This window comes from Halobellus limi (genome assembly GCF_004799685.1).
Taxonomy (GTDB): Archaea; Halobacteriota; Halobacteria; order Halobacteriales; family Haloferacaceae; genus Haloquadratum; species Haloquadratum limi.
Map to the genome: position 1 here is coordinate 113326 of NZ_CP031314.1, position 57340 is coordinate 170665.

Consider the following 57340-nt stretch of genomic DNA (forward strand, 5'->3'; position numbering starts at 1 on the left):
TGCGATCGCCTTCGGTGGGCTGTTCGTCTACCTCACACCGGGCTACACCAACAGTCTCGACTGGCTCGGTCTGTTCGTGAACTTCCACCGCAGCGAGACGGAGATCGCCCACGAGGAGGCGAAGGAGTACACCCACGTCGAGCGCGTCTACCCGCGACACGACGCCATCGAGCGGACGGATCGGGCCCTCGTCGGCGCGGTGCAGGTGTCGCCACCGACCATGGCGCTCGCGACCGACGAGGAGTGGGCCCAGAAGGCAGAGGCCTTCCAGGACTTCGTCAATACGACCGTCGAGTTCCCGATCCAGATTTACTCGACGACGCAGGCGTTCCCCGCCGACGAGTACGTCGGGCGGTACGAAGACCGGTTGAGCGACCCCGACGTCAAATCTAACGAGAAACTCCAGGCGCTCATCGAGCACTACGTCGACTGGTACGACCGAGAGCTGGCGCAGCGCCAGATGACCATCCGCGACCACTACGTCCTGATCCCGGTGCGGCCCGAGGAGGTCCGGTACGAACGGGCCAGCCTCCTCGAAAAGCTCGCTGGGATCCCCGTACTGGGCATCCTCGTCCAGATTGTCACGGCGCCGCCGGAAGAGGAGGAGCGAGCCGCGATGCTCGAGGAACTGGACGAGCGGCGCCGGCGGGTCGAGCGCGGCCTGCGTGGCATCGAGGGGTGTGACACGCGCCCCGTCGATGCGGCCGAACTCACCCGCCTAATCGCGGAATACTGGAGCGGTACGGAAATCGAGTACGGCGACCCCGAACAGGCGCTCCGCACGTCCCCCGTCATCACCAAATCATGATTGGAAACCTACTGCCCTTCACCGGCTCGGACAGTTCGGAAACTGACGACGAGGCGACCGCAGACGAGGTCTCCGACGAACAGGAGCCAGAAGATGACGAGCCCCAGCTCACTGTTGATTACGAAGCCGACGGTGAGGCCGTCGACGGCATCCCCGAAATCCACCAGACAGTCGTCTCGCCATCGAGTATCGAGCGAACACCCAGCGCTCTCAGGACTGACACCCAGTGGGCGCAGAGCCTGTGGGTCGGCGAGTACCCCGATGCGCCGATGGACGGCTTCCTTGAAAAGCTGTACGCAGCCGCCGAGACCCAGCAGACGGATGTCAGCATCCACATCGACCCTCGTGACACGCGAGAGACGCTGGATTCGCTGGAGAATAAGATCGAGGACCTCGAAGCCGACCACGAGTACCTGACCGAGAAACACCGTGCGAGCGCCCGGGGCGTCGAGAAAGACCTCGAGGACCACCAGGAGATGTATGACGTCCTCCGGAACACGACGATGCAGGCGTTCGACGTCTCGATGTATTTCACGGTCCGGGGCGACGACCGCGAGAATATCGACGCCGAGTCGGTGTCGACGACGGCCCGGCAGGCCCCCGCGAATCTGACGCCGGTGACGCCACGGTGGTCACAGCTGAAGACCTTCACCTCAGCGAGCCCCATCGCTCTCGATCAGTTCAACGAGACGCTCGACAGCAAGACGCCGATGCTCGGTGGGGCGGTCGGCGCGATGTTCCCCTTCGTGGCCGGGGCGTTCGCCGAACCCGGCATCGAGTACGGAACGTACGCGCTGAATTCGAGCCCGCTCATCCTCGACCGCTTCAAGCGGCAAACCGGCTACTGTATGATGGTTATCGGCCGGCTCGGCGCGGGCAAATCATTCGCGACGAAGCTTCGGTTGGTGCGGCGGGCGATGTTCGACGAGGATACGGTCGTCATTATGCTCGACCCGATGCGGGGGTTCGCCGGCGTCAACGAGGCGCTCGATGGCGAGCGCATCACGGTCGGTGGCCGGCGGGGGCTGAATCCACTGGAGATCAAGCCGACACCCGACCACGTCCTACAGGAGGTCGACGACATCGACCCGTGGGGTGAGCAAATCAACTGGGTGATGACCTTCTTCGCGACGTTCTTCGAGCACGTCGCGGACCACCCACTCGGCGAGCGCAACCAGACGCTTCGGCGGGCCGTCCAGGAAGCCTACGAGAAGCGCGGGATCACCCGCGACCCGGAGACGCACACCCGGGACTCGCCCACAATTCACGACGTCATCACGGTCCTCGAGGAGATGGTCGAAGACCCCGAGGAGTACGGATACGTCACTGAGGGCGAGCAGGAAGCCGTCCAGTCGGATGCCCAGTCGCTGCTCAAGGACCTCCGGCCGTCGTTCCGCGAGGGCGGTGAACTCGAGAACCTTGCTCGCCCCTCCGAGTTCGACCTCGATTCGAAGGTCATCTACCTCGATCTCCACCAGGAGGAGGGTACCCGTGGCCGGGCGGAAACCAGCCTGATGATGCAGGTGCTGTTCAACAGCGTGTACGAGCGGGTCAAGCAGACCGACAAGCGCGTCGTCTTCTGCATCGACGAGGCGCACTACCTGATGAACGACGCCGTCTCGCTGGACTTCCTGGAGACGGCGGTCCGGCACAGCCGTCACTTCGATCTGAGCCTCGAATTCATCACGCAAACGGGGGGTGAATTCGCGCTGACGCCGGAGGCACGCACCATCGCGAACCTCTGTTCACTGACTGTCCTCCACCGTGTCAACGAGGAGAAAGAGAAGATTGCCAAGTGGTTCGACCTCAGCGAGCGGCAGGTAAATTGGGTCACCTCTGCGAAGGCGGGGGAGGACGAGGACGGGTACTCGGAGGCGCTCGTCGGCATCGACCAGGAGGGCTGGTTCCCGCTTCGGATTCGAGCCAGCGACTACGAGGCGCACGTCATCGACGGCGGCGCTGCGGACGTCGCCGAACTCGAGCCCGAGTCGAGTGCGAGCGTAACGAGCCCGGACAGTCGCCCCGCCGGCGCTCGGGCCGACGGCGGTGACCCAACCAGCACTGCCTCTCAGGAGGATGACTGAGCAGCGTCCGTCAGACCCCACGGCTGCGAACAGCGGTGACGAGTACATCCGAATCACGCCGTCCCGGAGTGATCTTGCACCGGAGACTGTGGTTCGCCAGCTCGCCGGCCTCCACGGCCTTGATACCGGCAACGATGGGCTTCTCAACGGTATCGGACCCTTCGGCGATCCGCCGCCGGTGTTCGAATTCCTCGCAGTGAGCGAGGGCGCGGACGAGCCGGTCGAGTTCTACTACGGCGCCGACCGGCGGATGGATGCCTTCGAGGAGCGCCTCCGGACGCTGTATCCACCGACTGTGACGTTCGAGCGGGTTACCCTGGACCTGGAAGCGAAGCTGCTCCCGTCGACAGCAGAGCCAGCTCACGATAGCGGTGCCGGGGGCGATGACCGTCCCGAGATGAATACTGAGGCGTCTGAGGAGGCCTTCGATGCTACAAGCCAAGAGCCAGTCGGCGACGGTGGGAGCGTGGTTTCTGAGAGCACTACATCGGCAGACGACGACGCTGAGTTATTGTTCGGGACCGAGTCGAGTGACGATCTGAGGACGAGCCCACCGTCCGATTCCGAGCCTGAGGTCCGGCAGCAACCGAATCACACGCCCCCGAGCGTCGAGGAGACGACACCGCTGGGAATCACCTGGTGTGGGAAGGCGGCCCGACGCGAAGACTGGATGACGACGCTGCCGCAGTTCACGGAGACTGAAGGCGAGGACGATGACAACGCACGGGCGCCGCTCGCATCACTCATCGACCAACTGACCCGCGCCGAACACCCGATCGCGTTTCAGGTGCTCTTCCAGCGGAAGCCGGACTGGACACACGAGGCACGGGAACGCCAGCGGAAACTCCGCGAGGGCGAGGACCGGATCGTCGACTGGTTCCTCGGGGAGCTCCTCGGAAACACGGAGAACGAACCACAGAGTCCCTCGAATACCGGCCGCCAGCGCCGATACCTCGACATCGGCGGTCGGGAGCGCGTCGAGGCCATCGACGAGAAAGAGCCACAGCACACGTTCACGGTGAATATGCGAGCGCTCTCGCTCGTAGCCTCTGACCGGCAGCGCGAGCGCGTCGACCACCGTCTCGACGATATCGGGTCCGTGTTCGACCACCTGAACGGGGCCCACTATCGGCTCCGACCGAAGCGCGTCCGCCGCGGGCTCCGAAAGGGGCGGCGGGCTACGAAGCACGCCGACCGCGTCTTCAACGCCAGCCTGACGACCAAGAGCGACTGGCGGAAGACCCGCCCCGATCTCGTCCTCGGGCCGGATGAGTTGGCGAACTTCGTGGTCGTCCCGCCGGCGACCGAGCTCACGACCGAGGGCGGGCGAGGCTCCGACGCCGAACCCGAGAGCCGGACACCCCTGCCGCTCCCCGCGCAGGACCACATGGATGCGTTCACAGACGCCGGGATGGCGATCGGCCGCGGGCTCGGGGAGGACGGCACGCCGACGCCGGAGCCGATGCGGATTCCCCCGCATCTCCTTCCGTTCCACGTCGGCCGGTTCGCGAAGAGCGGCGCCGGCAAATCGGTCGCCCTGATCAACGACGCGCTCTCCCTGTACGACCAGACCACGGGCCCCGTGTTCTTGATCGACTCCAAGGGCGGGAACCTCCCCGAGAACTATATGCGGGCTCACGCGAAGCGCTTCGGCACCGACGACCTCGAGGAGAACGTCCTCCACTTCTCGGTGCCTGACATCCTGCCTGGCTTCGCGTTCTTCGACATCACGCCGGCGCTGGAGGATGGGGTCCGTCGGGTTGACGCGATCCAGGACAAGGCCGACCACTACGAGGAGCTCATCAAACTCGTGATGGGGCCGGAGCGCTACGAGGACGCCATCGCCTCGCCGACGCTCATCAAGTACCTCATCAAGGCGATGTACGACGAGGAGTACGGCCTCGAAAACGGGCACTTCCGGCAGGACGTCGACTACTTCACGCACGACCAGCTCGAACACGCAGTCACGCAGTTCCACGCCGCCGGCCCCCCGGACCCGACGCCGGAGGACGCGCCCCGGGCGAGCGACCCGCAGGTGGCCGAGAAACTGGAGCGACACCTGCGCTCGAACCCGGCGACGTTCTCGAACGTCGTGAGCGGCATCAGCAACCGGATGGATTACATCACGCAGGACGCTCACCTCCGGCGAATCTTCAACAACACCGAGTCACAGTTCGACTTCCGCGACCTCCTCGACGAGGACAAGGTGGTCATCTTCGATCTGGGCGATCTCCGCGACGAGGCCGCCCGCGTGATGACCGGCGTCATCCTGACGCAGCTCTATGACGCTGTCAAGCGTCGCGACGGCGACGAGCTGGCCCGCAAGCCGGACGACTACGTAGCGAACCTGCTCATCGACGAAGCGTCGTCTGTCGTCGTCTCGGATACGCTGACGACGCTGCTCGAAAAGGGGCGGGAGTTCCGGCTGTCCATCGAACTCGTGACGCAGTTCCCCGAACAGATGAAGGAGGCCGGCAACCGCGAGGTCTACCTGAACGTCCTGAACAACATCGGCAGTCCGCTCGTCGGGAAGATCGCCGTCGACGCCGACATCGCCGAAGCACTCTCACACGAGGCGATGGATCCCGTCGAGTTCAAGAATCGGATCAGTTCGCTCCCGCGTGGCGAGTGGATCGCCCAGCTCCCGAGTCCTGAGTTCGGCGAAACCGGCCCCGACCCGTTCAGTATCGAACCCCTCCCGATTCCACCCGGTCATCCCGATAGCGAGCAACCTCTGACCGGGACGCAGGAAGAGCGGTTCCAAGACGCCCTGGAGGCTGTTCACGAGCATACCCGCGAGGAGTACGGAGTGGCCGGCGGCACGACCGTTGAGAGCCGTGACGCGGCGACTGACGTCGCTCTGGAGAACGCCGACGACCTGCCGTTGGAGGTCGCGATGGCCCGGGCGATCCGCGCCGTCCAGCTGTCGAACGACGTCCGCGAGACGAACGGCTGGGTGTCCGTCGAGGACGTCGACGAGGAACTGCTCTCGCGCATCGAGGAAGGCACCATCGAGGCGCAGGGCTACGAGACGCTGCCGGAAGTGCGGGAGGCGTCCTCGCTCATCGAGGTCGATCTCCCGGATGGGGCATCGTCGGTGCAGTGTCGGCTCACAGACGAGGGTGAACAGGCAGCCACGCCCGATACGTCGACGTCACCGACCGGCGGGGGCGACCACCACGATGCAGTCCTCGAAACGGTCGAGCGTGCGCTCGCAGCGGCGGGATTCTCTGTGGAGGTCCTCGATCAGAACGGGGAGTCCCGTCCCGACGCTATCGCGACGCATGCGGACCTCGACTGGGAGCTCCAGGTCGAAGTCGAAACCACTACCCACGTCCGTCCGTCGAAGGTCCTCTCGAATCTTCGGAAGGCCCAAGAACAGAAGCGAATTCCGCTGTTTGTCGTCGCAGACCACGACGATCAACCAGCCGCCGAGATCGCCGACCGGCTTGCGAAAATTCTCGATGAGCCGCGAAATCAGCTCTCCTCCGGTGAGACGCGGCTGTATACGATGAACCACAACGTCACATTCAACGGCGGTGCGCGAGCCGCGGATGGGGTGACGGCCGTCCGACCGGCCACCGGTGGTAGTCGCCACACCCGCTGGTTCGAGCGGGACGGTGCGTTCGTCTTGGAGGATAGTGCCGGGGACCAACACGCCCGGATCGACTCCTTCGACGCCGTGTCGAAAGACCAGTTCCCGGCGACGTACAGCTACGACGCCGAGAGCGAGACCTACACCGTCTTCAGGCCGGGGGAACTGCCCGAGTCCTACGAGTCACGTGAGGCGTTCGAATCGGACTGGGTGCTCGTCAAGCGCCCGTTCGTGCCCAGTACCGACCTGCCCGTTCCGGACTATACGGAGCGCTCGTATGCTATTGCGACTGTCGGGGACGACCAGACGCTGGACATCCACACGCCAGACACGGAGACGGCTACCGGCGTTCCGCCACTCGTGGACGCGATCCAAGACGGGACGCTCCATCCGGCAGGGGAGCCCCCGAGTGACTCGACCGATTCCGACGCGCAAGAAGACGATGAGGCGGACCCGTACGGGATTCGGGCATTCGTCAGGGACCGTCTCACCGAATCCGACGACGGGGTCGTCGCGGTCGCTGAGGTCTACGATGCGTACGAGCAGTATGCTGAGGCCGGGGAGTACGAGGTGAAGCCGAAAAACCGATTCACACGGACGCTTCGCGACTACGCTCAGTTCGAGCGTGACAAGAAGTGGTTGGACGGCCAGACGCGACGCTGTTACGTCGGAATCGAGCTGGCCGACGTCGGCGACCAGGAGGAATCGAGCGATGCCAGTGCGTAGTCGTTTCGCCCCCGCTCAGGAGGTGCAGGAGCACACCAGATGACGCTCTCCGAAGCAGCCATCAGTGAGCACTACCGTCGCGCCAAACCCGTCTACGAGGCGCTGGCGACCGTCAGTGACTACCCGACTATCGGGCTGAACGACTTCGTCGGGTGGTACATCAAACGCGACCACGACGACGTCGAGGCGATCAAGGCCGGGTATTACCAGCGCGGGCGGGTCGCCCGCCTCGATCGTGACTACGACGAGATCCACGACCGCCTCGAACGGACGCTCTACGCCGTCACCACCTACAAGACACCGTCTGCCTTCCAGCAATGGGAACCCTGTCGCTACGACGAGTCCGAGGGGACGACTGTCTGGCAGGATGAGCCCCCGACCCCCGGATATGCCGACCTCCGGGCGGTTCCCGCCTGGGGCGATATCGACCTCGCTGACGATATCAAGCCGCAGCGTGGTGACCTCGATGCCGAGATACAGGCGCTCGTCGAGCGAACGCTCGACGCCTACATCGAGGAGTACGCGACGCTCTACGGCACGCGGGACGCGGTGTATGCGTTGGACTCCGTCGGGGGTGCGTACGTCTTCGGGGCCCCGGAGGCTACGCTCCCGATTGCGGATCATTTCAGCGACGATCCGGATGCGCTCGAACGGGTTTTCGACGAGTTTCTCGACCGCTCGAACGCGTGGCTCCAGAAGGCAGAAACCCGTGTGAACGAGCGCGTCGCCGGCGCCGGCGACATCATCCAGCCCGACTGGGTGAACAACAAGAACCGGCAGTACAAGCCGCCGCTGTCGGTTCACGCCGACCACGATGCCGTCGTCACGCCCATCGCGACCGACGACGTCCGCTACGAGCTCCGTCCGTTCGAGACCGTCGACAACGCCCTCATCGAGCAGGCGGTCAACTGGGCCGACGACCTCACGCGGGTCCAGCACACGGACTGCGTCGACTCGCTGGTCGCGACGCTCTGGCCGGATCTCTACGAGGACCACGACGAGTGGCGGGCAGCGCTGGAGGCCTGGGTCGAAGCGGAGCGCGAGCGGGAACGGGAGCGACAGCGCCAGCGTGAGGCGGCGCTCCAGCGACGTGAAGAGCGACTGAAGGAACTAGATGGTGCCCTCGAAGGTCGCCCCATTACGCCGTTCAAAGAGGACGTCTATGAGGCCGTCGAGAACATCGATATCACTGAGATCGCCCGCCACTACGCGAGTGATGCCTACGATACGGATCCGAACCAGCCGCGGCCGCAGTTCGACCCGTGCTGGCGCCACAGCGAGAGCGGGCAGTCCTGTTTCGTCGACGAACAGGCCAACACCTTCGGCGATTCGAAGGTGAACGCCGGCGGCGGGCCAGCGAAACTGATGGCGCTCGCGACGGGGATTATCTCCGACGCCGATGCGGACCTCGATGGGGACGACTACTGGGCGGCCGTCGACGAACTGCGGAACGCCGGCTACGACATTCCAGTGTGGATTCCAGAGGCCGGGTCAGACCGCGTCGACGGCGGAACCTATGACCAGATGCCCTTCTGGGCCGTTCGGAAAGCGGCTGTCGCGCTTGAAGTCTGTCCCGAGGACGCGTTCGTCGATCGCGAGGGAGAGGATGGAACCTACGAGGGGTTCCCCGGCTACGAAACCTACAACGAGACGCTGGAAGCCATCGAAGACGCGGGCCTGAACCACGGGCGAGAGCAAGTCACGCCCGAGGAGGACACAGCTGACGACGAGTCGGAGTCGATCCCTGATGCTCTCCCGAGCGACGAGCGACCTGGTGACTTGGACCGGGCACACCTCCGCGAAAAGAACCGGCTGTTGACAGCGAAGGTCGAGCGTCTCGAGTCCGAACTGGAGGAGAAATCGGAGCGAATCAAGGAACTTGAAGCGGAGGTCAACCAGCTCCGATCAGAACTCGCTACCGTACGCTCCGAACGCAATCGGCTGGAAACTGCTCTCGAAGAACGTGAGTTCGAGCAAGAGCCGAAGCAAGAAGATCGGGACGAGAACCAGTCCCCTCTGGACAGGGCGAAACAGTTCGTTTCGTTTGACCAATAGACGCTTCCTCTCCAATCGCCCGGCTGGACCGGCTGACACCAGCCCTGACTTGTTCTAGACACCAGATATTATAGGGATCGTTCTGAGTCCGCAAATCGCAGGACGGCAGCACTAGACACCAGACTCACTAACGAGTGAGTCCCTGGACAGCTCCCAAAATCTGGTGTCAGGTATCGCTGTCTTGCGATTTGGGGCCGAATTCGGCTACTAGACAGCAGGAAAATCAACCGATATGTGGTGGGGGTGGCCGCCTAAAGTTGCGTTCGCGGCCAACAGGGCCGAGGTGCCAGGCCGCGGGCCAGGGTGGAGAGCTGCCACCCAGACGATGGCGTGAGGCGTGGAGGGTCGAGCAGTCGTCGTAGCAGAACGGACGAGCGGGGCTCAAGAGAGCTGTTTGTCGCGCCCCAGGATGGGTGCGGGCAGGTCGTGTCCTGCCCCCTGATACGTATGTCTGGGCCAGATATCCACGACGATACGGCAGACGATCACGAACGCCTCGAGCGGGAACTCCTCGCGCAGGATCGGGATGCTCGCCAGCCATCGACAGCGGATCTCGACGACGAGACGGCACAGGACCTCGTCCGAGACCTGCTCGATGCCGGGACGGTCACGCCGGTCGTCGACGAGCGGGTCCTCGTACACGAGCCCAGCGGGGCAGCATTCGAATCGCTGTGGCAGCTCGCCGTCTTCCACCAGGGCTGGACGGCAGCCGGGGACACCGGCGAGACGGAGCCGTGACCCAACAAACGCTCGTCGGGTGTGCCTTCTGTGCGGCGCCGCCCGGCACGGACACCGGCACCGCGTACACCTGGGGGAAGGACGAACGGGTGAGTCACCCGATCTGTGTCGACTGTGCAACGCAAGTCACCCCGGACCCCGAGCAGCGCGACCACTACGCCTGTGATGGCTGCGGGCTCGTCGTCGACGCGCTCGCGGCGCTCACCCGATTCCGCGTGGAACTCGGCCATCTCGAGGGGCCGCTCCAATTCTGTGCGCACTGCTGTCCTGATGGGCCGGCGACGTACTGGACGCGAGACTTAGCAGACCACTGCGTCGAGTCGGCGGAGCAGTGCTAAAGAGGACCTCGTCGTTCTTCTGAAGCGACCTCCCAAGCCGTCGAACCCCCGCTTTTAACTGCTGTTCGTCCTTGGATTGGTTGAGATCAGGATGGATTCCTCACCCCCGAGTGATACGGACCGGTCTTCGAATCTTCTCGTCGAGATCGTCGAAACCCTGGAAGTCCACGGCCTGCCGAGCGATTCGTACCAGCTCCACGATGTCGTCGACGTCGAGGCACTCGAACGACTCCTCGCATCGTCCTCCGGCGATGTCGAGATTCGATTCATCGTCGAGGGGATCGAGGTCGTCGTCACGAAGGACGGCGTCGACATCCCTCTCGACGAGCCAGTCGGCTCACCGAACCAGTAACGCGCACGGATTCGTCGACAGAGACGACTCCTGAAAGCCCTCGGCCGCTCGGCATCCCGCGACCACCGCTGCGCTCCTCGACCCTGCGGTGCTTGCGGAGTCGGGGGACGGCCGAGGCGGCCTCGCCCTTTCTGAGTCCGCCAGGACGGTGGCTGGATCGTCGAGTGTCGCGGCCGGCTGGACAGTGTGTACGCCACGGCCCGCCCCGCTCGCCGCTGCCGCCCTCCGCGTCGCTCGCGACCGACCATTCCGGGCTGCCTGCCTGCAGTAGCGGGCGGGCTGCCGGGCTAAAGTGAATGTGCCCTCGCGCCAGCGCTTCTCCCGTTTCGGTCCCGGACTTCCGGAGGCTTCCGGGACTCTTCGACCCGCGACGGACGTAGTTGCGTCGCGGGCGAAACGGGGAATGCCCTGGCCGCTCGCTCCGGGCGGGTCGGCGCGCGGTGCTGGTTGGGGTCGCCGCACTCGGGCGCGCTCTCGCTCGCGCCCGGTAGGGCGCTCGCGAAGGCGCGAGCGAGAGCGCGCAGTCGGTGCTATCGGACGTCGACGTCGTCGGAAAACCGCGATGTTAGGGGCATCGCGGTGGCGGCGCGTGAGCGCCTTCAGGAGTTCAGCACTCCAATGTCTAGTAACAGCTCTAGTAGCAAGGTCGTTACGGTGGATGAACAGGCATTCGAACGAACCGAAGACGCCGGCGTCGACGAAGACGGCTTCGAGGTCGTCGACGACAAGCCGGAGTTCCGGGCGACGGTCCAGCAGGAGAAGCAGGCGAAGGTGGATTCTAACCACCCAGACGGCATCGTCCAAGACTTCTCGCATCTGCCCCTGGCGCAGGAAGAGAAGATTCGCGCCCGGGAGGCCGAACTGGAACACATCAGCGCCCAAGCGGAACTCGGCACCCAAGACGGACGGGCGAAGCGGACCCGCGAGGTCGTCACCGAACGGCGGCAGCGCAAGCGGGAGAAGCGCACCCCGGACCGGACGGATCCGCGTGAGCGCCTCTCCCGGATGGAGCTGGCGCAGGTGAACCAGGAAGCAGACCGGATCGCACAGCGGCTTCGGACCGACCACAGTCGAGCGGCTGTCTCCCGGGTGCTCGCGAGGCGGGTCGCACGGGGGCAGGACATCACCGAGGCGGTGTTCGCGACGATGGACGAACTGAAGGCGGCCCCCGGGGCCATCTGCCCGATCGAGGACGTCCCGGACGTGCCGACCGACGAGGTGAGCATCGAAGGTGAGGTGATCACGCTCTGGGATGCCAGCAACCCGAAGATCGCCCAAGTGGGCCTGATCGCGGACGACACCGGGAAAATCAAGTTCACCTCGTGGCGCAAGTCGGAGCCAGCATACGTCCAGGAAGGTGACACCGTCCGGATGCGGGCGGTCAAGAAGAACTGGTACGAGGGACGGTGTTCACTCGCCGTGACCTACGACAGTATGATCGTCTTCCCTGAACGCGACCGCCGCTGGTGGGAAGCGTAGGGGGCTAAGTACCCTCTTTTTCTGGTGAGTGCCGGACCGACCCAAGCCCCACCGCCCCGCCCACCGCTCCGTGCTCACTCCCTGCGGTCGCTGCGCGCGCAGCCACAACCGTCGGATTCACAGAATCAATGCCATAGGATTTACTGGTAGAACTAAGTAGAACCCCTATTTTACTTTCCATAGCAACGTGTCACGCAATCGTTCTCTGTTGTTTGGGATCGTCGTTGTTTCGGTGATTTCCGGCCTTCTAATTGGCTACCTCACGCGTGGTACAACACTTGATAGTCAACCGTTTGCAACTATGGCGACTGTCCAAGGAGCGTTTATTGGAATCGTGTTCTCTATCTTTGTGCTTGCATCACAGGTCAGTGCCACTCAATTCACTCCCCTAACATTAGAACAATTAAGCAAATCAAGAGGATTTGCGCTGCTACTTGGATTTTATATATTTTCTATCCTGACAGATATTTATTTAATGCAATCTCTATCTGTGCCGATTTCTCTTCCATATTTTCCTCAAGATTGGAATCTTGCCTTAGCTGTAGGAGCAGGTCTAATGACAGGTTCTCTCTTTTCTCTGCTTATAGCGCGTCAGCTGTTAGCTGAACTAACCACACCTGAGCACCTTCTTGAACGGACCGCAGATAGTGTATCCCGAGAAACCTTTCTCAGGTCAGAACAAGAAGAGGGATCTCGACCCACACCACCAGAACGAACTCCGCTATTCACAATTGAACGAATTCTAATAACCGCACATAAAAATGGAGACGAATTTACTGTTCAACAAGCAATTCATCAACTCTGGAGGGGAGTTGATAGGATTCTCACTCCGTCATCACACTTGAAGCCGGAATGCCTTGCTAATAGTCCGCCATCACACGTGGAGAACATAGATATTGAGCTGCTCTTAGATCATTGGTCAACTGCTGTAACATATGGCACGAAAGGAACCCAAGAAAGAGTACAACAGACCATAACAGCCCATCGCTATATCTTAGAGACGCTCATCAGAGCAGAAAGAGTTCCAGAGGCGATTGAAGAACTATCGAATCTATATGAACTAGCGATTGCATCACTTGATCAGAGTGGTAATAATTCGATCCTTTCGGAATACCAGGCGCTATCGTCGACTATCGCAGATCATGAGAGTTCAGAGTTACTGTCGAGAATCATTACACACCACGCAGAATTTGTTGAGATGGAGGTAGGAGCATTACAAGCGGCAGGGGGCTCGGAATTAGACGGACTGGATGATGTATTACTCTCAGATATACTATGTAATTATATTGAACTCCTTGAAGATGTATGGGAATCAGAATTGTCCAGCTCCACAAACAGACAGCGAACGGATTTAATTATAAATCAAATGACTTCAGATTTGGAATCCATTTTTGAGACCTTTGATGAGCACCCAAACCCCGGCCCGCATAAACAAACCCTTCTGACCGAGCTCCAAGATAGATTAATCCATGCTTCATCTACTATCAGTACAAATGCAGAACAACCGATAGAACGATATATAACATTAGTCGCGGAGGTGTCTCTTTCCTTAGATCGAGATCCCGATACAGTTGCAAGATCACTCAATAAAAAAGTGAAAAACGATAGTGATCGACAGAGAGTACTGAATCAGCAACTGAAAAACTGGTCATCTAAGGACACCTATCAAAGTGAATTCGAAGTTCTTGCTATCAATAAAGAGGAGATAACTGAGTTTGTTGAATCTATCGCAACAGAGATATCATCATTAGAAGCTGAAACTACTACAGAGTAGCGGTTGCGCTCATATCCTCATACACGTCTTTGTTCGACCTGAAGTAAAGTTCAGACTCGTCCTCAATATCCCCTTCCTTCTCTAGAATATCATTGCGGACGAGGAAATCAAGCTTATCTCGCAGTTCAAACTTATGATACCTTGCTGATGAACCATACCAATCGATCATATTTTCCTGAATACTCTCGATATCTAGATGAAGATCTGGATCATTGACCTCAAGCGCTGCCACATAGTATCCATTAGCAAATTTGGGGAGATGTCTGAGAATTCCCAGTTGGAGGTCCCGACTTAGTCGATCAAACCCTTGCTCAATTACTTCACCAAGTATTTTCTTATTGAAATCTTCACCCTGGACCTCTCCCAAATCATACTTCTCAAGTGGCCGCCTCGGGTGAAGGTCACCATCACGGAGTTCAATAAACCCAAGTTCTTCAAGAGTCCGAACGTACTGTAGAGTCTTATCACCCTTCTTGTCCTGGGCTTTCCGGACTTCCGAGAACGGAACAGGATGATATAATCGAGTCCATCTGAGAATCTGTTTGATCGGGTTGAGCTGATTTTCTACGGCTGGAGTCGTTGCAATTTTCTCATATGTTGCCCGTGCCATCGCTTGGTCAAGTTCATTACGTAGGTTTTCCTGAGCATCCGAAAATCCCTGCTCAACAGACGAGCGCGAAGGGAGTTCGATATAATAGAATTCGCCATCACGTTCGCCCGAGAGTTCTGCGATATCATCAAGTGATATATATTTAATTACACGTTCGCGATTTGGTCGACAGTCACTGACGTCTTTTGGGAACGTGTTCCCAATAGAGATGGCAAGTGAACCAGTATCTGCAATATAGAAATCAGATAGATAGGTTCCACTACCATAGACCTGCTGAAGTCGTCTTTCAACGCTATTACGAAGGGACTCGTAATCATCCGTGAAGGGGACAGTAATCCCTTCTGGAATGATTCGCCCCTCGCTTTGGTTTGAGTCAGTACTCATGCATTGAACCTAGCCAGTCGACTCTGCTCAGTTTCTTCCACCCATAGAGTACTAGTTGTTTCGGATCGCCCTTTCCAAGCACTAACGAACTTTTGTTTATCTATTTCTGATGTCTCAATACCACTCAACTGGTCGTGATTGACCTTACCGTATCGAAGAGGGTCATAGTACAGGACTGACTCATGATTCACTGTAAGAACTAAAACCCTGAGCTTCCGCGCACGTCCCTGACCTGATGGCTGGACATCGTATCCATCTGGGTCGTATTTTTCCATCGCAAGCTCAGTAGCAGGATAAGAGCATCCAGGATCATCGATTATATCACCTAACTCTGATATTTTGAGACCCTCCTCATATCGGGCTTCAAACGGATAATCACTCAATTCCGCTGAGAGACGATGTTCAATATCAAGTGTAACTGGTCCAATTGAACGTTGATCACACAAATCAAAGATGGTTCGTTTTCCGATATTGACTCCATCCGGAACATTAGGGCGGTTTGAGAGTTCCTGAAGCATATTCCAGATAACATTAGGCATATCATCCCCCAACCCGCTCTGAGCGTTAAACGGAGAAACTGTAGTCTCCGCCTGAGTTCGATCTTGGTCGGAAAGCGTCATCTCTTGATTAAAAATATCGTTATAACAGGAGGTACATTAGTCTACTCCTGCCAGAACAGGATCTTGGCCAGTGTGAATCGTCTCTGTCGTTCAGCCCCAAAATTGGTGAGGGGCTCACTGTAACGGAGAGCTCCCGAAAATCGGTGAGAACGATGGCTATTAGAGACATCTATGAGACTGGATTCGATGAGGACGTCCAGACGAAGTCATGCGGGAACCAGTGCCCCGAGTGCAACGGGCACGTCACCACGAATGTCAAGGAAACCGTCTGCGAGGACTGTGGCCTCGTCATCGAAGAGCAACGCCTCGATCACGGGCCGGAGTGGCGGGCGTACGATGAGGACGAGCGGGAACGGACGGGCGCTCCGCTGACAGCAGCACGTCACGACCGAGGGCTCTCGACCGAGATCGGGCGCGGAACAGATGCGAACGGGAACGAACTCTCCGCACAGAAGCGCCGGCGACTCGCCCGGATGCGACGTGAACAGACCCGCGGCCGGTGGCGGTCGAAGGCCGAACAGAACCTCGCCCACGGACTCGGCGAGGTGCGACGTCTCGCGAGCGCACTCGATCTCTCCGATACACTTCGCGACCAGGCGTGCCAGCTCTTCCGGAGCGCTCAGAACGAGGATCTGCTCCGTGGCAGATCCATCGAGGCGATCGCCGCAGCCAGCGTCTACGGGGCCTGCCGATGTAACGGCCGGTCGCAACTCCTCGACGACATCGTGGGGGTCGCGAAGGTCGGGGAATCACGGGTGACGAACGCCTACAAGACACTCAACGAGGAACTGGGACTCCCGGCCAAACCTGCGACGCCAACGATGTACATTCCGCGGCTCGCATCCGACCTCAACTGTCCGGAGCAAATCCGACGTCGAGCGCGAGCACTTGCCGAAGCGGCTGAGGACGCCGGCGTGACGACCGGCGTCCATCCCGCCGGCTTCGCTGCGGCCTGTCTCTACAGGGCCGGACAGGAGGCGGGTCGCTGGCTGACCCAAACTGAGATTGCCGAGGTGGCCAACACGTCGACGGCGACCGTCAGGAACCACCGAGACACGCTCGAAGAACAAGTCGTCTAATTTAGAGGCCGACCAATTAGGAGCTTGCTCGCTTTTTGTCGGCCTATCATTTAAACCGGAAAACGGGAAATGCTCTCTGTAGATCCCTCTATGACCGGCCGCGACTACGATTTCGAGGAACTACGTCCGCTTGGTGAGGCGTCCCGGACGCCCGATCATCAGCTGGACGAGCGCTCCAACGCCGACCCTCGTCGACAGCGGCGTGCGTCGGTCGAGACAGGTTACCCTGAGCATCAAACCGACGACAAGGCAGAGTGCCGATCTTGTGGGGCCCCGATACCGGCGTCACAGACGAAATGCCGGTTCTGTCTCACCAACCACCTCGGCGACTCCGACACCCCCACAACGGAGACCAGCCAAGAAGCAACACTCGAGGGATTCGTGTTCGCGCTCGTCGAGTCATCGACGTTCTACGGTGCTGTCGCGAAGGGGGCAGCCGCCGGGAATCTGCTCGTCAACAGCGAGACCGAGGACATCACCGAGCATCGACTCATCTACGACCTCACGGAGGAACCTGCATCGCAGCTGGTCGATCAGTGGCCGTCGCTACCGGACGCGACGAAGGTCACCTCAGAAGCCGGGGAGCATCTGCTTGCGGCTATCCGAGACCGGATGAGTGGCCAGGGGCGTTCAGCGTTCACAGGGGCGCAGGGGGTCAAGGCGTGCCTCTACGACGAGAGTGGAGATGCCCTCCGGACTGAATCATATCTCGATACGATGCTCGAGACAGCTGATGACCCGATGTGGCTGGTCCCGGGAATCGCACTCCAAGAATCAAACGGGGATAGCGATCAGGACGGGCAGCCATCTAACATCCCGACACGAGTCCGGCTCGAGTGTCACCACTGCGATTCCGAAACAGGGCATCGGTTCACCACCTACGAATCGCTACCTGACGACACCTGGTCGGGGCAACCAATCTGGGAGTGTCGAGAGTGTGGGACGTGTCGCTACGGGCCGGAACCGCAGTAGGTTCGCTCGTCGGTTAACGAACAGTCTCGGCTCGATTGGGTAGGGTGTTGGTTAACGCTGGAGAGTAGTCTATCTCCCCCCGGGGAGGGGTGCGGGGATTCACCCCGACTGAACCAATGGCTACGCTCCAAGCTGCGACGACCTCGACCGGTGCAATCGTATCGGATCCACAGGCTGTGCGCGAGCTCTGTGAGAGCTACTGTTTCGGGACCCTCAACTGGGAAGTCACTGACGACGGCGAACTCACGATCTGGGGCTACGACGACTTCGAAGTCTACGAGGCCCGGGAGAACGGGCTCCCTGACTACGACGGCGGAATCGTGACCCACGAGTTCTTGCGAGAACTCGCAACCCATCTCGAAGCCGGCGAGGAGCTCGACATCCAGACGGCCGGGTTCACCAAGTGTCGCTTCCCGGTGCTGGCGAAGCGGTACGTTGTTCGCGACGACGCGGTCCTCCACGCGGACCTCAGTTCCCCCGAGCCGATCGGCGAGTAGCAGTAGTTTCCGATACTGTTTCTTTATTTAGAGTGAGAGCTGAAACAGCTGGTCAGTACAGAGCATAGATGCATCAGAGCGGTCACTACAGGGACGTGAGCAAACGGAGTGAAAACGATCTCCGGCAGTTATATTGGATTAATTAACATTTGCGGCGTCTTTCCACTGGTTCATAATGTCGTTGCTAAGACGGCCAGAGTCGTACTGGAAGCGTTTCCCCGTTTGGACACCTTCGGCGACCTCTTTTACGTCATCGGCATAATCCGGGTCCCAGCCTTTTTCAGCGACTAACCAGGCTCTGATTGCTTCAGGATCGAAGCTGATGCCGTTGCTATGGAGGGTTTTGAAGATCTCGATACAGGTAGCACGATCTGACGAATGCGTGATCCCAGTCGAGGTGTTGACCAATGCATCGAGCGTGTCGACAGCTTCCTTGGCGACCGGATTATCGATTTCTGGTGCATCGCCACTCGCATCTGATTGGAGTGCTGACGCGCCCCAGGTATCGATCCAGAACTGGACGGTGTCCTTCGACCAAGGCACGACGAGCACATCGGTCACACCATACATTCCGTCAATCTTGTCCAGCAGGTCTTTGTCTGGGTAGATAGCGAGGACAGGACCGCTTTGCCACCCCGATGGATCAATCCGTTTCGTCATCAGCTGGATCTCTGCTTCACCGACGCCGACCGGCTTCTTTTTATTCAACGCCTTTGCTGCCTGGTCACCGATCACAGTAGATACGACACCGTCCAGCTGCTTTTTCGTGTTTACTGCCAAGACAGCATCTCGTTTCTCTTCATGCTGCTCACCGAGCTGTTGCACCCACGCGAAGGCCAGTTCGACAGCCTCCTCATTTGGCCCCTCGGAATCGATGAACCAAGATGTCCTGTCGTTTTGACTCATAATTCGGTACTTCTCAGCAACTCTTGAAAAATCAGGTGGGTATGTCTGATTGAGGCTGCTCTCCTACGACTTATAATACTGGTCTGTGAATACTTGCAGTGATAGGATGTCGGTTGGGCAGTACGTGACTGAGCGGTTCATCGGGAAGCTCATCCTTGCCTGGCTTGCTGCCTTGATTCTCGCAGGAATCGGAACCGTCTATACACCTTTTTCGCTCGTGGAGATTGCTGGTGTGATCGGTATGTTAGGCACTCTGGGTATTCTAGCGATCCAAGTCCACAACACGTCGAACAATAGAGTCGAGCCGGAGGATGCTGGCGAGTACGTGGACGGGACTGAGCGGTCCGATACCAGTGACGATGTGGTGAATGGGGATGGAGATGGGGCATCGACGGAGTATGACGTAGGTGCGACAGAGGGGTTATCGGCGACCGAGCGGCGGGTCCAGAATGAATTGATCCGTGAGTCATATCGTAGATTTACAGAGCAGCCGTTTACGTTCTGGCCGAGTCCACAAGGTGAAAGGCTACGCAGCTATCTCAACGATGAATTCGAGGACGTTGATGAGGACGTGATCGATAAGGTGTGGCGGTTCTCAAAGGATGATGGGTTCTTCAAGCGGCGGCCAGGGAAGCGGTCACTGACGATTACACCGACGACGCTGTGGCGAGCAAAAGAGTTGGGTGAGGAACTCTTGTTGGATGACGCGGTTCAGGATGAAATCCTGGACGTGTTACTCCAGTCATACCGATCGGATCCTACCTATCCACAGGTTGATCGTGACGAGTTGATTGAGGCAGTTGGCCGGTCGTCAGACGTCGTAGATCATAACCTCTGGTTGCTCCGAGAGAAAGGATACGTCGAGACACAAGCCTACATCAATTCGAGTGACGGCGGGTACAGTGAGGCGGAGATCACCAAGCTCGGGCGGCAGGTCAGTCAGTAACCCACTTCAGTTAAATTGACGTTCAAGGAACCGCTGAGCCGCAGTCTGAGACATAACTTCCCACGATGGGAAATCCGTGTGCTCGTCGACATAGGTATCGAACTCATCCTCCGGGATGGCCTCGAAATCGTCCTCGTCCTCAACATCCCATTGACTTGCCTCAAGCAACGCTTCGAAAGAGTCGAATTCTGTGTACAGCTGTATGAACTCCTCTGTGAACAATTGCTCGAACGGGATCTCATTCTGCTCGTTCATCCGGAGCCCTGACTGCTCCTCTAACGCCTTCTCTATGTTCTTCTTGAACTCGCCGGCGTCAATATCCATACACGCATTTACACTGACTTCGTTCAAATAACTAAGCAATTCTACTTGCCGATTTAGCCGCCCCGATTTCACTACTCATCCCGAATAAAGAACCCTCGCTGGCAACTCCTGGTAGCGTTGTTCGTCCCCCGGGAGGGTTGCGGGGCGATCCAGTCGTGGGTCGCCCTGCGAGGTGAGTGTTCAAATGGGACACCGCGCACTCGTTGCGTACGAACGCACAGACGGACAGTATACGCTTCACTACTCTCATTGGGGTGCTGCGAACCTGAAGCTCAAACACCGGATTTCGGCTGAGTCGCCGTTCGGTGGCGACGAGACCGACTCCAAGTGGGCGAAACAGCTGCTGGCGGAACTGGCCGATGGCCTCGAGGCAGATGCCGTCGACGGCTACCTCGCCGGCGAGGACCGACCGTCGACGGTCGTCGAGCCGAAGCCCCGCGCCACCGGGCTCACGCTCGAGGAGATCATCACCGACCATCTCGACTACCTCCATCACGAGGCGTTCTACGTGGTATCGCCGACCTTCGAGGTGACCGCCTACCGGACGCTGTGGTTCGGCCTGCAGTATGACTCGGAGACATTCGACCACGGTGAGACGGTCGGGAACGGCGCGCTCGCGACCGTCCGATGGCACGACGGCGAGCCGGTCGGCGACGGGCACCTGAAGGGACAGTTCCAGGCACTGAAGGACGTCGTCGGCGATATGGTCGACAAGGGTGTGTTCACCCAGTCGACCGCTCGCCAGTACCTCACACAGAAGCTCGGCGAGTGGGTCGGCGAGCGCCAGGAACTGCGCATCCCTGGTGGTGAATCACCGTCGAAAACTGCGTCAGTCGACCGATTATAACGCCAATCCCTTTCTGAGTCCCCACGAACGTCTGGATATGTCAGATCGGGCTGATGACGAGGTGCGAGTATGGCTCGTCGAACGTACCTACTCCGATGATGAACAGAACCTAATCATCCTCACCTACGCGACACCCGACGGCAAACAGTATTATCGGAAAGAGCGGGCACTCACGTCCTTCACCGATATTCGAGATACGACAGCGGCAGTCGATGCGGGGCCCGGCAATCTCGGCACGGTTGATGACCCCGATCTCCAGGACCAATACGCGGCCGAAGCGCAGCGAATGCAGGAGGTCCACGACCCGAACGACGTGATCTGATGCTCACCAGTAGACGTAGTCCCGTGCCATTGGTTATGTCGGAGGAGGCCGTAGACGGGGTATGCGCGAACTCGTCTTCGCCCTCGAATACGAGCCGGGGTGCAATAGGGTGGCGGATGCCCTTGCCGACTACCCCGACGCCCGTGTCCGCTCGCTTTCGTTGCACGCGACTGCCGACCAACTTTGGCGAGTCGACCATGCCACCGGCACTCCGGACGCACTCGACGCCATCGAGGACGCGTTTCGAAACAGCGACTACTACGCCGACTGTCTCGCCACCGAGGACTGCGGCGCCACCCAGACCACCCGCGTCCTTGACCGCACGGACGACACGCTCGTCCTCTACTCCGACTGGGAGCGAACCCCCACCTGCGCCTCGGTTCCCCACATCGCCCGCGACCATCTCGGGGACGGCGTGCTGTTCGAGACCCGTCATGAGGGCCGCCACTACACGTGGCGACTCATCCACTCGGGCGACGGCGACGTGGCGGCATTCTTCGACTCCCTCGAGGTTGCCGTCGAAGAATGCGCTCAGATGGAGATGCTCCGCACCGCGGACACGACGACAGCAGCTGGAGGAAGCGACGAAACACCGAGCGGATTACCCCCGGCGCAGGAAGCCGCCCTCCAAGCCGCCGTCGAACACGGCTACTACGAGTCGCCCCGCGAGGTCGATGTCGGCGAGTTGGCCGAGCATCTCGACGTGCCTCGGTCAACACTTACCTACCGGCTCCGTCGGGCGGAAGAACATTTGGCGAAGCAACACGTCGCCGGCGAGCGGGTAGCGGAAGAACGGCTGGCATCGCACTGACACCGCGGTTGGAATATTCCAACAAAGACATATCGAACTCCCGCTCCTACCGTGAGGTGATGACAGAGAATTCCGATGTGGATACAGCGGGACCACCGAACGGCGGCGGGCAGCGGGAGTTGACTGCCCGTCTCACGGTCCCCGAGATGGACTGTCCGTCGTGTGCGCAAAAAGTCGACAAGAGCCTCCAGCGCGTCGACGGCGTCGTTGAGGCCACGCTCCAGCCGACCACCGGGACAGCTACCATCAAGTACGATCCGGACCGGACTACCAAAGCCGACGTCGTCGCGGCGATCGAAGCCGCCGGCTATGACGTGATCGGCGGAGCAGACGACGAAACCGACGAGTCTGCCGACGGCGTCGATATCGCGCCACCTTCGGAGGTCTGGACGAGTTCTCGCGCGAAGAAGACGTGGCTCGGCGCAGCGTTCGTCATCCTTGGTCTAGTCTTCGAGTTCCTTCTCACCGGCCAGAACGTCGCGATAGCGAGCATCCTCGACTACCCGCTACACATCGCAGATGTCCTGTTCCTCGGTGCCGTCGCGGCCAGTGGCATCCCGGTCGTCCGCAGCGGGTACTACTCCGCGAAGAACCGAAGCCTCGACATCGACCTCCTGATGGGGACAGCGATCATCGCCGCAACCGGCATCGGCTACTTCGTCGAGGCCGCGACGCTGGCCGTCCTGTTCAGCATCGCCGAACTGCTCGAGGACTATGCGATGGACAGGGCACGGGATTCTCTGCGCGAGCTGATGGAACTCTCGCCCGACGAGGCGACCGTCCGTCGCGATGGTGAGGAAGTGACCGTTTCCGTCGAGGAGGTCGACGTTGGCGAGACCGTCGTCGTCCGCCCTGGCGACAAGATTCCGCTCGACGGGACGGTCATCGAAGGCGAGAGTGCAGTCGACCAGTCGCCGATCACGGGCGAGAGCGTCCCCGTCGACAAGACCACCGGCGACGAGGTGTACGCCGGCGCGATCAACGAAGAGGGGTACCTCGAGGTAGAGGTCACCTCGACCGCTGGCGATTCGACGCTCTCGCGTATTATCGAAATGGTACAGGGCGCACAGGCGAAGAAGACCGAGTCTGAGCAGTTCGTCGACAGCTTCTCCGGCTACTACACACCCCTCGTCGTCGTGCTGGCAATCCTGACCGCCGCTATCCCGCCGCTGGTTATCGCTGATCCGGTGGCGGTGGACCTAGCCGGTTACGGGTTCACCTTCGCGGGCGACTGGCAGACGTGGTTCATCCGTGGGCTCACGCTGCTGGTGATCGCCTGCCCGTGTGCGTTCGTCATCTCCACACCCGTCTCGGTGGTGTCGGGCATCACGAGCGCCGCGAAGAACGGCGTCCTGATCAAGGGCGGAAATTACCTGGAAGCGATGGGCGAGGTCGACGCCGTCGCCGTCGACAAGACCGGGACGCTCACCAAGGGCGAACTCGCCGTCACCGACGTCGTTCCGGTGGGTGACACTACGGAGGACGATCTGCTCCGTCGCGCCGCTGGGCTGGAGCAGCGCAGTGAGCATCCCATTGCTACGGCGATTCTCGCCCGTGCTGAGGAGGCGGGCGTGGGCAACCTGCCCGACCCGACGGGTTTCGAGAGCCTCACTGGGAAGGGCATCCGCGGCGAGATCGGCGGCGAGACGTACTATGCGGGCAAGCCCGCGCTCTTCGAGGAACTGGGCTTCGACCTCGCTCGGGCACGCCGCGAGACGGACGGCGGCGTTATGACGGAAGAGGCGACCGAGGGCGAGAACGGGGCGTTCGCCGAGGATGCCCTCTCCGCGCTGGAGCGGGAGGGCAAGACTGTCGTTATCGTCGGGACGGAGTCGAAACTGCTGGGTGCGATCGCCATCGCCGACGAGGTTCGCCCGGCCTCGAAGCGGGCCGTCGAACGCCTGCACGAGCTGGGCGTCGAGCGCGTGGTGATGCTCACCGGCGACAACGAGGGCACCGCCCGCGCAATCGCCGAGCAGGTCGGGGTCGACGAGTATCGCGCAGAACTCCTGCCCGACGAGAAGGTCGACGCTGTCGAGGAGTTACAGGCAGAGTACGGTGATGTCGCGATGGTCGGTGACGGCATCAACGACGCGCCCGCGCTCGCCACCGCGGAGGTCGGCATCGCGATGGGCGCGGCCGGCACCGACACCGCTCTCGAGACGGCCGATATTGCGTTGATGGGCGACGACGTCGGGAAACTCCCGTACCTGTACGACCTGTCGCATACGGCCAACGGGGTGATCCGGCAGAACATCTGGGCGAGTCTCGGCGTGAAGTTCCTGCTCGCGCTGGGCGTGCCACTGGGGCTGGTCAGCGTTGCGTTGGCGGTCGTTGTCGGTGATATGGGGATGAGCCTCGGTGTCACCGGGAACGCGATGCGGTTGTCGCGAATCGAGCCCGATCGGTTCTCCGACACCTGACTCTGCGGCGGGAAGTGCGGGCAGGACGCTCCTCTTTCGCGACTTTCCTGCGCTCTATCGAGACAATTTGCAGTTTGTCTGGGGCAGTAGAGACTGAGCCCCACCGCAGGCTCTGATTTGATGCCCGAGAATCCAGACGACGATCCACTCCACGATTGCGAGTTAAGTCCCGACGCAGTCCTCGGGACGCGCACCTTCCACGATGTCCTGTTCACTGACGATACCGAGACGCCGGTAAACGTGCTCACCGGCGAGACACCCGCACATTCGCAGGCGACCGTCGAGGAAGCGAAGGCGTTCGCTACGAGTATCGATACGGACACACCACAAATCGCGCTCCCGGCCTCTGTCGAGACGCAGATCGAAACCCAGAGCCAACCCTACACGGCGGCCGCGTTCTTCCACTTCAAGGCGACCGGGTCGCTCGAACTGCACCGTGCCTACCACGCCGCCTACGACTCCGACGCGTTCAGCACCGACTTCGAGGCCGACTACGAGTCGGGCGACCTGACGATCACCGTCGAGCAGACTGCCGATTCCTGAACGCGGTCTCCCGAAGCGAGGTTTTTCGAGCGCCGGCGATGGGTGCCGGCGCACCGAGCAGACAGCGCCGAGCGGCGCCCGGTGAGTCGGCACTCCGAGGTGAACCAGATGCATATGGTCATCTACGCGCTGGTGGAAGCACCGACACAGCACGACGCCCTGGTCGAGGGGAAAGCAGTCTTCGACCGTCTCGTCGGCGCGAATCCCCACGGCTGCGCCGTGTTTGATTACTACGTCACGTTCGATGAAGACGACACGACGGTCGCCGGGAAGGCCCGCTGGGGTGACCTGCCGACGGCGGCCCCCATCAACTCAGAGGAGGGCGGTGAACTGCTCGACCGGGCTTGGAAGGCCACGAAAGAGGAGTTTCAGCGGAATCTCGACCGCGTGAAGGAGGCGCTCGACGAGCTCAGCGACGAGGCGATCATGCGCGACGAGGACCTCGCCCGCCACGCGTTCCACCAGGTCGGCGCGTACGAAGGGCCCTCAATCCCGATGTACGACCAGCACGCCCAGGGGATTCGGCATCGAGGCCAGCTCGACCGAGTCCTCGAGGAAGACGAGGACAGCCAGACGCTCTGGATCGTCCCCGCAGACGTTCATTTCTGACCAACGATGCCACGAATCACCAACTGGTCACGAGAGAGTCGCTCACCAACACTCGCGTATCGAAACACCGAGACTGGAGCGCGAGCTGTTCTACACCGGGCGCCGGATTCATACCGGTACAAGTGGCGCGGAGCGATCCTCGTCGACGGCTACCCGATCTGGTCGCGAGGCTTCGAGACGAAGGAGGCGACAACGTTCCGGGATGCGCTTCGGGAGCGGCCAGCGCCCGAACTGAACTGTCCGGAGTGTCCAAACGACGACGTCCTCGTCGGTGAGAAGACAGCTGATGGAGCGACGGTACAGCGCTGGTACGACTGTCCGGACTGTGGGTACGAAGCCCCCTCGCGCATCGTCTACGGCCCTGAACGCTGAGGACGTACACACGCAGGGTGTTTTTCGGCCGGGGCGGAGAGAGTGACCCGGTCGAACCGGGTCGGTCCAACAATGAGTCTCGAAGTACTCGACCGACACAGCGAGGCACTGTTCGAGTTCCTCTGGTGTCCCGTCTGCGGGCAGGAAGTGTTCACCCACATTCCCTTCGAGGGAGTGTTCTGCAAGAACTGTAACACGCAGGTCGTCCTCCAAGAGTCTCGAGAAGACCGTGGCTACGAGGAGGCTGTGCTCGCGTGCTTCGACACCGACTCAACGTGGAACCTTCACGTCGACGAGAAGCTCCGCCGCGACCTGCCTGACGGCTCGGCACGGGCAAAAATCCTCGGTGCACCGGGTGCCTATGAGATCGACTGGTGGAGTCCAGCACCTGGGGAGGATTGGGAGCCGGTCGAGCGTGGTGAATTCGACGACGTGGAGGAACCAGACGAGGTGTCACATCTCGCGTAGCGGATTGCAATCCCGCTACGACTGTGTGGTGTTGTTTCAGCGCCGGCGATGGGTGCCGGCGCACACGCGCCGGCGAGTACCGATGTCGACACGGAGCCAACTCCGATTCGTCCAACGAGTCGAACAGACCGGTGAGACAGATGGCAGCGCCGACCGCGTCGCGCAGGTGTACCGGCATTCGGACGGGTATCCCGGGAGCGTCCTCCGGGATCTCGCACAACTGAAAGAGCTTCTCGATGCGACCCGCGCAGAGCGGGGACCGGGCTACACGGCGGCGACCTTCGTGTTCCTCGACAAGCTCTCGACGGTCGACCTCTACCTGGATGGCGACCCAGAGCGAACGATCGACGCGGCTCAGCCAGCGGATCTCCTCGAGCCGTCCAATATGGAGCACCTGGACCAGCCGCTGTTCCTGCTGGGCCACGGCGTCGAGAATCCGGCCGACGGCATCCACGGCGACGAGGAGTACCTCTACGTCGTCGAACTCCCGACGGAGAACCCGTTCGACGAGCCGACCGAGTGGACAGTCAAAGTGAGCGGTCACTCCGCGTTCCCCCGCTGGGACGGCCCGACCGACGAGGCCTTCGAGCAGGCGAGCTGGCAGTTCCACGGGTCGCTCGAGGACGCGCTCGCAGAACTGGTCCGGGACGAAGCAGTCGTCAAGTAAAATCCCAAATCGTATTTATATAGTTAGGGTTTAGAAAGACCCAGATGATTTCGAAGGCCGGACTCGCCGTGCTTGACGCGCTGAGTACCGGCCGTGAAGCAACACCGGCGGAACTCGCGGCCGAAACCGGATATTCACGAGAACATCTGTACGACGTACTCAACGAATTGCTCGCAGCGGGATTGCTCACAGAAACCCGTGGGTCCAGCAATCAGCGTCGTGTCCGCATCGCGGAACATCCAGTTACCGAAGCGTATCGAACGCTGCAGTCGGAGTTCAGCCACGTAGACTGGACGGAACTGCTCTCCCCAGCCACACTCCGCGTGTGTTGGTATCTCGATAGACCACGACACATCGCTGGTATCGCAGACCGGCTCGGAATCACTCGACAAGGTGTCCACAGCGCGTTATCACCGCTCAAGCACCGAGCACTACTCTCCAGATCTGATTCGAAGTACGCCCTTCATGACGAAGTCTCGCCGCTGTTGGCGTTCGCCCGGGCTACTGTAGAGCACGAACATCGAGCCCGAGTCCGGGAAATCGCTCCCAGTGCCACGATCGCGTGGTGCGATCCGAAGCGAGCACTCGTTCGCCTGCAGACCGACGAGGATACGGACGCACTCCAAGCAGCTCCGGACTGGGAGATGACCGGACTGGGTCGGTTTACAGCGTATGGTCTACAGTTTTTCCTCGCCGGCGAGCCTCCGTTCTGGTATGCTCCGGACGAAGACCTAACGCCTGCTGAAGTCGTATGCCATACGCTCCTTCTGGATAGCGGATCTAGGCGGGTCAGCTATTCGATGCTGCTGATCGAGGCGGAGGATATCGATCAGGAGACACTCGTCGAGACCGCACAGTGGTACGACCTGGAACCCACTGTGAAAGCGTTGTATCGGCCACTTCAGGGCGACTTCGACAGAACAGATGATCTGCCAGTCATCCTCCCAAAAAAGAACGAATATATGGCACTCAAAGACCAGTACGGAGTCGCGTAACACCAACCACGCAGTCTGGCGGAAAATTGCGATGGGTTAGATGATGCCGCCGATCACGAGTAGTCCGACGACGAGCAGCAGCGTCGCAACCACGCTCCCTCCAGCAAGCAGCTTGTTCTCCATCGCCTTCTCGTGGAGGGGCATCTCGGCGTACTCCTTGCGGAACGCGTCGAGGTTCTCCTCGTCGTAGAAGTACTTCCTCTTCAGCGCGAACCGTTCGGTCACCGCACAGCCGGTACAGACCGGCTCCCCTTCGAGCCGTTCGGTCTTGATGTGGGTGTCGCAGGCGATCGCCCCGCAGTTCGGACAGTAGGTGTACGTCTCGTCGACGCCGCTCGTTTCGCAGTGGACGCAGCGATGAATCCCGTCCTCCAGAGTGACCCGTGAGGGGCCAGCAGCATAGTATTCGTACGGATACGAGTACTCCAGTATCTCTGTCGTCTGCCGAACCTCAGGTAGATACACCGGCTCAATCGATTGCACTGAGATGTCCGAGAGATTCGGCTCACAGGTCTTGTTGTACGTGACGTTATTGTCGCCGGTGTAGGTCACCGTCGTCGTGTGGTAATCCTGGAGGCGGTCAACAGCCCACTCCTTGTACTCCGTTTGGGTCTGGCCGAACCGTCGTTCGTCGACGTCGTCGAATACCTCGGTAAACTGCCCGGTATCGAGGGGGACCGTCGCGTGGAAGTTCTCGGTGACCAGCGTCGCGACTTCGTCGTCGGCCACCTTCGGATGGCCGCGCTCAGCGTGGACAACGAACTGTGTGCGGTCGTTGATCCGGTGGATGACACCGACTGAGGTCTCGAAGACAGAGTTCGTGTCGGCGGTGATCGCAACCACTGGTCGGAACGTCACTTGCGAGTGCGGCACCGGCAGATCCGCGGCCTCGATGTTCTCAATGTCGCGGAACGCCTCCTGGACAGGTGCGTCGACATCCGCCGCCGGATCGTACGGTCGGAGCGTCTCGTCACAGAGGATCTCGATGCGCCCGTTGTAGAGATCGAGACCGATTTCGTCGGCGATCTCCCGAAGGTCCTCGCCGTCGATCAGCTCGATGGGATAGGGATCGTCGTTCCGCTGGAGCCGGTCAGCGTACTCCTCGGCAGGGTTCGTAAATCGACCTGTGGTGGCGACCATCCCTCGCTTCGGGCCGTCGAAGTCGAACGTCGCGATGGCCGAGTGCAGCTTCTGGACGACCGGCCGGCCGACCGTCCCGGTGTGCTTGCACTCGACGATGATCGCCCGTCGCGTGCCGTCGACGATCTCCTCCATGATGACGTCGCGCCCCTCGTCGGCCGTCCGCTCGGCCTGGCGGACGTTTTCGTAGCCGAGGTTCCGGAAGACGTCCTCCATCAAGTCCTCGAACTCGAATCCCGAGAGGTCGTCCAGTACAGCCATCCGAATGTAATTGGACAGTATCTTGCTATGACTATATACGTTGCCGACGGTGGCGACGAAGTCGCGACGACGTGAGCGCTGGTGTTGTTGTTCGTCCCGCAAGGGGTGCGGGACGACACATTCGTCCCGGATTACCGATGAGTTCTGAGAGCAACAGCGAGAGCGCCCCCGACAACTGGTGGTTGCAACGCCGAACAGATGACGACCATTTCGTGTTCGCCTACGAGTTCTCGAAATCCGTCCTTTGCCACGTCCAGCAACCCTCGGACTGGCTGGTCCGGATCGATCGAGCCGATGGGACGATCCTCTTCAGTCAGCACGACCTCCGGTCGCGAGCAGCGGCGTTCGACCTCGCCAAGAGCGTCATGGAGCTCTGTACGATGCTCCATCGGGAGGTCGTCACGGAGCGAAGTCAAGCGCGAAAACCGATGTACGTCGGGCCCCGACCAACCGAGGCCGCGAGTGGGAGCAATCAGGGAGCCGGACCTGGTCCAGATACCGCCCGTCGGCCGTCGGATTCCTTCCCCCGCCAGCCCCCAGAACGACCACGAGGTATGGGTCACTGGGAGGGTGGGTTCCGATGACCGGCGGCCGAGCGTACCGCGGTGAACGCTGTATGGGTGGACAGCTGGTGTACACGCCCGATGGCGACGTACTGGACAAGCACCTCCACGTCTTGCGCCGCGCTCCTGGTGGATTCGACTGGGGACCGGAGGCCGACGAGGCCTGCATCGATCAACTCGCGATCGCGCTGCTGGCCGATTCAGCGACGAAGAAGATCGCACTCGACCACTACAAGGAGTTCGCGCAGTACCTGCGTGAAGAGCTCGAGGGTGACGAGTGGCGGCTCCCGACCAGCGACATTTCGGCCGATACCTGGTCGCGAGACATCGACGTGGCTGATGAGACGCCCTCACCGGAGGACGTCGACATCACGGCAGTCGATTTCGACGAGATGACCTTCGCGGTCGAGCGAGCGCTCTGCGAGCAGCACGACATTAGCATCCACCAGAGCGTCGACGACCGCCGCGAGGAACTGGAAGACGCCCGCCAGGCAGTCCAATCAGAAACTACCGACTCGGAGGAGTCACAGACCGACACCGGCGGGTTCGAGTTCCCCGCAGCTAGCCAGTAGGGACGGTGAGGGCGTTTCCGGCTCTGTTTGTAGAACCCCCGAGAGGGGTGCGGGGGTCACCACTCCCGCAACGTACCGATGAACGGGAACGCCCGACGCACCACGTCGAACGTAGTCCAGACAGAAGCGCTCGCTAACCGTCGCGACGACTCCGTCGAATACGTCGGCTTTCGCATCGACGGCCAGGCCGTCGTTCTGAATCTCTCCGAACACCAGCGTCTCACTCCCGATCGAAGTCTCGATCTGGTCAACCACAGCCCGACAGGCTTCGAGTGGGGATACGCTGGAAGCGGGCCCGCACAGCTCGCCTGTGGGCTCCTCCTCGACTACTACAACGACGCCCAGATCGCGAGAGAACACTACATTGGGTTCCGGAATTGCGTGATCAGCCAGCTCGAGTGTGACGGCCCGGCGGCGTGCTGGCACCTCACCGGCGAAGAAATCGACGCGGCGATGGCGACGATCGCCGACGACGTCGTCGCCCTTCCCGACGGCGGGGGGCCGTCACCGACACTCCCCGAGAACTGGCGAACGGTCACTCGCCCTGACCGGCGAGTCTTCCAGCGGGCTGATCGCGACCACTACATCGTGCTTGGGGAGGGAACCGACGGCTGGCTGGCCGTCCTCTGTAATCAGGGCGATCGCGCCTATCCGGCACCCCTGGCGAGCCGGACGGTTTCGGACGATGCCGATGTCGAGCAGGCCATCCGGGCCCTGGTCGACGAGAGCAACAACCTCATCGAGCCACCGGAGGGGGAGTGCTGATGGAGACAATTCGGCTGTCACGAGCCACCCACCAGCTGCTCGAACGCGGGGTCGAGGCGCTCGAGAAAATCGGTCGCGAACTGGAGCGGTACAACGACTGGCAAGAGCAGACTGACGGCACCGACTCGTGACTCAGACACGTTCTCCCGGCCAGCGGCGGAGTACCGGGTTCCAGTACACGCGCACTCCCGAGGGGTGCTCGTGTCCCATTCATCGCGACGGCCAGCCGGTCACGGCGCCGCTCGGCCTGCGGTTCGCAGAGCGCGTCCATATCGAATCGATCCCACGGCACGTCGCCGGCGCGATCTACGAAGCCCATCATTCCTATATGGACAGTGTCCCGCGGACGAACCTCGTTCATCACGGGCTCTGTTACCAGGACCAGCTACTGGGTGCGATTACGTGGCGCTATCCACTGATTCGCTCGCTGGACTACGACGGCACGCGATACGAGGGTGACGAGATCGTCGAGGCAGCACGGATCTGCATCGGCGTCGACTTCCCGAATCTCGCCTCCGCCGCCCTCGCCCGGTCGATGGAACGATTCGTGCGTCGGCACGGTCGGCGGCGAGGCGTTCGCCTTCTGCTGACGTTCGTGCGAGCTGACTTCGACGGCTCGATGATTAAAGCGCTCAGAGACAAGGGCTGGCACTGCGCCGGGAAAACGGAACCCGGACAGGCAGGTAACCGGCCCGACAAGCAAATCCGAGAGCGGCCGAAGTGGCGGTTCCTCTGTGAAGTTCCTGATGAGTCTGAGCGGGAACAGTCCTCACTCGGACGGTGGGCTCCGTGACTACGAATGCTCGTCTCGATGAGTTTGCAGCAGAGGAAGACTCGGACAACCAGCCGGAGCGCGATCCATCTGTAGTCGAGCGACTGTTGGACCCGATATCACCGGCCCAGGGGCTGCGACTCATCCCCGGCCAAGGTGACCCGGTGTACCTCCAAAACAGGGGAACTGAACGCTACCTGTTCCGGGATGCCCACGAGCGGTGGTTCATCCTCCAGCCCTCGGCCAAGGAGTCGGTCGACGACTTCGTTCGCTGGGTGTATCTCCCCGACGGCAAACCCGCCGAGATTGCCCGGACAGCGATCCGTCAACGGACGGTTCGCGGCTACCGGTACGTTCAGCGAAGCGGAGCTCCCGAGCCGGTTGGGACGACGGTGACAGCGATGTACGTCAGTGAGCCCTGGCCCGACGATGTCTACGAGTGTGGATCCTGCGGAGCCGAGTTCGAGTCGCCCCATGCTCACGCCCTTCACTGCTGGGAGGACCATCCCTGGGTTCCGAACCCGGAGCAGGTTCGGCTACGCCGCTCCAGCACCGAGTAACGACAGTGCGACAGTTTCCCGACGGTGGTTCGATTAACCAACAGACAGCCGCTTCCTAGGTTAGTGTTGGTTAACGTGGTGTTGTTGTTGCGCCCGGCAGAGGGGCGCAGGGCGCGAGACGATGCAGGCAGCCGTCGATGAGCGTTCCTGCGTCGAGGTGACTACGATGAAAGACCCAGAGTCGAGAACCATCTTCGCAGGCGTCGATGGACGTACCGACACCGAACTACCCGAGTGGTATCGTCAGCGTCACGGCGGCAAAGACACCGTGAGCTTCGCTGAGGCGATCCGCGACCTCCCGCAGGCCGTCGAGACGACCGTGGCGTACCAGAATCCGTACACCGACGAGTGGGTCGAGACGGAGCGGTTCAACGCGCTCGTCGAGCCGAGTCGCGCTCGAGAGCAGGCCCGTGAGGAGGACGCCGAAACGGATTCTTTGTTCCATATTCCGACCGACTCGTACTCGATCATCAACCCGGTCGACGTCTACGGCCCTCTGGAGGAGGTCCTTCGGGAGGAGACTATCGACCGAACGCCGCTGGGTGACGTGATGTTCGGCGAGATTCGTCGCTACCGGGGCGGCGGCGAGGTCCATATGGACATCATGTTCGACGGCCTCGAAGTGCGCCTTCCCGGCCGGTCGGACCCGATCACGATGGGCGTCACGTCGGGCTACGACTTCTTCGGTGAGCACGCCGTCTACGTCGAGGGGTTCGCCCAGGACGGGTACTGTTCAAATACGATGCGTTCGCTCACCGACAAGGAGGTCATCAAACACGTCGGCGACGTGCGGAACTTCCGCACCTGGTGGGAGGAGCTTCTCGCACAGGTCGAACTCGTCGCCGACGACCTATTCGAGTTCATCCGGGACGCCCAGGACATCGACCTCGACTTCTCGGAGCTCCCGTTCACCGTCACGGAGTTTTACAGTCTTCTGGGCTTCCCGGACTACCTGGCCGAGCGCGCTGCGAGTGATGCGGAGGCCAACGCGACCTCCCCCGTCGAGATCGATATGTGGACGCTGCATTCCGGCGCCACGTACGCGCTCACCCACTTCTTCCAAGGCAAGGAGGGTGCGTCGCTGGACGGCTACGTTCGCACGGCCAACGACATCCTGTTCAACCCGGAGGGCACCATCGAGCGCGTCGAACGCGCTTACGAGGAGGAGCTGGAGACAGACGGCGATGACGGGTCGCAGGCGTCGCTCGCCGGCGAGCGCGCGCTCGCGAGCATCGAGCGCATCAGCGACGATCTGCAAGAGAAGGTCAACCAGTTCGAGGAGCGCGAGGACGCGCTTCGTGAGCGGTTCCAAGATGCCATGAGCTGATTGTCGGAGCGGCGTTCACTGATACAATCCTAAAATAGCAGTCTACGTTAGAGATTCCGGTTCCTCGTTATATTCGACTACTAATTCGACATCCTCAGGACCGAATTCATCACGTTCCGCTTCAAGCGTATCAAGAGCGTCTTTAACCGGGAAGAAATCCGGCTTCTCGAGTGCATCTTCTGTCGCCCAGGCGTATCGAATCGTTTGCTCGGAATCAATGAGAAACACGGCACGCTGCGGGACGCGCTCGTGGTTCTCCCATTCATCATAACAGATGTCATATGACTCGGCAACCCGCCCGGAACTATCACTAAGTAACGGGAAATTGAGGCCGTATTCCTCGGCGAATGCTCGATGGGCGTAGACGCTGTCACCAGAAATTGCCCAGACATCGAGAGCGGGCGTTAGCTGAAACCACTCTGCATCGCGAATCGCACACAGTTCGTTTGTACAAATAGGACTGAAATCAAACGGGTAAAATACCAGCAACGCAGCCCGATCATTGGCTGTTGACTCATCCAAGCAGTACCCGGTTTGTTCTCCGTCACGGAGACCCGGAAGAGTAAATGACGGTGCAGACGCTCCCTCGTTTATCATACGACATAGTAGCACACGAAGACAGGATAGTCATTGGGTCAGCACTCCGATCTGAATTGCTCACCACTTGATGTGGGATGAAATTCACTAAAGTCCGTACGTCAGGAGTTCGCCGTCGCCCACTCAAGAAGCGGTTCTAATCTCGAACGAATCTCATCACCCTCGTCAGTTAGCGCGTATTCGACGCGTGGTGGAATTTCGTTGTACTGCGTCCGTGAGACGAGTCCTGCCTCCTCGAACTCGTCGAGTCGTTTCGAGATTGTCGAGGTACTCGCCGTCGGGAGGTGCTCCTCAATCTCCGCGAACCGCAGCGAATCGTGTGCGCCGATGATGCTGACGAGTTGCATCGCGTATTTCCGGCTCAACGTGTCGATGACACCCGTGAGCGGACAGTAGCACGTCCCCTCGACATCGCACGCGGGCGCCGATGACGTAGTGTCTGCCATAGCTTCGTGGCCTCCAACCTACTCCATAGCTTCGGACTCTGGAGTACAAGAACTTCCCGTCGTAAAGTATAGGCACAGATGACTCAGACAGCCGACTACGATCTCGTGATTCTCGGTGGCGGCGCCGCAGCCTTCGCCGCAATCACCGAAGCGAGTCGACGCGATCTCTCGACAGCGATGGTGAATACCGGCTTGCCCATCGGCGGGACGTGCGTGAACGTCGGCTGTGTTCCGAGTAAGCATCTCCTTGCCGTCGCCGAGAGCGGAGCTGCAGCGTCGGAGAACCCCTTCGACGCCGTTCGATACCCCGAGGAGCCGACCGTCGATTGGGCCGCCGCCCTCAACGACACCGACGAACTCGTCGAGCGGTTCCGGCAGGAGAACTACGTCGACGTCGCCGAGCACTTCGAGATCGACATCTACGAGGGGTACGGCCAGCTGGTCGACGATACTACCATCGAGGTCGTCGACGGCGCCGACGAGGGCGCACACATTACTGGGAAGAAGGCCCTCGTCGCGACCGGCAGTTCACCGTGGGCGCCGCCCATCGACGGCCTCTACGACGTCGACTACTACACGAGTGAGACCATCCTCGAGGAGCGCGACCTTCCCGAGAGTATCCTAATGCTCGGTGGGGGATACATCGCGCTGGAGTGGGGACAGATCCTGCACCGTGTCGGCATCGACGTGACGGTTCTCCAGCGCTCCGACCGCGTCCTCTCGGACATGGAAGGCCAACTTGGTCGCGAGATGCAGCGTGCATTCGAGGAGGAGGGCATCGAGGTGATCACCGGCAACGACTTCCAGCGCGTCCGCACGCTAGCAGCCGACGGCGGCGCCGAAGCGATTCAGTCAGGCGTCGCCGTCGAAACGACCATCGACGGAGACGAGCGAACGGTCACCGGCGACGCGCTGTTCGTCGCGACCGGCGTCCAGCCGAATAGCGAGGGCATCGGCCTCGAAACGGTTGGGATCGAAACGAACCCCGACGGGACGATTCGTGTCGACGAGTACTTCCAGACGACGAATCCCGACATCTACGCGGCGGGCGACGTGATCGGCGAGCCCGAACTGGAGACCGTCGCCGCCAAGGAGGGCAATCACGCCGTCAAGAACGCGTTCGGCAACGAGGGCGTCAGCATCGACTACGACGCGGTGCCAGCAGTCGTGTTCACCAGCCCGGAAGTCGCCGCAGTCGGGACGACAGAACGCGAGTATATGGACGAGCACGGCACCTGCTCGTGCCGAACCGTCCAGATGGCGGATGTCCCGCGAGCGAAGGCCGTCGAGAACACGGATGGCCTCGTCCAAGTCGTCAAACACCACGAGACTGACGAGATCGTCGGCGTCCACATGGTCGGCCCCCGTGCCGCCGACATAATTATGGAAGCCACGCTTGCGGTGACGTTCGGCCTCACGGTCGACGACATCATCGACACCGTCCACCCGTTCCCGACGTTCTCCGAGGCGTTCAAACAGGCCTGTCAGGCGTTCCGACGGGACATATCGACGATGAGCTGCTGTATCGAGTGAATCTCACTCCGGGTCGGCCGGCGCAGTACTGCGGAGGAGCATCGTCTTCACACGACCAACCCCATCGAAATCACGGAGCCGATACACGAGTTCCCGCACCCGCGCCGCATCGCCATGACAGAAGACGGTCTCTAAACACCACTCGCCCTGGTGGGTATGGCTCATCGTTTCGATGACGTCCTGAAACTGGTGCTGGGCCGAATGGAGATCGTGAATCACCTCGTGGTGCTGGTAATCGAATGCCAGTACAGCGACGACCTCGCCTGAAACCTCCTCGAGTTGTGAATGTCCCTCGATGTATTCCTGCATCGCTTCACGAATCGCCCGCGAGCGGGAGTCCAACCCCTCAGCCTGCCATGTCTCGTCGAACTCCTCGAGAATGTCCTCAGACACGTTCAAGCTCGTGCGCATACTCCCCAATTGATCCCCTACTGTCTTGACCCCTCGATTATTACGGAATTCACGTTTCAGTCTTAACAACCGCTATACAGCGCAGGGATAGAGGAATATATGAATGCTCCACGGCGAGGCGTTTCCACTGTTGGTCGGCGCGATTGCGCTCGGATTCGTGCACGGCATCGAGCCCGGACACGGATGGCCGGTCGCCGCGAGTTATGCACTCGATCAATCCAATAAGTGGCTCTACGGACTCGCCGCCAGCTCGCTGATCGGCATCGGCCACCTCATTAGCAGTCTGGCGATGGTCGGCGTGTTCTTCTACGCGAAATCCTACTTTCAGCTGACCCAAGTGAACGAGCCGATCTCGATTCTTGGCGGCGTTTCCATCGGCGGTCCAGTCAGCATCGTCGCAGGCGTCTTACTCATCGGACTCGGGATTCGAGAGTACACGCACGGCCATTCTCACCAGCACGAGGACAGCCACGGACACGACCACGATGAGCATACGGAGGAGCAGTCGAGCCACCACAGTCACGGCACGCCACCCACGCACGAACACTCCCCGGATGGGCTCCTTACACGGGTGAAAATTCGGCTTGGAAAAATCGGAGGGCACTCCCACGAGCACGGGACCGATCCGGCTCCTGACGCCGACCGCGGACTCCTCGGAATCGCCTGGTTCGCATTCGTCCTCGGGTTCGCTCACGAAGAAGAATTCGAGATTATCGGCCTCTGTGCCGGTTCGACGTACTGTCTGGAGCTGATGACTGCGTATGCGCTGACGGTCATCGTCGGCATTGTCGGGTTAACGATGCTCCTCATCGCCGGCTATCAGGAGTACGAAGAAACAGTCGAGCGGTATACACCGTACCTGCCGCTGTTCTCAGCGACCGTCCTCATCGTCATGGGACTCGGCTTCATCGCCGGCGTCTTCTGAATCACGCCGAACACTCTCCAGCGTCCCATTCTCAGTAAGGTCAATAAGCGCGCGATTTAGCAGTTCACGGAGGACGAACTCCTCGTAATGCTGTGTTGCACAGTACTCGCACGGCTTCATTTCTCGTGCCACCGCTTCGATGTCGTCGCCGTGCTCCCCATAGAGCGTCTCAACGAGCCCTGCTAATTCGGCTGCCGCGGTTTCCTGCGCCCCAGCGAGCGTCTGCTCAGCGTCCTCTGGTAGGTCATACGAAAAAATCCGCGTGTTCGACTTGTAGTACTTCCGCGTCCCCCCACCAGCTTCTTCGAGCCGGGCAATCTCGACCATCCCCGCATCCTTCAGGACGTTCACGTGGTGGCGCACCGTCGTCTCCGCCTTTTCTTCGCCACGACGATGCAGTTCGTCGTGGATCTCCTCGATCGTCATTTCCTCGGTTGCGAGCATGTCGAGGATCTTCACCCGGACATCGTTCTCCAGTGCCTTCGCTTTCTCCGGGTCCGTCGTCACGACTTCGCGGATCGGCACGTCAGATTCGAGGAGCGCCATTCTTGTGACGACATAGACGGACAACGACAGTAAGAGTAACGCCATTCCAACGACAGTGGTAGTATGATATCGAGACCGCTATAACTCTCGTCATAATGGTTATCCGCGTCGCACGATAACCAACAGGTACGATGGGAACGACACACGACCAATTCAACGTCGGGGGGATGTCCTGCTCGTTCTGTGCCGAGAGCATCAAGAAGGCCTACAGTCGAACCGACGGCGTTGAGGACGTCGACGTGAGTCTCGCCCACGAGGAAGTTCTCGTCGAATACGACGACGACCTGCTGAGCGAGGTCGAGGTAAAGGACACGCTCCGAGACCTCGGGTACACCATCCGCGACCCTGACAAAGCGAAGCGGTACGAGCAACAGCAGGCCGAACTCTCCGACGGCAAGCGTCGCCTCCTCATCGCCGGTGGCGCATCCATCGTTATCGCTGCCCTGATGGGATGGATGATTTTCGTGATGGGGCGCTTCGAGTCAACATCTCTCGGGATGGATCTGGTGACTCTGGGGCTGGCACTCGGGACGATGTTCGGGCCCGGCCGCTATATCAAAGAGAAAGCCTTCCAGAGCGTGCGCCGGGGTATCTTCAACCAGCACGTCCTCCTGGAAGCGGGCGCGTTCGCCGGACTCGTGGGTGGACTGCTTGGCCTGTTCGTCTTCCCGAGCTTCCCGACCGTTCACTTCTTCGCCGTCTCCGTGTTCATCACCACCTATCACATCCTTTCGGAGTACACCAGCCTCATCGTCCGCACGCGAGCTTCCCGAGCCGTCCAAGGCCTTCTCGACCTCCAGCCCGACACGGCACGCCGCGTCAGTGATGACGGTGATGTCGAGGAGGTCCCTGTCGACGACCTCGACGTTGGCAATCGCGTCCGCGTCAAGCCCGGCGAAAACATCCCCGTCGACGGCACGGTCGTCGAGGGCGAATCGATGGTCGACGAGTCGGTCGCTACCGGCGAGTCCATTCCCGAAGAGAAGGCCGCCGGCGACGCGGTGATCGGTGGCAGCGTCAACGAGACCGGGACGCTGCTCATCGAAGTAACTGCAACCGGGGAGGACGCGTTCCTAAACCAGGTCGCCCGCGAGATCGAGGAGGCGCGGGCGATGAAGCCCGGCATCATCCAGCTCGCCGACCGCGTGCTCAAGTATTTCGTCCCCGGCGTCTTGACGATCGCCGCGCTCTCGTTCCTCTTTTGGGTGGTCGCACCACTCGCGTGGGGGGCAGCCCCCAACGTCCAGCGCGGGGCGTTCGCAGCCTTGGCGGTTCTCGTCCTCGGCTATCCGTGTGCGCTTGGGATGGCGACACCGCTCGCCCTAATTCGGGGTGGCGGGAAGGCGGCGAACCGCGGCATCCTGATGCGCTCCGGTGACGCCTTCCAGATATTTCCCGACGTCGACCACATCGTGTTGGACAAGACCGGCACCATCACCGTCGGCGAACCCGCCGTCAGTGAAGTCGTCGCGTTCGGTGCCGACGAGGTGGATGTACTCACGACTGCGGCTAGCGCGGAGGCCTTCTCTGAACACCCGCTCGCAGATGCGATCCTCGAGTTCGCCGACGAGCAAGATGTCGAGTACGCTGACCCCGATGATTTCGACTCCGTGACCGGCAAGGGCGTCCGGGCAACCGTGGCCAGCGACGACGTGCTGGTCGGGAAACCGGGATGGCTCAGCGACGAGGGGATCGACCTGTCGAAGGGGAGCGACGACATCGAGCGACTTCAGGGCCACGGCCTCACCGTTGCCGGAGTTGTTCGTGACGGTGACCTACTCGGTCTGATCGGTATCGGTGACGAGGTCAAGAGCGACGCCGCTGCGACCATCCAACGGATGCGAGACGCCGGCATCACGCCCGTGATGATCACTGGAGACAACGAGCGCACCGCAGACGCGGTCGCCGAGGAGGTCAGTATCGACCGCGTCATGGCCGACGTGCTGCCCGACGAGAAACGCGAAGAGATCGGTCGCCTGCAGGACGAGGGTCACCGCGTAGCGATGGTCGGCGACGGCATCAACGACGCTCCCGCACTCACGCAGGCCGACATCGGGATCGCCATCGGCGCCGGGACCGACATCGCCATCGAATCGGCGGACATCGTCCTGATGGGCGACCGGCTTGGTGGCGTGATGGACGCCTACGAGATCGGGAACGAGAGCTACCGGAAGACCCGTCAGAACCTCGCGACGGCCTTCGCGTTCAACGGGGTCGGTGTCGCCGCCGCGACCACGGGGCTCGTTCACCCGGTGTTCGCGATGCTCGCGATGGTGCTGTCCGTCTCGGCCGTCCTCGCCAACAGCTTCGCTGGTCAGCTCCTCTCCGGCGAGGGTGTCAACACCGAGTTCGCCCTCGACGACCGCACCGACGGCGAGCGTGGAGACGGCCGAGTGACAGCCGATTAAGCCACTACGTCGTAGCCAGCTTGTTCGATTGCCGCGTTCACGTCGTCGTCTGAGACTCCATCCTCGAGGACCACGTCGACCGTGTCAGCTTCGTGGTCGGCCTCGATCCGATTCACATCATCGAGGTTTCGCAGGGCGGTCTCCACGTTCTGTTCGCACCCGTTGCAGGACATCCCGGTGACTGAGATCGTCTTTCGCTCCATGCGGGCCTGTAAACACTCGCGGGGAATGACCATTACGGTAACCGTTGTATCGGTTTCATCTCTATTAGAGGTGGACATTATCGTCCGGAGAGTTGTTTGTGTCGGCCCCAAAGGGGTGGAGGCTCTTTGAGATGGGAACCACTGACGACGAAGAGAGCGACGAATTCCCTCCAGAGAAGCGTCTGGAAGCACCGAACACGGGCCTGATCAAGGCAGGGATCGCGACGATTCCCGATATGGAAACCTTGCAAGAGTGTGTAGCCTACGAGAACGCCCACCAAAATCGAACGCAGATTCTGCGCCGGCTCAAGTGGAAAGCTGAAGAGTTGCGTGAGGACGAAGGGTAAGCGCTGTCCTTAACCAACACACTCCGCGTGAGTTTCCCTATTGTTGGTTAATATGCTGTGCCGCGGTTTTTCGGGCCCCTGAATGGGCGCGGGGCGACCAACAGCCGCCTCGCGAGTTCCGTTATGTCCCTCGGTTTGAGTCCAGACTCCAGCACGGCTAGCGACATCGCTGTCGCCAGACAAGCGGACCATGTGGCGTTCCTCCATCGAGCCCCATTCGTCGCCGATTCTCTCGCCCTCGGATTTCTCCCCGGGTTTCGGGAAGACTGTGGGTACCAGACGGACCAGTACCTGAACCTCGAGATTCCTGTCGGGATGCTCGACAACGATTTTCGGGATCCCGATCTGGAGCGGTTCGTCGACCGCTTTTTCGAGTACGAACCACGTGTCGGGGTCATCGGGGACGTCGACGAAATCGACGACGTCGACGCCCACGTCGCTGCTGCTCGTGAAATCCAAGCGAGCTACCCCGAAGCTGAGCTCATCGTCGTTCCGAAGTCGCGGGCGGTGATCGACGCGATACCTGAGAACCTCGTCCTCGGGTATTCACGGGGATACGCCGACCGCCTGGCCCACGATTTCTCCGATCCAGCCGATTGGAGAGGGCGGCGCGTCCACATTCTCGGCGGGAGTCCGCCCAAGCAGCTCGACGCTATTCGACAGTTGACCCGACCGACACTCACTGACGAGCCACCGGCCGATATCGTCGGCGTCGACTGGAACGGGCTGCATCGCGGCGCACAGTTCGGTGAGTTCTGGACGGCCGACGGCTGGGACGACAGCGGTCGCGACGCCGACCACGTCACCGTCCGAAAGACGGTGCGCCACAGCCTCGCTCGGGTCCGTGAGTTCTGGAGGGCGCACGGAATCTGGCCCGAAACGACACCGCAAGACGAGGGGCTCAACGTCGAGTACGAGGGACCGAGCCCTGCCGATCTCGAGGACGCCGCCTGTACCGAGTGCGGGACGAACGTCTGGCGAACCCGCCGCGGCCCGTACGTCGCCGAGTACGATACCGGCGCAATCTGTGGATACTGCAGCTACGAGTGCTACTTCAGCCACCGTCATCGGAACAATCTAGAGGAAATCGCCGGCGATCAGAGCGTCTACCTCCCGCCGGCGTGACTTCGCAATCTGTTTTTCGTGCCCCCAGAGAGGGCGAGGGCTCCTTCGAAAGCTCTCAGAGGTGACTTCCAGTGAGTCAACAACAGAGTCCCGACAACGTCTCGGTCGACGATATTCCCGTCGATATCGACAACACGCAATCAGCGGAGGTCGATCCAGCCGACGTCCCCGACGAAATCGAATCCATCACCCGTGGGCTCGCCGGTGAGCAGCCGCCGACGAATCCCATAGTGGTTCTCAAGGCGGCCCGGTGGTGGTACATTCACGGCAAGGGCGGCACGGATCCCGCCTTCCAGTGGGCCATCGAGTGGGCGCGTCACCTTGCGACCGACACGCCCAGTGACGTCGAGCAGTTCGACGAGTTCCTCGAGTACCTCGTTACGGTCGGCTTCGCGGACGAACGCCACGAGCTCCGCTAACCGACAGAGCGGTTTTTTGGACGCCCCTGAAGGGTGCGGTGCGGTCTGAACAGACGCAGTCGCCGTGAATTCGATTCGGTGATCACGATGTCTACGACCAGAGACTCGTCGGTCTCCTTCGAGGAGACCGACACGCGATCAGACGAGATGAACAGTACCATCGAACAGTGGATCGACGACCTCGTCGCCGGCGTCGACGACGCGCAGGCCAGCGAAGAGTTCCAAGAGTGGCTCGACGTCCAGAGTCGTTTCCACGACTACTCCTACCGGAACACGCTCCTCATCAAGCGACAGTGTCCCGAGGCGAGCCGGGTGGCTGGCTACCGGACGTGGCAGGAGGAGTTCGACCGCCACGTCAAGGAGGGTGAGTCGGCCATCTGGATCTGGGCGCCGATCATCACCAAGCAGTGCCCGGAGTGCGAGAACTCGCCGAGCTACCACGAGGACAGTGACTGTGAGTACGACGAGACGCCGCCCGAGGAGTGGTCGAAAGGACTGGTTGGATTCAAACCAACGGCAGTCTTCGATGTGTCTCAAACCGAGGGCGAACCGCTCCCCGAGCTGGAAACCGAGGCAGCTGGTGACGCCGACGACCTGGTGCCAGCGCTCCTTGATGCAGCAGCTACGCTCGATATCGACGTCCGTGTCGTCGACGCTGCCGAGTGGGAGCATGGCGACGCGAAAGGCGTCTGCAAACACCGGACTCTCCACGGATGCCAACCCGTCGTCGAAGCGAAAGCCCGCTCAAATCAGGCCGATCTCGCCGTGACGTTGATTCACGAGTACGCCCACGCACTGCTCCATTTCGATGTCGACGACGAACCCGAGCGTGCAAAACGCGAGGTCGAAGCCGAAGCCGTTGCGTACATCGTCGGGCGGTATTTCAACCTAGATACGAGCGGATCAGCGTTCTATCTTGCCGCGTGGCAGGACGACGATGCGGAGAGCATTCAGGAGCGACTCGGCCGGATCAGTTCGACCGCGCAGGAGGTCATCGGGACAGTTGTAGACGGCTGAACACCTCCTTCCCGGCTGTTAACCAACGCCGGAGGGTACTATCCTACTCTGTTGGTTAATTCGTTCGGCGTCCGACCCTGCGTGTTTCGATCGGTCTCAAGACATACCCCACCGGCAGTCGATGTTATAGTTCAGAATCGATTCGGCGCTGCTGGTCACGAAGGAACTCAACGACGGCATCGATATCCTGTTCGGGAACCGTTTGCTGTTCGAAGACCCCTTTGAACGCGTCCGCAAAATCTTCCGACGTGAGCCGGTCGAGAACAGTCTCGATGCGACCAGCGAGCTTCTTGGACACCCCGCGATGAAGATGGGTCGCGATCCGGTCGAAATCCGCGTCAGCAGCCAGCACCACCAGATCCCGGGAGTCTGCCTTGCGGCCACTGTGAAGTTTCACGGCAAACAGCAACTCCCGTTCCGGAATCCTGGCTGTTACCGGGCGCCCGGTTCGCAGTTCCTGGGTGACGGAGTGCTGGGCCAGATAGCGATACGACCATTCAGCTTCCGTCTGGCGACAGCCCAGCGCGTCCACCATCGCGTCGAACCGAACCGGATTCCCGATGTCTTTCGTGAATCGAATAGTACGGCCCTCGTAGAGCTCGTTTCGCTCGACGTCGGCCGTTTTCTCGTAGCCGCGGGCGGTGAGAAGGTCGGTGTAGTCGTCGACCGCTTGTGCCGGAATGACGACGTCGACGTCCGTGGTGAAGCGCTGATTGAACGCCGCGATCGCCCACCCACCGACGAGCACGTACGGCAGGTCAGCGTCAATGACTGTCTCCAGGGTGTCCAGCAGCTCGTCTTCGCGTTCGCCGAGGCTCATGCATTGAGACGCGGATCCTCGTGGGACGCGTCGATATCACGGTCGTACTCGTCGGCGATCATCTCCAACGCTGGCTCGTAGTTCACCCGGTACTCCAACATGTGCTCGATTGTCTCGTCCAACGGAATGACCGGATTGCCGTCGACCCACTCGCGAGTGATCTCCCCACTCGTCGGGAACAACACGTACGAGACGGTCGCGTCGTAGTCGCTCGCATCCGGCCGCTCTTCAATCCGGCTCGGAATCCCGAACTCATCAAAGAACGCCGTCCACTGTTCGACGTCCTGATCGGCGACCTGGATGAAGATCGGATAGTCGTCGTGGCCGCGGGCGATCTGATAGCCGCCGTGGGTCCAGACGTAGACGCCGTCGATTTTCGTGTACGCAAAGGGCATCCCGGCGAAGTGCGGAATGACGTAGCCGTCGTCGATCGAGGGGGGAACAGCGCGAGAGATGGCCGCGACGAGATCGTAGTAGCGATCCCTGACAGCGTAATTCTCGATGTAAACGCCGTCCTCACGCCGGATGAAGCCTGCGTCCTCCAACCGCTCGATCCAGTCGTAGACCCACGAGTAGGAGCCGTCGATCTTCTGGGCGATTCGCCGGATCGAGTCACCCGGCCGGGCCGCGACCATGATCTTCGCCGCGGTCTCGTCGACGTACTCCATCATCGCTAGTTATTGGTATCGCATCTAACGGTATTAGTCTTGTCCCCCGTATTCCCTATAAAATTATCTCTATACAGATATACCATTCTTGGCTCCGGTAATCCGATCCGGCTCAGAATTTGAGCGGAGATGAATTAACCAACAGAGGATACGATGGATCGCTATTCGTTGGTTAAGTTTTTCAGCGCCCGCCGAAGGGCGGAGGCGCACTCCTGTCTCCACCGACCTATGACCGACCGATATCTAACGACCGTTCTCGACGAGGCAGAGCGAGTCGCAGAGCACCATGAGCAGGTCGCCCAATCTTCGGACCATCCGGAACACGAGTATCTCAGGTACGCCGTCCTTCGGCTGCTCGAAGGAGAGGCTGACGACACATCGGTGGAAGTACCGCAGGTTGACGGCGTGACTGTCGGCTACGGAGAGGACGACGCGATGTGCAACAGTTGGGACGACGACGTCGAGTGGTGGGAGACGGTTCCGCCGCAGGAGGAGTGTACTCGGTTCCGGGTGTTCTACCCCGACGAGTACGACGCTGTTCCGCGAGTCATCGTCGACGTGATGGCAGCACTCGGGGCGTGGCGTGTCTGGACTGGGAGCGCTGCCGCCTGTGGCTCCTACGACCATCGCGAGCGGCGGGAAGTCCACTATCTGTGGCCGGAGGGCCATCCAGTTGAGGCCCTGCTTGCGGATCGTCTCCAGGATCCCAAGGCTGCGGTTGCTCCAGACGGCGGCCGCACCGGCGACGTACGCGATCGGATGGTCGTCACGGAGCACTCAACCCAGCACGACGACCTCGAGCCGCGAACCAGACGTGCCGTCGACGAATCGATGGCCGTCTCGCTGCTCGAAAAGGGTGGCCGCTATGAGGTCCGATCGGCGTCCGGAAACTGGTATGAAGTCGACGTGATCAGCGAGTCGTGTACGTGTCCAGACTGGCGGAAGCGTACGCCCGAGGGCGGCTGTAAACACCTCCGGCGAGTCGATCAGGAGATCAAGCAGGGGCGGGTCCCACGACCTGATGGGCGTCTCCCCTCGAACTCGTAGGATCGCCCAGCGTTCGAGATCTCCCGAGGCTACTGTAACATCAGACGAAACTCCTTGATGGAGAGTTTCGAGTATTGATACAGCTGCTGGAGAACCGGTGAGAGCCGTTGGTAGCGGCTTAACCAACAAAACTATGCGGTTTGCGCCTTTGTTGGTTAACACAGATCGGCCCATGTCCTACGAGCCACCGACGCCCCCAGCGGACCTCCCCACCGACGTCATCGACACACTCAACGACTATTCACCCGAGCTGCTCCGAGACGTTGCCCACTATGCCGAGGACCTCGCCGAGCATCGCGAGCGCCAGGCCCGCCTTGCCGAAGCGGAGGAGGAAGACGAGATCGACGAGCGACCCGATGACCTCCCCGATGATGTCCCGACGAAGGCGACGATCACGATCAAGGAGATCAACGATAACCGCTACTACTACTGGCAGTGGCGGGAAGGAGATCGCGTCAAATCAAAGTACAAATCCCCAGTAAATCCGGACGAGTAGACGGACTAGTACCTCAGTCGGATGGCCAGTTGTTCGGGGAGACACCCCGTCTGCGAAGTGAAAGACGCAGGGTACGAGAGAAGTCCCGAGTTGATGAGTGAGGATCCGGTCACTGTCGACGAACTCGTCGAGAAAGCCGACGAGTATCTGCACGAAGCCTCACCCACACCGGAAGAATACGAAGCGCTGAAACAGAGTGTTGCGGAGCTCACGCCGATCTTCTCAGCTGAGAATTCGTACTTTGTCCTCGGCAGCTACGGGAAACCCGAAATCCGTCCTCTCCAGCTCGTAAAAGATCGCCTCAACCGACAGCCCGGTGCGTACGCGTTCCTGATGATCGACATTCGAAGCGAGTGGACGAATACCTACCTCAAGTTCCGGCTGCTCGCCGATCATACAGACGTCATCCTGGGCGTCACCGAACACGCCCAGGGCTGCTTCCTCGTCGAGCAGGGCTACTTCACAGCCCTTGAGGAGTACTTCGCGAAGACGCACGTGTTCAAACACGACGTACAATACGATAGATGTGGACGCGATCGACACAAACGTAGCCGTCGAGAGTCCCTACAGTGGAATGCAGACCGCGATCTTCGAGATGCTCAACGATGCTAGGCGTCTCTGCCGGTGGACGACTGAGGACGACCTCGTCGAGTGTACCGAGGCTCTCGTGAGTGATCAGGAATACCCGTAGACAGAGACGAATCGGTTACTCCCACCCCCGACGTTTCTGTCGTTTCTCCACGAAATCCTGTTCACCGATGGCCCAGACAACGAATGAACTCGAACAGGAAGACATCCCCCGTTTTCGAGTAGTAAGTGCGGGGTGAATCCGTGCAAGATTGGGTCTTCGAACCACGAACCCTTACGCGATAAGTAGCCCACTGAAGAGCGATTGCAAACGCTCGTAAATGAAATTTCGTTTAAATGCTGTCAGACACTCCACTATTGCCAGTAAAATCGGAGGACAAGACGCTATTTGATGAAATTGGCAACGGTGGTCCTGATAGTAACTAGTCGGATTGATTAGAACAAGGAAGTTACTGGCAACACCGGAGAGGGTACTGGAGAAACTGGCACTGACGGTTGCGCGGTTACTGGCAAAAGTGGAGAGGGTATTGGCAGTACTGGTGTTGGCGGTTGAGAAGTCACTCCAGAACCCGATGCCGCTTGGCAGTTTCACGAATGTCGTTGAGCTCACCTAGTTCGCTCTCGAGTGCGTCGAGGGCCGACGACAGAGAGACATCAAGCTCGTATTCGTTGTAGTTCCCGCGTCCACTCGACGAGTCGACCAACCGTAAGATCCCGTGGAGGCTCAAATCCGACAGGTGGTCGTGTACTCGCCTGCGTTTCAGTGGTTCACTGCCGTGATTACGAAGAACCTCTCGATAGCGCTCATAGATCAGTTTCGTCCGTTCGGGTGTTTCTCCCTCTGCCGCTAGCTGACAGACAGTCAGCAATACATATTGCCCCTGCCGGGTCAACGAATGCATCCCTTCGACAACCTGTTGTCGTTGGATCTGATGCTCGGCCTCCCGAACGTGGTCTTCGGTGATTTTCGCCTCTCCACCCGCCATCGCGTCGTTCTCGGCGATATCAGCTGCTTTCCGGAGTAACCGTAATGCCTGCCGAGCAGATCCCGAGTCCTGTGCAGAGAATGCTGCGCACAATGGGATTACATCTGATTCGAGGACATCGTCGTAGAGCGCGATATCGGCTCGGTGCTTGAGAATATTCTGCAGTTCAGTCGCGTCGTACGGAGGGAACAAGATTTCCTCTTCGCAGAGAGTGTCCTTGACTTTCGGAGAGAGGTTTTCTCGGAACTTGAAGTCGTTCGAGATGCCGACCACACCGATTTTCACATCGAGATCCAATTGCGAGCGTGCTCGTGGAAGCTCGTACAGAATATCGTCATCCGAGCCGATGTTATCGATCTCGTCCAGAACCACGAGAATAGTCCCACCGATCGACTCAAGGTCGTTGTAGAGTTCGTTGAAGATGCGTTTTTGTTGATACCCGGTTTCGCTCATCGGTTCGCGCGAAGACGAGACTGTGGTGAGAGGGTGAGAAGGAGAGCGAATCTCGTTCACGAGATTGACCGCTACCTGATAGGATGTGGTGCAGCCAGTACAGTTGAGTTCAATAACGTTGAGATCGACGTCGTCGTACTCTCCGGCGGATTCTTGCAGCTCCTCAAGAAGATCGTGCGTAGCAGCTGTCTTCCCGACGCCGGTAACGCCATAGAGAAAGACGTTGTTCGGTTGCCAGCCCTGAATGACGGGACGGAGAGCGGCCGCATATTCGTCGAGTTCTTCGTCCCGCTCCTCGAGTGTCTCTGGCTGGTAATCATCCCGGAGGACGTCTTTGTCTTGGATGATGAACGATTCTCGATTGAATCGGCCCATAGGCGGACTCAAGACGAAGAACCATCATAAAACCATGGGTTCCAATATCACCACTAACCCACCACTCGAACCAATTATGCCAGTGTCGCATCCACTTATAAAACACACACACTCCACTATTGCCAGTAAACCTTTGCAACAACTGGAGGGGGTCAACGACCCCCTCTCTAATTAGCGATACTCTTAATACATTGTACGTTAAACCATACCCGCACTAACGAAAACTCCACTAGTTGTAGTAGGTTTAGATAACAGTAACTAGACTAGAGACGTGACAGTTTCTGCCCTCCCGTCCATTCTCCCCTCGTTACTGGCAATGGTGGAGTGAGAGAGGTACTTAAACGACGGTATTATTGGCAATACTGGCAACTCTGGTCGCCCTCTCCCTGCTACCATCGTTGCCTGGCCGATATTCCAGTCGAAATCTACCCTTCCCGACACCAGTCGATGATGACCGTGGACCTCTTTCGGTTAACCAACAAATCGTATGTATTAACCGTCTGTTGGTTAACTGCTCATGGCCTATGCTCGATTCGCAGTCGGCACTCAGTACTAGTATCCCGTGATTTCGGCGTTTCGCGATTCCGCAAGGGTTCGCTTGATTGCCGCTCGATCTCACCCAATCGGAGACAGGATATTACTGCATCGGCGACGCAGCTTCCGAACCGACGAGTGAGTACTCCCGGTCCCGGCTCGTGCCTTCCGCATCGACGAGGTTGTACTGGACCATCTTGGAGAGATACGTCCGCACTGTCCGTTTCGTCCGAGGATCGTCGACCTTCTCGGTATAGCGGTCGTGAATCTCGCTCGGCCCGAGTGGCTCGTGATCGCGAACAATGTTGTAAACGACGCGCTGGTGTGGCGTGAGTGAATCGATGCTCTTCTGCTTAATCTGGGCCCGGGCATCCTCGGCGGCGTCCAGGAGGATGTCGTTGGTGATCCGCTCCTGGTTCTCGCGGTCAGCCTTGCTAGCCGCTGTTCGAAGGATGCCGATAGCGAGGCGGGCATCGCCGGCGGCTGCATCGGCGATGCGGTAGAGTTGGTCGTCGGTGATGACATCCTCGTCGAGCCCCCATTTCGCGCGAGCGCTCAGGATGTCGTACAGCTGGTCGTCGTGGTACTTGTCCATCCGGACGTGCTCGCTGGACCGCAGGCGACTCACGAGGCGATCGTCGACGCGGCCGAACAGCTCTTCTTCCTTGTTCGCGATACAGATGATCGCGAACTGCGGGAGGCTGTGGAGGTCGTAAATGACGCTGGGGTCCTCCAGTTGGTCGACTTCGTCCAGGATGACGACGGTTCGCGGGCCGTCGTGTTGCTGGAGGCGGTCGACGAGTTCGTCGTGCGGTGTCGACTGTCGGTGGATGTCGATGGTGGCGCCGAGGTCGTCGAGGATCTGGTAGAGCGTGCGGAACCGCGTGTAGTTCCGCCAGCAGTTGACGTAGATGGCCTCGACGTCGAGGACCTCTTCTCGAAGTCGTTCCGTGACGAACTTCGAGATGCACGTCTTCCCGGTTCCGCTGGGTCCGGTGACGATAGCGGTGTCGGCGGGTTCTCCGTTCGTGATGGGCTCGAGAACGCTAGAGAGGTGGTTGACTTCGGCGTCGCGATGCTCAACTTCCCGAGGAACGAACCCGGCCCGGAGAACGCGAGCATCGCGGATCATCGTTGTTTGATAGACTGGTTTTCTGGCTAGTACTAAAAACGTGACCGGGTTGCTTCCGGAAACACCCCATTTAGCCCCCTCGAACCTAACTAAATCCTCGCGCAGTAACGCGATTCCTGTTCGTGGAAACTCAAGATTTCCGGGATTTCCGGAATCAGGTCACGGGCGGGAACTCGTGACACCGGGATTTTGCCAGTCGTCGGCTTCGTGTTCACTCCAGGGGATGAGGTATACTCCGTTGTCAGCGCGACTTTGACAGTCCAGCTCATCCATCAAGTTATTCCACCGTTCTTCGATCGTATTGCCGGACTGCTCGAGGAGTGACTTATCGAGTTCGTCGATCAGCTGCTCTTGGAGTTTCTGGTGTCGTTCGCTTCCGTACTCGCCAAAGACACCCTCATATCCTTCCCCTCGGAGTAGTCGAACGAGTGTCGTGATACGGAGGGCTCGGTCCTCGCTTATGTCAAATTCCTCTTCTAGTCGCATACACATCCTGCCAGCCCAATCAGATGCGCCCATACTCCCCCCTCTGGTCGTCAGTACAATAGATGTTCGTGGGCCCAGACTAGAAGCAGTCAGGACATTCCCATACGTACCCCCGACTCTTGCGCCGGTCGCTTTTTGGCAATTGAAGTGACTCACAGAGGCCGCAGGTCTTGAATTCGGATTCGGGAATTAGTTCTATGAGCTTCTCCTTCCAGATCCGAATTTCAGCCTTCTTGATGTTGTTTCGTTCGTTCTCTACCTTGGAACTGTTCCTGTTGAATTCCCAATCTCGATTTTCGTTACGGCGCCATTCAGCCAATATTCGGAGAACCTCGTCTTGTTCGTCCACGCCATCAAGATCCTCTTGGCAGTCCTCCACGACATCTCGCCGAATTTTCGGTTCCACCTTGTCCCAGACCGCGGGGTTGCTTCCATCTCCTTCGTGCCGCTCTTCCTGTCGTTTTTGCTCGCCTTCCAGCTCCTCGATTCTGGCATCAAGAGACTCTCGTATCGGGGCGAGATCGGGTATACTCATACGAAGATACCACGACTGGAACGTCATAATATTCTGGTGCTGTACCGCTTCTGTCTGGTTCAAACAGGTGTTGCGAATCGCCTGATTCTATCGTGTTCAGCTCTCACGATCAGCGATCAGCCCGAATCGACACTATTCTCTGGGAATCAGGTGTCGTTTGACTTCTCTAGAACAATGATTGCAGAGTGCCGCTGGCATCGGGAGCGTATCTGGGGAGAATTCCCGGGTGTCGCCTGAACGGGCTTCATGACCACAGACGGTCGTTCCAGTTTCATTCTGTACGAGGTGGTACTTCGCCTTCCCCGATTGGCGGAGCGAGAATGCAGATTCGTCTTCTGTGGGATAATCGTCGTCTACAATATCTTCGACCGTTGCCGAGGAGATCCAGTATCTGCTGAGATCCGTCCACCAGGTGTTCGAGCATCGAATTTGCTGGCGGAAGAGCTGCCGGTAATCAACCGTGAACCGTTGCGAATCCTGCTGAATGAGGTCATCGGTGTGGAACTCGAGCGTCCGTGGGGATCGCTCCCCCCTGTTTGATTCAGGTTCCAACTCGATGGTCCACTCCGTTTTGACGTACGCTCCACCGGTGTATTCGACAGTGTCTGCGCTTACAGACTTGGTACGGTCACGAAGCCAACGAACGGTCGGTGGACGGAGCTTCTCAGTAAGTTGCTCTGAGAAGATGTCGTGTAGCAGTTCATCCGTGACGAGTGCGTCTTCGAGGGCGGTTCCGAGCTCTCGAGGTGCCGTCTGGTTCGTATAGTTCTCTGCCTGTGCGATGAGTGTCTCTCGAGCTTCGGCAATCCCATCGACGGTCAACCAGAATCCGTACGGTTCGTGACCATCGGTGAGCACTTCGCCATCGGTGAGCCGAACCAGCATCGGCCGGATCTGGTCAGGTGCCGGAAACAGATGTAACTGGTATTGGTCGGTGACCGGGACTACTGGATAGGGGAACTCCTCTCTAGAGGGTACTCCCCCTCATTACGGGGTATGGAGAAGCCTCCCAGGTCTGCTACCGGGACGTGCCTCGGCATACACTCCGGGATACGTTCCCAGTACGTCCCATATCGGTGGTCGCGAGGACCGCGATTAATTTGCATTGTGAGTAGACCGATCACCCCCAGTCACTTAGTATTCAGGGGGTAGTGGGGGGAGGGGCTATAGAAAAACCCTCATACTACAAATCGGGAACTTAGACTAAGTAAAGGTTATAACATTCCCGCTAGGTGATGTGACTATCCAGATGACTCAGAAGACAATTGGACAGAACACCGGCCAATCGGGTCGGGTGAATCTGTCGGGACCCGAACTCGACCAATTCGATGCGGAGGTTGGGGACGCTATCAAGGTCGATGTCGCGGAGTCGAAGGGGATCGCCAAGGCGATCATCGAGAACAGCACGGAGTGTGAATTCGTAATCGTATCCAAACCAGAAGCTGATTCCTCACCCACGGAGGAAATCGATGAGTAGTGAGTACCCTTCTCTCTTCGAAAGCTGTCAGCCACGAGACGACGTCTTAGACGGCTCGCTCCAGGAGGAACAGTTCGCTGCGAAACTCTCGACTGTCGTCCACAACCCTGAGAAGGCAGCACCAGTCTATCGAGACCCCGACTCGTTCTACGATATGACCTATCCCACGGAGGGTCTCCGCACGCTGCTCTCCAATCTCACGGGGCGTTTCTTGGCGACCACAAAGTACGACCCCGGCTCGTATACTTCGAGCATTCTCTGTCTCGACACACGGTTCGGTGGTGGGAAAACGCACGACCTCATCGCCTCTTACCATCTTGCTGAGAACCCCGTAGATATTGACGACCTCTCGCACTACCTGCTGGACGGCGACGAGGAGCTTGCGGCTGACTATCAAGATGCGGTGGCAGAGGGCCTCGATATTGCGACGGGGGTCTTCATCGGAACGAAGGCTGATAGCAAGGATGCCCGCCATGCCGACGACGATCCGGATGCTCCGAATACCCGGACGATGTGGGGTGAACTCGCGTACCAGCTCTATGGGCTCGATGGCTACGAGTACCTCAAGGACTACGACCAAGACCGGGACGCCCCCGGTGAGGGGACCCTCTCGAAACTCTTCGCTCAGCACGACCAGCCGGCCCTCATTCTGATCGACGAAATCGCCGACTACATGAACAAAGCCGCGGGCACGCCTGTCGGCGACAAGACGCTCGCGGATCAGACGCTTTCGTTCGTGATGGCGCTCCTCGAAGCGGCTGCCGAATCGGAGCACGTCACGGTCGTCTACTCTATCGCGGATACGGCGTTTGGTGAGCAGGCTGACCGGGTTCGTGATGGCGTCCGTGACCATATCGAGGAGGTCAATGAGATTGGCCGGCGGCAGCACAAGACGGTCACGCCGACCGACGAAAACGAGATCGGACAAGTCCTTCAGCACCGACTCTTCTCGGAAGTTCCAGAAAACGCCGCGCACGAAGCCGCCGACTCATACTTCCAATTCTATGACCAGGAAGACCGGCAGTATCCACAGGAAGCCACCGACGCTGGCTACGTGGATGTCCTCGCTCGCGAATACCCCTTCCATCCCTCCTTAATCGACGCTCTCACGGACAAGATCGATACGATACCTCGATTCCAGCGCACGCGTGATGCCCTCCGCTTGCTTGCTCGAGCCGTCTACTACCTCTGGAATCACCAGCCCGACAGTTACGACCGCCACTGGATTCGGATCTACGACCTCACAGTCGCTGATGACGATCCTGGCGGCGGGATTCAGACGATCCTTCGTGAGCGTCTATTCGACTTCGTCGATCTCGGTCCCGCAGTGACCGCCGACATCTACGACGACGATGGTACCGCGCACGCCCAGCTTGAGGACCGAAAATGGACCGAAAACGGTCTCCCCCCTCTCGGTACCCATCTGACGACGACAGTTCTCTGGCACAGCCTTGCATACGGAGAACAGGCTGCAGGCCTAACTCACGCCGATCTGAACCTCGCTATCGGCCACCCCGATCTGAACTTCGACGACTACGATGCCGCCCTATCCGCACTCCGGGGCGACGATATGGACGTCGCGTGTTACTTCCTCTACGAGGAAGAGCGCCTCCGATTCAAGCAAGAACCAAATCTGATCCGGATCATCGACCAGCGGATCGAGTCTACTCCCGAAGCGAGCGCTCATTCGCGTTTCCAGAACCGTCTCACCTCGAAGGAAATCGGCGATGGTGGCTTCCAGCCGGTGGAGTTCCCTGAATCGCCGGCGGACTTACCGGATACCCCGGATACGCCGAAGCTCGCGGTGATGCATCCGGACACCGCTGCTGTCGAAGACGGCGGCGATACGCCGCCGAACCGGGTAACTCAGCTCTACGAGCAGCAAGCCGCAAAACACGAGGGAGAGACTGAGACGCGAATCTACAAGAACTACGCTCTGTTCCTCGCCCCTGACGCTGATCGAATGGATGCTGCAATCGACGAGGCTCGGCGTCTCGAGGCTATAGAGGCCCTGCTTGATAGCCCCGAACAGAAAGCCGACCTCTCCTCGGAACAAATCGAGGAGCTTCGAGAACGGAGCGACGAGGCACAGCTGATGCTCGGAGAGCTCGTTCGGAACGTCTACCGGCACCTCTACTACCCTGACCGGGACGGGCTTACCCACATCACCATCGGTGCGACCGAATCCAACGGCGGGACGACACTGGTCGACGCTGTCCAGACAACGCTCGAGGATAAGATCGTGAAACGCGACGCCGGCGCTCGTGGGTCCGCTCACGTCCAACAGAAACTCTGGCAGCAGACCCAGGACGCTATGTCCACCGAAGCGCTGGTCAACCAATACGCGAAGAAGCCGGGGCTGGACTACCTCTTCAGCACAAAACCGATTCGAGAGACTGTCTCCTCCCTCGTTAGTGACCACGGGTACGCATATTGGGATGGCGAGTCTGAGACAGCGTACTGGGTCGGGACAACGGAGCCTGAAACGTGGCCGCATCCGGAACCGTTCGCGAAATCCCCCGATGTCGAGACCTCGATTCGGGACAGCGATGTCCAAATCGGGAGTGCCTTCGTCGTTTATCGAGATATCGACGCGCTCGTCGACGACCACCTCGACGAAATCGACCGGCCAGAACAGACGGTTGCTACCTGTGCCGAGTGTGGGGCGGAGGTTGAAAACCCAGAAGGCAGCGAACCTTACTACTGTGAGGAACACCAGTCCGATACGACCTGTAGTTCCTGCGGAAAAGAGGTCGCTAGCGAGCAGCTGCTGGACGAACGCGGCCGATGCCAGGAGTGCCAGCCCGACGAGTCCTGGGAGGCAAGTAAGAAGATGATGTCTGCCTCACGGGCATTTTCGGAGGTCCGTCGCGATGCGGAATCGAAGGCCGGAACTGACCGGACGCCGCTGCTTGAAGAGGTGACCATCCAGGTCGGTGGGGACGAACCTTTCCAAGCGGCCAAGTTCATCAGTCAGCGTCCCGGATTCAAAGCTCGCGAAGACTCGGTGACGGTTCGAATGCAGTACGAAACTCGGACTGACGACGGGACGTACAGCGCGGAATTCACAGGGTCACCGAGCCGATTCCGGGACGTGATCGACCAGCCAGGCTCGTTCGGCGATGATCGAGAGACCATCCAGTTCCGCTTCCAGTTTGACGAGCCCGAACCGATTACTGACGAGGGTGACGACCTCCTCGCTGCCCTCGATAATGACCTCGATGCGGGCAACATCGACGTCCGGGTCGAAGGGCGTGGCCCGATTCAGGCGAGCTCGGAGGTGACGGTCTGATGGCGAGTCGCGGTTCGGAATTTGAGACCTCACCCGCCGAGGGGACAGAGGAGGATCGGCTGGTTCGCTACGGGACGAGTATGTTCGGTGGCCGCCCGACGTTCACACTCGTCCGACGAGAGACAGACGGCGGCGGAGAGTGGACGCTGCATGAACTACTCCCTCGCGAA

Annotated in this window: 58 protein-coding genes and 1 pseudogene (2 of these 59 running past the window's edge); 42 read left to right on the plus strand and 17 right to left on the minus strand. The window is 59.9% G+C overall.

The window, feature by feature from the left end; translation table 11 throughout:
- The 9 genes from DV707_RS18035 to DV707_RS18075 all read left to right on the plus strand — a co-directional run.
- Positions 1-808, plus strand: the 3' portion of a protein-coding gene (locus DV707_RS18035) for a hypothetical protein (RefSeq protein WP_089649920.1). It extends 206 nt beyond the left edge of the window; the window shows 808 of its 1014 coding nt (coding positions 207-1014); the start codon falls outside the window, past its left edge; the stop codon is at positions 806-808.
- Complete coding sequence (locus DV707_RS18040; RefSeq protein ID WP_103992918.1) at positions 805-2892, plus strand: VirB4 family type IV secretion system protein; 2088 nt, start codon at positions 805-807, stop codon at positions 2890-2892. Before DV707_RS18035 ends, DV707_RS18040 begins: the two co-directional genes overlap by 4 nt.
- Positions 2885-7213: a type IV secretory system conjugative DNA transfer family protein gene (locus tag DV707_RS18045; protein ID WP_089649922.1), complete on the plus strand. Its 4329-nt coding sequence runs from the start codon at positions 2885-2887 to the stop codon at positions 7211-7213. Before DV707_RS18040 ends, DV707_RS18045 begins: the two co-directional genes overlap by 8 nt.
- Positions 7214-7252: 39 nt before the next feature.
- On the plus strand, positions 7253-9268 hold the full coding sequence (locus tag DV707_RS18050; protein WP_103992919.1) for a hypothetical protein: 2016 nt from the start codon (positions 7253-7255) through the stop codon (positions 9266-9268).
- 447 nt (positions 9269-9715) lie between these two features.
- On the plus strand, positions 9716-10006 hold the full coding sequence (locus DV707_RS18055) for a hypothetical protein (RefSeq protein ID WP_089649983.1): 291 nt from the start codon (positions 9716-9718) through the stop codon (positions 10004-10006).
- A complete protein-coding gene (locus tag DV707_RS18060) occupies positions 10003-10344 on the plus strand; it encodes a DUF7558 family protein (RefSeq protein WP_089649924.1) in 342 nt (113 codons plus the stop codon). Before DV707_RS18055 ends, DV707_RS18060 begins: the two co-directional genes overlap by 4 nt.
- 91 nt (positions 10345-10435) lie before the next feature.
- Positions 10436-10696 (plus strand): HalOD1 output domain-containing protein, encoded by a 261-nt coding sequence (locus DV707_RS18065; protein WP_089649925.1) that lies wholly within the window; start codon positions 10436-10438, stop codon positions 10694-10696.
- Between the two features lie 618 nt (positions 10697-11314).
- Entirely contained in the window at positions 11315-12175 is an 861-nt protein-coding gene (locus DV707_RS18070) for a DNA-binding protein (RefSeq protein WP_089649984.1), read from the plus strand.
- 187 nt (positions 12176-12362) lie between these two features.
- A complete protein-coding gene (locus DV707_RS18075; RefSeq protein ID WP_136361949.1) occupies positions 12363-13949 on the plus strand; it encodes a DUF2254 family protein in 1587 nt (528 codons plus the stop codon).
- On the opposite strand, the gene DV707_RS18080 is transcribed toward DV707_RS18075, so the two are convergent.
- Complete coding sequence (locus DV707_RS18080; protein WP_136361950.1) at positions 13939-14943, minus strand: hypothetical protein; 1005 nt, start codon at positions 14941-14943, stop codon at positions 13939-13941. The two genes, DV707_RS18075 and DV707_RS18080, sit on opposite strands and share 11 nt — an antisense overlap.
- Complete coding sequence (locus DV707_RS18085) at positions 14940-15482, minus strand: hypothetical protein (protein WP_136361951.1); 543 nt, start codon at positions 15480-15482, stop codon at positions 14940-14942. The genes DV707_RS18080 and DV707_RS18085 overlap by 4 nt, the downstream gene beginning before the upstream one ends.
- A gap of 233 nt (positions 15483-15715) precedes the next feature.
- Between DV707_RS18085 and DV707_RS18090 the strand changes: the two genes are divergently transcribed.
- The 3 genes from DV707_RS18090 (at position 15716) to DV707_RS18100 (ending at position 18111) form a co-directional block, all read left to right on the plus strand.
- Complete coding sequence (locus tag DV707_RS18090) at positions 15716-16642, plus strand: transcription initiation factor IIB (protein ID WP_089649928.1); 927 nt, start codon at positions 15716-15718, stop codon at positions 16640-16642.
- A 90-nt stretch (positions 16643-16732) separates the two neighbouring features.
- On the plus strand, positions 16733-17614 hold the full coding sequence (locus tag DV707_RS18095) for a biosurfactant protein 1 (RefSeq protein WP_089649985.1): 882 nt from the start codon (positions 16733-16735) through the stop codon (positions 17612-17614).
- A gap of 116 nt (positions 17615-17730) precedes the next feature.
- Positions 17731-18111, plus strand: a complete 381-nt coding sequence (locus DV707_RS18100) for a hypothetical protein (protein WP_089649929.1) — start codon at positions 17731-17733, stop codon at positions 18109-18111.
- A gap of 138 nt (positions 18112-18249) precedes the next feature.
- Here the strand turns inward: DV707_RS18100 and DV707_RS18105 are convergent, their stop codons facing one another.
- Positions 18250-19017, minus strand: coding sequence for a DUF1889 family protein (locus DV707_RS18105; protein WP_089649930.1), 768 nt, complete (start codon positions 19015-19017; stop codon positions 18250-18252).
- A 106-nt stretch (positions 19018-19123) separates the two neighbouring features.
- On the opposite strand from DV707_RS18105, the gene DV707_RS18110 reads away from it, so the two are divergent.
- A complete protein-coding gene (locus DV707_RS18110) occupies positions 19124-19963 on the plus strand; it encodes a hypothetical protein (protein WP_089649931.1) in 840 nt (279 codons plus the stop codon).
- A 6-nt stretch (positions 19964-19969) separates the two neighbouring features.
- Here the strand turns inward: DV707_RS18110 and DV707_RS18115 are convergent, their stop codons facing one another.
- Complete coding sequence (locus DV707_RS18115) at positions 19970-20287, minus strand: hypothetical protein (protein ID WP_211194970.1); 318 nt, start codon at positions 20285-20287, stop codon at positions 19970-19972.
- A gap of 184 nt (positions 20288-20471) precedes the next feature.
- On the opposite strand from DV707_RS18115, the gene DV707_RS18120 reads away from it, so the two are divergent.
- From DV707_RS18120 to DV707_RS18165, 10 genes are all read left to right on the plus strand, one after another.
- On the plus strand, positions 20472-21134 hold the full coding sequence (locus tag DV707_RS18120) for a DUF6735 family protein (protein WP_103992921.1): 663 nt from the start codon (positions 20472-20474) through the stop codon (positions 21132-21134).
- Between the two features lie 37 nt (positions 21135-21171).
- Positions 21172-21456 carry a hypothetical protein gene (locus tag DV707_RS18125; protein ID WP_004594503.1) on the plus strand — a complete coding sequence of 95 codons (285 nt, stop codon included), beginning with the start codon at positions 21172-21174 and terminating at the stop codon, positions 21454-21456.
- 61 nt (positions 21457-21517) lie between these two features.
- Complete coding sequence (locus tag DV707_RS18130) at positions 21518-22267, plus strand: helix-turn-helix domain-containing protein (protein WP_004594502.1); 750 nt, start codon at positions 21518-21520, stop codon at positions 22265-22267.
- A 59-nt stretch (positions 22268-22326) separates the two neighbouring features.
- Positions 22327-24690 (plus strand): heavy metal translocating P-type ATPase, encoded by a 2364-nt coding sequence (locus DV707_RS18135; RefSeq protein ID WP_011222451.1) that lies wholly within the window; start codon positions 22327-22329, stop codon positions 24688-24690.
- A 120-nt stretch (positions 24691-24810) separates the two neighbouring features.
- Complete coding sequence (locus DV707_RS18140; protein WP_011222452.1) at positions 24811-25233, plus strand: hypothetical protein; 423 nt, start codon at positions 24811-24813, stop codon at positions 25231-25233.
- A gap of 108 nt (positions 25234-25341) precedes the next feature.
- The gene (locus DV707_RS18145) at positions 25342-25842 is read left to right on the plus strand and encodes a PX domain-containing protein (RefSeq protein ID WP_011222453.1); all 501 of its coding nucleotides are present in this window, start codon (positions 25342-25344) and stop codon (positions 25840-25842) included.
- Positions 25843-25848: 6 nt separating this feature from the next.
- Entirely contained in the window at positions 25849-26214 is a 366-nt protein-coding gene (locus DV707_RS18150) for a DUF7568 family protein (protein WP_011222454.1), read from the plus strand.
- A gap of 72 nt (positions 26215-26286) precedes the next feature.
- Entirely contained in the window at positions 26287-26682 is a 396-nt protein-coding gene (locus DV707_RS18155; protein ID WP_011222455.1) for a DUF7567 family protein, read from the plus strand.
- A gap of 82 nt (positions 26683-26764) precedes the next feature.
- On the plus strand, positions 26765-27349 hold the full coding sequence (locus DV707_RS18160) for a hypothetical protein (RefSeq protein ID WP_011222456.1): 585 nt from the start codon (positions 26765-26767) through the stop codon (positions 27347-27349).
- A gap of 44 nt (positions 27350-27393) precedes the next feature.
- Positions 27394-28344: a helix-turn-helix domain-containing protein gene (locus tag DV707_RS18165; RefSeq protein ID WP_103992922.1), complete on the plus strand. Its 951-nt coding sequence runs from the start codon at positions 27394-27396 to the stop codon at positions 28342-28344.
- A 36-nt stretch (positions 28345-28380) separates the two neighbouring features.
- Here DV707_RS18165 and DV707_RS18170 read toward each other — a convergent pair whose 3' ends face one another.
- A complete protein-coding gene (locus tag DV707_RS18170; RefSeq protein WP_011222458.1) occupies positions 28381-29745 on the minus strand; it encodes a restriction endonuclease in 1365 nt (454 codons plus the stop codon).
- Positions 29746-30325: 580 nt separating this feature from the next.
- Here DV707_RS18170 and DV707_RS18180 point away from each other — a divergent pair.
- The 6 genes from DV707_RS18180 (at position 30326) to DV707_RS18200 (ending at position 34304) form a co-directional block, all read left to right on the plus strand.
- The gene (locus tag DV707_RS18180; protein ID WP_103992923.1) at positions 30326-30880 is read left to right on the plus strand and encodes a DUF6166 domain-containing protein; all 555 of its coding nucleotides are present in this window, start codon (positions 30326-30328) and stop codon (positions 30878-30880) included.
- Positions 30881-30958: 78 nt separating this feature from the next.
- On the plus strand, positions 30959-31645 hold the full coding sequence (locus DV707_RS18185; RefSeq protein ID WP_103992924.1) for a DUF6166 domain-containing protein: 687 nt from the start codon (positions 30959-30961) through the stop codon (positions 31643-31645).
- On the plus strand, positions 31645-31776 hold the full coding sequence (locus DV707_RS19245; RefSeq protein ID WP_268806888.1) for a hypothetical protein: 132 nt from the start codon (positions 31645-31647) through the stop codon (positions 31774-31776). Before DV707_RS18185 ends, DV707_RS19245 begins: the two co-directional genes overlap by 1 nt.
- Positions 31773-32438 carry a hypothetical protein gene (locus tag DV707_RS18190; RefSeq protein WP_103992925.1) on the plus strand — a complete coding sequence of 222 codons (666 nt, stop codon included), beginning with the start codon at positions 31773-31775 and terminating at the stop codon, positions 32436-32438. Before DV707_RS19245 ends, DV707_RS18190 begins: the two co-directional genes overlap by 4 nt.
- Entirely contained in the window at positions 32435-32977 is a 543-nt protein-coding gene (locus DV707_RS18195) for a hypothetical protein (protein WP_200820959.1), read from the plus strand. The genes DV707_RS18190 and DV707_RS18195 overlap by 4 nt, the downstream gene beginning before the upstream one ends.
- Before the next feature lie 166 nt (positions 32978-33143).
- Positions 33144-34304: a hypothetical protein gene (locus DV707_RS18200; protein ID WP_240728576.1), complete on the plus strand. Its 1161-nt coding sequence runs from the start codon at positions 33144-33146 to the stop codon at positions 34302-34304.
- Between the two features lie 42 nt (positions 34305-34346).
- Here the strand turns inward: DV707_RS18200 and DV707_RS18205 are convergent, their stop codons facing one another.
- Positions 34347-34901 (minus strand): peroxiredoxin, encoded by a 555-nt coding sequence (locus DV707_RS18205; protein WP_089649945.1) that lies wholly within the window; start codon positions 34899-34901, stop codon positions 34347-34349.
- A gap of 101 nt (positions 34902-35002) precedes the next feature.
- Positions 35003-35347, minus strand: coding sequence for a winged helix-turn-helix transcriptional regulator (locus tag DV707_RS18210; protein ID WP_089649946.1), 345 nt, complete (start codon positions 35345-35347; stop codon positions 35003-35005).
- A 78-nt stretch (positions 35348-35425) separates the two neighbouring features.
- Between DV707_RS18210 and merA the strand changes: the two genes are divergently transcribed.
- Positions 35426-36880, plus strand: coding sequence for a mercury(II) reductase (merA, locus tag DV707_RS18215; protein WP_103992927.1), 1455 nt, complete (start codon positions 35426-35428; stop codon positions 36878-36880).
- Positions 36881-36883: 3 nt separating this feature from the next.
- On the opposite strand, the gene DV707_RS18220 is transcribed toward merA, so the two are convergent.
- Positions 36884-37291: a CopG family ribbon-helix-helix protein gene (locus DV707_RS18220; protein ID WP_011222470.1), complete on the minus strand. Its 408-nt coding sequence runs from the start codon at positions 37289-37291 to the stop codon at positions 36884-36886.
- 103 nt (positions 37292-37394) lie between these two features.
- Between DV707_RS18220 and DV707_RS18225 the strand changes: the two genes are divergently transcribed.
- Positions 37395-38216: a sulfite exporter TauE/SafE family protein gene (locus DV707_RS18225; RefSeq protein WP_103992928.1), complete on the plus strand. Its 822-nt coding sequence runs from the start codon at positions 37395-37397 to the stop codon at positions 38214-38216.
- On the opposite strand, the gene DV707_RS18230 is transcribed toward DV707_RS18225, so the two are convergent.
- Positions 38163-38762 (minus strand): ArsR/SmtB family transcription factor, encoded by a 600-nt coding sequence (locus DV707_RS18230; protein ID WP_103993006.1) that lies wholly within the window; start codon positions 38760-38762, stop codon positions 38163-38165. The genes DV707_RS18225 and DV707_RS18230 overlap by 54 nt on opposite strands.
- Positions 38763-38893: 131 nt before the next feature.
- On the opposite strand from DV707_RS18230, the gene DV707_RS18235 reads away from it, so the two are divergent.
- On the plus strand, positions 38894-41170 hold the full coding sequence (locus DV707_RS18235; RefSeq protein ID WP_103992929.1) for a heavy metal translocating P-type ATPase: 2277 nt from the start codon (positions 38894-38896) through the stop codon (positions 41168-41170).
- Here DV707_RS18235 and DV707_RS18240 read toward each other — a convergent pair.
- Positions 41167-41373: a heavy-metal-associated domain-containing protein gene (locus DV707_RS18240; RefSeq protein WP_049938502.1), complete on the minus strand. Its 207-nt coding sequence runs from the start codon at positions 41371-41373 to the stop codon at positions 41167-41169. The two genes, DV707_RS18235 and DV707_RS18240, sit on opposite strands and share 4 nt — an antisense overlap.
- Positions 41374-41504: 131 nt before the next feature.
- Here DV707_RS18240 and DV707_RS18245 point away from each other — a divergent pair, with 131 nt between their 5' ends.
- From DV707_RS18245 to DV707_RS18260, 4 genes are all read left to right on the plus strand, one after another.
- Positions 41505-41720, plus strand: a complete 216-nt coding sequence (locus tag DV707_RS18245; protein ID WP_089649990.1) for a hypothetical protein — start codon at positions 41505-41507, stop codon at positions 41718-41720.
- Between the two features lie 123 nt (positions 41721-41843).
- Positions 41844-42845, plus strand: a complete 1002-nt coding sequence (locus DV707_RS18250; RefSeq protein WP_011222476.1) for a DUF6610 family protein — start codon at positions 41844-41846, stop codon at positions 42843-42845.
- Positions 42846-42916: 71 nt separating this feature from the next.
- Positions 42917-43264: a hypothetical protein gene (locus tag DV707_RS18255; protein ID WP_089649951.1), complete on the plus strand. Its 348-nt coding sequence runs from the start codon at positions 42917-42919 to the stop codon at positions 43262-43264.
- An 87-nt stretch (positions 43265-43351) separates the two neighbouring features.
- Positions 43352-44281, plus strand: coding sequence for an ArdC-like ssDNA-binding domain-containing protein (locus DV707_RS18260; protein ID WP_103993007.1), 930 nt, complete (start codon positions 43352-43354; stop codon positions 44279-44281).
- Between the two features lie 124 nt (positions 44282-44405).
- Here DV707_RS18260 and DV707_RS18265 read toward each other — a convergent pair whose 3' ends face one another.
- Positions 44406-45101, minus strand: coding sequence for a nucleotidyltransferase domain-containing protein (locus DV707_RS18265; RefSeq protein ID WP_103992930.1), 696 nt, complete (start codon positions 45099-45101; stop codon positions 44406-44408).
- Positions 45098-45769 (minus strand): helix-turn-helix domain-containing protein, encoded by a 672-nt coding sequence (locus DV707_RS18270; protein WP_049909607.1) that lies wholly within the window; start codon positions 45767-45769, stop codon positions 45098-45100. Before DV707_RS18270 ends, DV707_RS18265 begins: the two co-directional genes overlap by 4 nt.
- A 228-nt stretch (positions 45770-45997) precedes the next feature.
- Between DV707_RS18270 and DV707_RS18275 the strand changes: the two genes are divergently transcribed.
- The 3 genes and pseudogenes from DV707_RS18275 (at position 45998) to DV707_RS18285 (ending at position 48003) form a co-directional block, all read left to right on the plus strand.
- Positions 45998-46816, plus strand: a complete 819-nt coding sequence (locus tag DV707_RS18275) for a hypothetical protein (protein ID WP_103992931.1) — start codon at positions 45998-46000, stop codon at positions 46814-46816.
- A gap of 172 nt (positions 46817-46988) precedes the next feature.
- Complete coding sequence (locus tag DV707_RS18280; RefSeq protein ID WP_004594473.1) at positions 46989-47312, plus strand: hypothetical protein; 324 nt, start codon at positions 46989-46991, stop codon at positions 47310-47312.
- A 93-nt stretch (positions 47313-47405) separates the two neighbouring features.
- Positions 47406-48003: pseudogene (locus tag DV707_RS18285) on the plus strand (hypothetical protein).
- A gap of 454 nt (positions 48004-48457) precedes the next feature.
- Here DV707_RS18285 and DV707_RS18290 read toward each other — a convergent pair.
- The 5 genes from DV707_RS18290 to DV707_RS18310 form a co-directional block, all read right to left on the minus strand.
- On the minus strand, positions 48458-49714 hold the full coding sequence (locus DV707_RS18290) for an orc1/cdc6 family replication initiation protein (protein ID WP_004594472.1): 1257 nt from the start codon (positions 49712-49714) through the stop codon (positions 48458-48460).
- A gap of 637 nt (positions 49715-50351) precedes the next feature.
- Complete coding sequence (locus tag DV707_RS18295; protein WP_103992932.1) at positions 50352-51380, minus strand: Cdc6/Cdc18 family protein; 1029 nt, start codon at positions 51378-51380, stop codon at positions 50352-50354.
- Positions 51381-51539: 159 nt separating this feature from the next.
- A complete protein-coding gene (locus tag DV707_RS18300) occupies positions 51540-51899 on the minus strand; it encodes a hypothetical protein (RefSeq protein ID WP_103992933.1) in 360 nt (119 codons plus the stop codon).
- Between the two features lie 46 nt (positions 51900-51945).
- Positions 51946-52401, minus strand: coding sequence for a hypothetical protein (locus DV707_RS18305; protein ID WP_200820960.1), 456 nt, complete (start codon positions 52399-52401; stop codon positions 51946-51948).
- Positions 52402-52533: 132 nt separating this feature from the next.
- Complete coding sequence (locus DV707_RS18310) at positions 52534-53286, minus strand: hypothetical protein (protein ID WP_103993008.1); 753 nt, start codon at positions 53284-53286, stop codon at positions 52534-52536.
- Between the two features lie 364 nt (positions 53287-53650).
- Between DV707_RS18310 and DV707_RS18315 the strand changes: the two genes are divergently transcribed.
- The 3 genes in view from DV707_RS18315 to DV707_RS18325 are tightly spaced (each overlapping or abutting the next) and all read left to right on the plus strand, a layout consistent with a single transcriptional unit that may run on beyond the window.
- Positions 53651-53878 (plus strand): hypothetical protein, encoded by a 228-nt coding sequence (locus DV707_RS18315; protein WP_004594467.1) that lies wholly within the window; start codon positions 53651-53653, stop codon positions 53876-53878.
- Positions 53871-57170, plus strand: a complete 3300-nt coding sequence (locus DV707_RS18320; protein WP_205742829.1) for an ATP-binding protein — start codon at positions 53871-53873, stop codon at positions 57168-57170. The genes DV707_RS18315 and DV707_RS18320 overlap by 8 nt, the downstream gene beginning before the upstream one ends.
- A protein-coding gene (locus tag DV707_RS18325) for a DUF7680 family protein (RefSeq protein WP_004594464.1) crosses the window boundary here: on the plus strand, positions 57170-57340 show its start. Its footprint extends 471 nt past the window's final position; 171 of the gene's 642 nt are visible here — the first part of the coding sequence; the start codon lies at positions 57170-57172; its stop codon lies off the right edge, out of view. Before DV707_RS18320 ends, DV707_RS18325 begins: the two co-directional genes overlap by 1 nt.

Coding starts and splice junctions, on each gene's coding strand:
- DV707_RS18220 (WP_011222470.1), bottom strand. CDS start 37,291: ATGCGCACGAGCTTGAACGTGTCTGAGGACATTCTCGAGGAGTTCGAC.
- DV707_RS18105 (WP_089649930.1), bottom strand. CDS start 19,017: ATGAGTCAAAACGACAGGACATCTTGGTTCATCGATTCCGAGGGGCCA.
- DV707_RS18040 (WP_103992918.1), top strand. CDS start 805: ATGATTGGAAACCTACTGCCCTTCACCGGCTCGGACAGTTCGGAAACT.
- DV707_RS18210 (WP_089649946.1), bottom strand. CDS start 35,347: ATGGCAGACACTACGTCATCGGCGCCCGCGTGCGATGTCGAGGGGACG.
- DV707_RS18240 (WP_049938502.1), bottom strand. CDS start 41,373: ATGGAGCGAAAGACGATCTCAGTCACCGGGATGTCCTGCAACGGGTGC.
- DV707_RS18150 (WP_011222454.1), top strand. CDS start 25,849: ATGCCACGAATCACCAACTGGTCACGAGAGAGTCGCTCACCAACACTC.
- DV707_RS18055 (WP_089649983.1), top strand. CDS start 9,716: ATGTCTGGGCCAGATATCCACGACGATACGGCAGACGATCACGAACGC.
- DV707_RS18070 (WP_089649984.1), top strand. CDS start 11,315: ATGTCTAGTAACAGCTCTAGTAGCAAGGTCGTTACGGTGGATGAACAG.
- DV707_RS18245 (WP_089649990.1), top strand. CDS start 41,505: ATGGGAACCACTGACGACGAAGAGAGCGACGAATTCCCTCCAGAGAAG.
- DV707_RS18080 (WP_136361950.1), bottom strand. CDS start 14,943: ATGAGTACTGACTCAAACCAAAGCGAGGGGCGAATCATTCCAGAAGGG.
- DV707_RS18260 (WP_103993007.1), top strand. CDS start 43,352: ATGTCTACGACCAGAGACTCGTCGGTCTCCTTCGAGGAGACCGACACG.
- DV707_RS18125 (WP_004594503.1), top strand. CDS start 21,172: ATGTCAGATCGGGCTGATGACGAGGTGCGAGTATGGCTCGTCGAACGT.
- DV707_RS18200 (WP_240728576.1), top strand. CDS start 33,144: ATGAAAGACCCAGAGTCGAGAACCATCTTCGCAGGCGTCGATGGACGT.
- DV707_RS18225 (WP_103992928.1), top strand. CDS start 37,395: ATGCTCCACGGCGAGGCGTTTCCACTGTTGGTCGGCGCGATTGCGCTC.
- DV707_RS18065 (WP_089649925.1), top strand. CDS start 10,436: ATGGATTCCTCACCCCCGAGTGATACGGACCGGTCTTCGAATCTTCTC.
- DV707_RS18110 (WP_089649931.1), top strand. CDS start 19,124: ATGTCGGTTGGGCAGTACGTGACTGAGCGGTTCATCGGGAAGCTCATC.
- DV707_RS18320 (WP_205742829.1), top strand. CDS start 53,871: ATGAGTAGTGAGTACCCTTCTCTCTTCGAAAGCTGTCAGCCACGAGAC.
- DV707_RS18265 (WP_103992930.1), bottom strand. CDS start 45,101: ATGAGCCTCGGCGAACGCGAAGACGAGCTGCTGGACACCCTGGAGACA.
- DV707_RS18250 (WP_011222476.1), top strand. CDS start 41,844: ATGTCCCTCGGTTTGAGTCCAGACTCCAGCACGGCTAGCGACATCGCT.
- DV707_RS18295 (WP_103992932.1), bottom strand. CDS start 51,380: ATGATCCGCGATGCTCGCGTTCTCCGGGCCGGGTTCGTTCCTCGGGAA.
- DV707_RS18085 (WP_136361951.1), bottom strand. CDS start 15,482: ATGCCTAATGTTATCTGGAATATGCTTCAGGAACTCTCAAACCGCCCT.
- merA (WP_103992927.1), top strand. CDS start 35,426: ATGACTCAGACAGCCGACTACGATCTCGTGATTCTCGGTGGCGGCGCC.
- DV707_RS19245 (WP_268806888.1), top strand. CDS start 31,645: ATGGAGACAATTCGGCTGTCACGAGCCACCCACCAGCTGCTCGAACGC.
- DV707_RS18095 (WP_089649985.1), top strand. CDS start 16,733: ATGACCGGCCGCGACTACGATTTCGAGGAACTACGTCCGCTTGGTGAG.
- DV707_RS18090 (WP_089649928.1), top strand. CDS start 15,716: ATGGCTATTAGAGACATCTATGAGACTGGATTCGATGAGGACGTCCAG.
- DV707_RS18050 (WP_103992919.1), top strand. CDS start 7,253: ATGACGCTCTCCGAAGCAGCCATCAGTGAGCACTACCGTCGCGCCAAA.
- DV707_RS18170 (WP_011222458.1), bottom strand. CDS start 29,745: ATGGCTGTACTGGACGACCTCTCGGGATTCGAGTTCGAGGACTTGATG.
- DV707_RS18130 (WP_004594502.1), top strand. CDS start 21,518: ATGCGCGAACTCGTCTTCGCCCTCGAATACGAGCCGGGGTGCAATAGG.
- DV707_RS18100 (WP_089649929.1), top strand. CDS start 17,731: ATGGCTACGCTCCAAGCTGCGACGACCTCGACCGGTGCAATCGTATCG.
- DV707_RS18275 (WP_103992931.1), top strand. CDS start 45,998: ATGACCGACCGATATCTAACGACCGTTCTCGACGAGGCAGAGCGAGTC.
- DV707_RS18300 (WP_103992933.1), bottom strand. CDS start 51,899: ATGGGCGCATCTGATTGGGCTGGCAGGATGTGTATGCGACTAGAAGAG.
- DV707_RS18290 (WP_004594472.1), bottom strand. CDS start 49,714: ATGGGCCGATTCAATCGAGAATCGTTCATCATCCAAGACAAAGACGTC.
- DV707_RS18230 (WP_103993006.1), bottom strand. CDS start 38,762: ATGGCGCTCCTCGAATCTGACGTGCCGATCCGCGAAGTCGTGACGACG.
- DV707_RS18045 (WP_089649922.1), top strand. CDS start 2,885: ATGACTGAGCAGCGTCCGTCAGACCCCACGGCTGCGAACAGCGGTGAC.
- DV707_RS18205 (WP_089649945.1), bottom strand. CDS start 34,901: ATGATAAACGAGGGAGCGTCTGCACCGTCATTTACTCTTCCGGGTCTC.
- DV707_RS18145 (WP_011222453.1), top strand. CDS start 25,342: ATGCATATGGTCATCTACGCGCTGGTGGAAGCACCGACACAGCACGAC.
- DV707_RS18270 (WP_049909607.1), bottom strand. CDS start 45,769: ATGGAGTACGTCGACGAGACCGCGGCGAAGATCATGGTCGCGGCCCGG.
- DV707_RS18310 (WP_103993008.1), bottom strand. CDS start 53,286: ATGCTGGTTCGGCTCACCGATGGCGAAGTGCTCACCGATGGTCACGAA.
- DV707_RS18280 (WP_004594473.1), top strand. CDS start 46,989: ATGTCCTACGAGCCACCGACGCCCCCAGCGGACCTCCCCACCGACGTC.
- DV707_RS18165 (WP_103992922.1), top strand. CDS start 27,394: ATGATTTCGAAGGCCGGACTCGCCGTGCTTGACGCGCTGAGTACCGGC.
- DV707_RS18305 (WP_200820960.1), bottom strand. CDS start 52,401: ATGAGTATACCCGATCTCGCCCCGATACGAGAGTCTCTTGATGCCAGA.
- DV707_RS18140 (WP_011222452.1), top strand. CDS start 24,811: ATGCCCGAGAATCCAGACGACGATCCACTCCACGATTGCGAGTTAAGT.
- DV707_RS18180 (WP_103992923.1), top strand. CDS start 30,326: ATGACCGGCGGCCGAGCGTACCGCGGTGAACGCTGTATGGGTGGACAG.
- DV707_RS18160 (WP_011222456.1), top strand. CDS start 26,765: ATGTCGACACGGAGCCAACTCCGATTCGTCCAACGAGTCGAACAGACC.
- DV707_RS18120 (WP_103992921.1), top strand. CDS start 20,472: ATGGGACACCGCGCACTCGTTGCGTACGAACGCACAGACGGACAGTAT.
- DV707_RS18315 (WP_004594467.1), top strand. CDS start 53,651: ATGACTCAGAAGACAATTGGACAGAACACCGGCCAATCGGGTCGGGTG.
- DV707_RS18155 (WP_011222455.1), top strand. CDS start 26,287: ATGAGTCTCGAAGTACTCGACCGACACAGCGAGGCACTGTTCGAGTTC.
- DV707_RS18135 (WP_011222451.1), top strand. CDS start 22,327: ATGACAGAGAATTCCGATGTGGATACAGCGGGACCACCGAACGGCGGC.
- DV707_RS18115 (WP_211194970.1), bottom strand. CDS start 20,287: ATGGATATTGACGCCGGCGAGTTCAAGAAGAACATAGAGAAGGCGTTA.
- DV707_RS18235 (WP_103992929.1), top strand. CDS start 38,894: ATGGGAACGACACACGACCAATTCAACGTCGGGGGGATGTCCTGCTCG.
- DV707_RS18185 (WP_103992924.1), top strand. CDS start 30,959: ATGAACGGGAACGCCCGACGCACCACGTCGAACGTAGTCCAGACAGAA.